The sequence below is a fragment of the Pseudomonas plecoglossicida NBRC 103162 = DSM 15088 genome (genome assembly GCF_000730665.1).
In the GTDB taxonomy this organism is placed as follows: Bacteria; Pseudomonadota; Gammaproteobacteria; order Pseudomonadales; family Pseudomonadaceae; genus Aquipseudomonas; species Aquipseudomonas plecoglossicida.
Map to the genome: position 1 here is coordinate 169,848 of NZ_BBIV01000004.1, position 55,287 is coordinate 225,134.

Sequence of the window (55,287 nt, forward strand, 5' to 3'; positions counted from 1 at the left end):
GCAGCGGCAGCACCACGTAGATCAGGCGATACAGCAGCAAGGCAGCAGCCAGTGGCGCGGCGCCCAGCTGGTCGGCGAAGGCCGCCAGCAGGATCGCCTCGAACACCCCGACGCCGCCGGGTACATGGCTGAGCACGCCGGCTGCCAGGGCCAGCAGGTAAACCAGCACGAACGCGCCGAAAGGCGGCGCCTGCGGCAGCAACAGGTAAAGCACGGTGGCTGCGGCCGCGACGTCCAGGGCGGTAATCAGCAACTGCAGGGCCGCCAGGCGGGCGCCGGGCAGGCGCAAGGTGCGTCGGCCAAGTTGCACCAGCAGGTTGTCTGGCAAGGGTTGCTCGGCTTGGCGGCGGCGGTACAGACCCATTGCCAGTACTGCCGTCAGCACCAGTACCGCGCTGGCGATACCTGCCAGGAGGCCCGAGGGCAGGCGCAAGGCCGCAGCGGCGGCCGGCAGGTCGCTCAATGTCGCCAGCGCGGCAAGCGGTGGCAGCGCACAACCCAAGGACAGGCTGGCAAACACCGTCATGCGCGCGACTTCGGTGGCCCCCAGACCTTGGCGTGCATACAGGCGATAGCGCACCGATCCGCCCGAGAGCATGGAAAGTCCGATGGCATTGCCGATGGCGAACGCGCTGAAGCCACCGAGCACCAATGTTCGCCCTGGCAGTTTCACACCGGCATAGCGGCTTGCCGACCATTCATATCCGAGCAGGATCACGAAGCCGATGACTGTCGCCAGCAACGCGCCGAACAGTGACTGGATCGGTACGCTGAGCATCGCGTCGTGCAGTGCATAGATGTCCAGTTCGCTCAGCAGGTGGCGACAGGCGATCAGTGCCATGGCGAACAGCAACAGGGTCACGGCCAGGCCGATAGGCTGGCGATAGCGGCTGAAGCGTTCGAGCCAGGTGAGGTGTTGCGCGGCTGTGGGCAACGCGGCAGCCAGGGGAACCTGGGGGTCGGGATTGTGGGAGGTCATGAGTTACCCCGGGCATGCAGCGCGAGGCAAGGAAAAGGTGCGGCCAAGTGGAAGTCCCTTTGGAAAACGTATCCAGATATTACTCCGGGCAACGCGACTTTCAGTCGTCCGGCACGGTTAAAGATAGTTCATCCTCGGGACGATCTCTCAAACCTGCGGGTTGGCGGACGGCAAAGGGGGGAGCGCGAATGTTTTCAGGCAACCAGATGCAACAAACCCCGCTCTGCTGTTAAGCAGGCGGGGTCTGTTCTGACAAATATGGTTGCGGGAGCCGGATTTGAACCGACGACCTTCGGGTTATGAGCCCGACGAGCTACCAGGCTGCTCCATCCCGCGTCAGAGGGGCGCATTCTACAGCTTCACGGCTGAGCGTCAAGCATTTATCGCTAATTGTTTGGCATTGCCGCGGTATGCCTTTTTCGAGGCAAAAGAAAAGGCCGCTGGGTTAACAGTGGCCTATCTTTAATATGGTTGCGGGAGCCGGATTTGAACCGACGACCTTCGGGTTATGAGCCCGACGAGCTACCAGACTGCTCCATCCCGCGTCTGTGGGGCGCATTCTACAGGCCTACGGCTGACCGTCAAGCCTTAGTTATTGATTTGCCTGGATTTAATTCACTGCATTGATTTTCAGGCAAAAGAAAAAGGCCACTGTGTGAACAGTGGCCTTTTCTCGAATCTGGTTGCGGGAGCCGGATTTGAACCGACGACCTTCGGGTTATGAGCCCGACGAGCTACCAGGCTGCTCCATCCCGCGCCTGTGAGATCGAATTCTACGGATTTACTTCCCTGTGTCAAGCATTTACTTCAAAAAAACTGTTTTCCTTCAAACCCTTAGCGCTTGTACAAGGCCTGCAGCGCAGGCGCGACGGGGCTTTCAGCCCGATTGTCGAGCCAGGCTGTGAGCAATGGGGGTGCATGCGCTACTATCTGTATGAATTTACAGTGCTGACGGTCGTCCATGTCCTTGCGCAAGATCATTCATATCGACTGCGATTGTTTCTACGCCGCCATCGAGATGCGTGACGACCCACGTCTGGCGGGGCGGCCCATGGCTGTCGGCGGTTCGCCCGACCACCGCGGGGTGATTGCCACGTGCAACTATGAAGCGCGCGCCTACGGCGTGCGCTCGGCCATGTCTTCGCGCCATGCGCTCAAGCTTTGCCCTGACCTGCTGATCGTCAAGCCTCGCTTCGAGGCCTATCGCGAAGCCTCGCGCGAGATCCATGCCATTTTCCGTGACTACACCGACCTGATCGAACCGCTGTCGCTGGACGAGGCGTACCTGGATGTCAGTGACAGCCAGTGGTTCGCCGGCAGCGCTACGCGCATCGCTGAAGATATCCGCAGGCGGGTTGCCCGCACGTTGCACATCACGGTGTCGGCCGGCGTGGCACCCAACAAGTTCCTGGCCAAGATCGCCAGTGACTGGCGCAAGCCCAACGGGCTTTTCGTGATAACACCGGACCAGGTCGAGGCGTTTGTAGCCGCCTTGCCCGTGGCCAGGTTGCACGGCGTGGGCAAGGTGACGGCAGACAAGCTCACCCGCCTGGGGATCGATACCTGCCTGGACCTGCGGGCCTGGTCCAGGCTGGCGCTGGTGCGTGAGTTCGGCAGTTTTGGCGAGCGGCTATGGGGGCTGGCGAGGGGGGTCGACGAGCGGGCGGTGCACAATGACAGCCGGCGCCAGTCGGTCAGCGTGGAAAATACCTACGACACGGATCTGCCGGACCTTGCCAGTTGCCTGGAACGGTTGCCTGAGCTGCTCGATAGCCTGAACCAGCGGATCACGCGCATGGACGACAGCTACCGGCCGGACAAACCCTTCGTCAAGGTCAAGTTCCATGATTTCAGCCAGACCACGCTGGAGCAGGCCGGGGCAGGGCGGGACCTGGAAAGTTACCGGCAGTTGTTGCGCCAGGCGTTTGCCCGAGGTGGCAAGCCAGTGCGTTTATTGGGGGTAGGGGTGAGATTGCGCGACTTGCGCGGTGCGCATGAACAGCTGGAGTTGTTCACGGAAAAATGAAAAGGGCTGCTTGAAGCAGCCCTTGTTCGGTCATTGCACGCCTGGGTCGGCCACCAGCCGCCCCGTGGACTTGGTCAGTGCCTGCAGAAACTCCTGCTGCAGCTCCGGGTCATTGCGGGTCAGCTCGATCAGGCTCTGCTCCATCTCGCTGGCCTCCTCTTCCAGGCCCAGCTCAGACAGGCGCTTGACCCGGTGCACCCACTGGCCGACGTCGTCGTCCTCCAGGTCGTCGAAGATCAGTTCGTGGGCTTCTTGCAGCTTGTTGCGCAGAGTGGCGCTGACCAGCAGGCTGGCATCGCCGCGTACCGCGTTTTCCTCATCGGTCACCTGCAAGTGCAAGGTGCCAACGTGGTCGAGGTGCTGCTCCGAGAACGGGCTGTCCAGCAGGTTCAGGCGCAGTACGCCGGTCCTGTCGGTGGTCAGTTCATGGGACAGTTTGCCAGCCTTCACTTCGACCAGCCGCTCGCTCCACGGCAGGCTGGTGAATTCTTCGCGTTTGTCCTTCTGCACTTCGCTGATCCCTGCAAGGTTCTGCTGGGCGCGACCATTGGACTGCACGTTCATGAACGGGTTGAGCCCGGCCACCCCGTAGCTGAGCCAGTCGTGGGTCACGCTGTCGGGCAGGTTGCCCAGGGCGAAGACGTTGACCACGTTGGCGCCGACGCCGGCCACCACCGCAACCGCGCCCAGCGGGATCTCGTAGATCTCCCGCCAGGGTTGGTAGGGCGTGTAGCGGTCATAGCGCCGGGTGACTTCGAATTCGGTGACCTCGAAGCGCTTCTGTTCATTGATGCGCACACGTCGTTGCGGAAGCTCCATCACCTTCGGCTCGCCGACATCGATCTGCAGGGTGTGCTCGAGCAGTTTGCGCTCGACGCGCTCTTCATGCTCACTGCGCTGGGACATCTGGTTGGCGCAGCCGCTGACGAGCAGGGTGCCGCACAGTGCGGCACCCCCCAGGGTAAAGGTACTTCGCTTGGACATGATCACTCGTGCATTGATTATCAGCGGCGAACGCGGGCCTGCAGGAAGCTCAGCACTTCATTGAGTGGCAGCGGCTGGGCGTCCTGTTCGGTGCGATGCTTGTATTCCAGGTTGCCGTCGGCCAGGCCGCGGTCACTGACCACGATGCGGTGCGGAATGCCGATCAGCTCCATGTCGGCAAACTTGATGCCTGGGCTGGTTTTCTTGTCGCGGTCGTCCAGCAGGACTTCGAAGCCGGCGGCCGTCAGTTCGGCATACAGCTTGTCGGTGGCTTCGCGCACCACTTCGGTTTCGTAGCGCAGCGGTACCAGGGCGATCTGGAACGGTGCCAGGGCGTCGTTCCAGATGATGCCCTTGTCGTCGTAGCTCTGCTCGATGGCGGCTGCGACCACGCGGGACACGCCGATGCCGTAGCAACCCATGGAGAGGGTCACCGGCTTGCCGTTCTCGCCCAGTACCTGGCACTTGAGTGCCTCGCTGTACTTGGTGCCGAGCTGGAAGATGTGGCCGACCTCGATGCCGCGCTTGATCACCAGGGTGCCCTGGCCATCCGGGCTTGGGTCGCCTTCGACGACGTTACGCAGGTCGGCAACCTCAGGTACTGGCAGGTCGCGTTCCCAGTTGACGCCGAAGTAGTGCTTGTCGTCGATGTTGGCGCCGATGCCGAAGTCGCTCATCAGGGCAACCGAACGGTCGATCACGCATTCCAGCGGCAGGTTCAGCGGGCCGAGCGAGCCTGCGCCGGCGCCGATGGCCTCACGCAGTTCGGCGTCGGTAGCCATGACCACCGGGTCGGCGACCTGCTCCAGCTTGGCAGCCTTGATTTCGTTGAGCTCGTGGTCGCCACGGACCACCAGGGCTACCAGCTTGCCTTCCTCGGCGCCGTGAACGATCAGGGTCTTGACGGTCTTTTCGATCGGCAGGCCGAAGTTCTCGACCAGCTGGGCGATGGTCTTGGCATCCGGGATGTCGACCAGGCGCAGCTCCTCGGTAGGGGCAGGGCGCACGGTTTCGCGCGGGATGGCTTCGGCCTTCTCGATGTTGGCGGCGTAATCGGAGCTGTCGCTGAAGATCACATCGTCTTCGCCGGACGACGCCAGCACGTGGAATTCATGCGAGTAGCTGCCACCGATGGAGCCGGTGTCGGCCTGCACTGGGCGGAAGTCCAGGCCCAGGCGGGTGAACACGTTGCTGTATGCCTGGTGCATGCGGTCGTAGGTTTCCTGCAGGGAAGCCTGGTCGGCATGGAAGGAATAGGCATCCTTCATGATGAACTCGCGTCCGCGCATCAGGCCGAAGCGCGGGCGGATCTCGTCACGGAACTTGGTCTGGATCTGGTACATGTTGAGCGGCAGTTGCTTGTAGCTGGACAGCTCGTTACGGGCCAGGTCGGTAATGACTTCTTCATGGGTCGGGCCAACGCAGAAGTCGCGCTGGTGACGGTCCTTCAGGCGCAGCAGCTCGGGGCCGTACTGTTCCCAGCGGCCGGATTCCTGCCACAGTTCAGCAGGCTGGATGCTTGGCATCAGCACTTCCAGGGCGCCGGCGGCGTTCATTTCTTCGCGCACCACGGCTTCGACCTTGCGCATTACCCGCAAGCCCATCGGCAGCCAGGTGTACAGGCCGGAGGCCAGTTTGCGGATCATGCCGGCACGCAGCATGAGCTGATGGCTGATGACCACTGCGTCGGCAGGGGTTTCTTTCTGGGTGGCGAGCAGATATTGACTGGTGCGCATGGTTAGCCGTGTCGATTGCCTAAGACATTGAAATGACCCCGCATTGTACGGGGGCGAAACGAAGGCGTACAGAATGCCCCAGGCCGGGGCGCTTGTCAGCCAAGAAAAAGCCCGGCGGTTCGGCCGGGCTTTTTCAGGTGCGGGGCAACTATAAGCCAGGCTTACAGGATGCTCAGCGGGTACTCGACGATCAGGCGCAGTTCGTCGATCGAGGCGGAACCGTAGTAGACGCCATCGGAAGAGCGGTAGGTGGCCTGGCGCACGCGGAAGCTCAGGTCCTTGGCAGGGCCTTCTTGCAGCACGTACTTGATGTCGACGTCGCGTTCCCATTCCTTGCCGTTGCTGGTGCCGGCGACGTTGGCATCGGTACCACGCACGTAACGGGTCATGAAGGTCAGGCCTGGTACGCCGAACTCGGCGAAGTTCAGGTCGTAGCGCGCCTGCCAGGATTTCTCGTCTTCGGCGTTGAAGTCGGAACGGGCGACCGAGTTGCCGAGGAAGATGGTGCCGCCACCGTCTACACCGTAGCCATAGTCGCCATCACCGGAGACTTGCTGGCGCACGATGGTGAAGGTGTGGGCGCCGATGTTCCAGGCACCCGACAGGCTCCAGGCGGTGTTGTCCAGTTTCTGGCCGTCGAACGACTTGTACAGCGCGGCGCCGTCGGACTTGGTGTCATAGATGTTGAAGTCGAACACCAGGCCTTGCTTGTCGGAGATCGGCAGCGCCCAGTTGATGTTGCCGTAGTACTTGCGCCAGTAGTCTTCGACCTTGGAGTAGTACAGGCTGGTGCTGAGGTTGTCGGTGAGGGCGTAGGTGCCGCCGAGAACATCCGCCTGGGTCAGGTGCAGGCTGTCGTGGTCGGTTTCAGACTGGGCGTTCAGGGCGGTGAAGTGACCAGCGTGCAGGGTCAGGCCCTTGATTTCGTTGCTGGTGATCAGAGCGCCTTCGACGGTTTCCGGCAGCAGTCGGCTGTCGTCGGTGGCAAGCACTGGCAGAGCGGTGAACTGGGTACCATACTTCAGTACGGTATCGGAGAAGCGCAGTTTCACGGCGCCGCCGCCTTCCGAGAACTCATCCTGGGCACTGCCGTCGCTGTCTGTCGGGAACTGGCCGGTGGAGTGGCGGCCTTTGCCGCTGTCCAGCTTGATGCCGAGCATGCCGATGGCATCTACACCGACGCCGACGACGCCTTGGGTGAAGCCCGACTCGTAGGTGCCCAGGAAGCCCAGGCCGGTTTCCTCGACGCGGCTCTGGGTGCCGGACGGGTTGTTACGGAAGTCGCGGCTGAAGTACAGCATGCGAGTTTTTACATTCAGCTGGCTGTCTTCGAGGAAACCCTTGGACTCGTCCTGGGAAGAGGCCAGGGCCAATTGCGAGGTCCCTGCCGAAACGGCCAGGGCGATCAAGCTCCACTTCATCACGCGCATCGTGACTTGCTCCTTTGGTTTTTAGGAAGAGTACTGCTGCGCCCAAGTCTTTTAGTTATATGGGGCAGCTCTTTCTTGTTATGTCGGCGGAAATGTATAGCACGCTGACTGTTGTTGGCGATATGGCTATATAGATCCTTTCGGGAACTTTTTGGCCATGTCGCTCTCGAGTATCTCCATGTCGCAAATCACGCACCGGTTTCACGGGCGTACAACCCCAGCGCTGTTCCTGTCACCGTCGTGCAATCGCAAGTAGCGACTGCGGTTGGGGAAACTCCCTGGTGTATCCAATGCCGCTGTTGTCATTTGTCGCGTACACCGCTTCATGCAGGTGTCGTGCCGACTTGGCGTGAAAGGAATGCAACAAGCGTGCTCAAAATTCGCAACGCTTCATGAAATTTTCACAAATGTCATGGCCGGTACGAGGAAAAGGCCGAAAACACGGGCTGACTCTTGTCTGACGGTATGCCAAAGCAAATAGGGCAGGAAATCATTAAAGCTGTCATGAAAGTCAATGTGTTACCGGTAACTGTTGATGCTTTATCGTCGGAGTGAGTAGAAGCGTAGTGCTGTGTTCCGCGCAGGCCTCATTTTGGTGCGAAAAGTAGCGCTGTGTTACCGCGAGCGTGCAACGGTCAGTCCTGGATGAACTCGACGCGCCCGGCAATGTATCCTTGCGCCCAAGATCCCGCAGTCGCGGGCTGTTTCGCTTGATGGAGGTTTGCCGTGTTCTTGATGGATTCGCGTCTGCAGCAGGATACCTGCGTGCTCGGGGATTTCCCGCTGTGCCGCTTGCTGCTCAGCAAAGATGCCAACTACCCATGGTTCATTCTGGTGCCCAGGCGTGAAGCGGTGAGCGAGCTTTTCGACTTGAGCCAGGAAGATCAGGCGCAGTTCTGGAAAGAAACCACTTACCTTGCCGAAGTGCTCAAGCGCGAGTTCTCGGCAGACAAGATGAATGTCGCCACGCTGGGGAATGTGGTCAGCCAGATGCACATGCACGTGATCGTGCGCCACCAGCAAGACGCTGCATGGCCTGCGCCAGTCTGGGGCAAGCTGCCTGCCATCGAGTATGCGCCGGGGCAGGTCGACGCTATTCGGCAGCGCCTGCGTGGATTGCTCGAACACGATTATGAGGAGGCCTGACATGCCGCTGGAAACACGCATCATCGAGCTGGAAACCCGCCAGGCATTTCAGGATGACACCATTCAGGCGCTGAATGACGTGGTGGCCGAGCAAGGGCAGGTGATCGAGCGCCTGCAGCTGCAGATGGCCGAATTGATCAAACGTTACGAGGAGATGGTCGGCCAGTACGGCAGCGAGGGCGAAGAGGCGCCTCCGCCGCACTACTGAGAGAAGCCAGCCCTGGGGCTCCCAGGGCTGGTAATGGTCAGCGGCGATTGACCGCCACTACATCTTCGGCCTGCAGGCCTTTGTCACGGTGCATGACCGAAAACTCCACGCGCTGGCCTTCGACCAGGATGCGATGGCCTTCGCCGCGAATGGCGCGAAAGTGGACGAAGATATCGTCGCCCGAATCGCGCGAAATGAAGCCGAAGCCCTTGGAGGTGTTGAACCACTTCACCGTGCCGGTATCGCGCTTGCCGGCGTCCTGTGGGGTGGTTTGCCCTGTGCGTGCCTTGCGGCCGCTGCGGGCGAAGCCGACGCCCAGGTGCAGGGCCACGGCCAGGGTTGCGCAGACCAGCGCAGCCAGGTTGCCCATTTCCGGGCGCGCGAGCAGGGTCAAGGTCTGCAGGACCACGGCCACTACCAGCAGGGCGCAGGCCAGGTGTTGCAATTGCTGGCGTGCGCCGCGGTAGTACAGGGGCACGACCGGTGCCAGCAGCAGGTTGAGCAGGCCGAGCAGGCCCAGGTAGACCGCATCGGGTTGCTGCAGGAAGGGTGTTGCATCGGTTTTCAGGCTGGGTATGAGCGAGAGCAGCAAAGCTGCAACGCCCGTCACCAGGTGGACGATCTTGAACATGGGTTGGCTCACAGTTGATAAGGCCTATCACAGGAAGAGCTGGCGGTACGGTGCGCATGAGGTGTAGAGCGCGAACACGCAGCACGCCAGCCTATGCACCCGGCAATGACAATCCGCACGGGTGGCACGGTGCCTATTTAACAGCAAAGGCGCAGCCTTCTCAAACCGCAGGTGGCTGAAGGCGATGGTTTGCCCTGGGTCATGGGCGAGGTGGTCAAAGTGTTGTTACAGTGTGTCGGGCCCGCTTGGTCATCAATCCATATGGAAAGGGGAACTTCATGGCAATCGATATCGGTATCAGTGAAGAAGATCGCAAGTCCATCGTCGAAGGGCTTTCCCGCCTGTTGTCGGATACCTACGTGCTGTATCTGAAAACCCACAACTTCCACTGGAACGTCACAGGTCCGTCGTTCCGCACCCTGCACCTGATGTTCGAAGAGCAGTACAACGAGCTGGCGCTCGCGGTCGACTCGATCGCCGAGCGGATTCGCGCGCTGGGCTTCCCGGCGCCAGGGTCCTATGCCTTTTATGCCCGTCATTCCTCGATCAAGGAGGAGGAGGGGGTGCCGGTCGCGGACGAGATGATCCGCCAACTGGTGCAGGGGCAGGAGGCCGTCGTGCGCACCGCCCGCAGCATTTTCCCGGTGGTGGACAAGGTCAGTGACGAGCCTACTGCCGACCTGCTGACCCAGCGCATGCAGGTCCATGAGAAGACAGCCTGGATGCTGCGAGTGCTGCTCGACGGTAAATAGTCGAATAGTCTTGTAGGCAGTGCCCCAAAGCCCGGTCGATTGCTCCTCGATCGGGCTTTTTCGTTTGTGCAGGAAGGCTTTACCGCTGCTTTGCGTGCGTTCGTGCGCGCTTTATCTAGCCCCAGGGCCTGCGGTGGTGGTGCAGGGATTTTGGTGGTGGCCAGTGGGTGAGGCATGATGCAAGCGAACAATCGACGGGAAGGCCAAGGACGCTGGCCTGGCAAGCAGTGCATCGATCCGTTCAAGGCGGATTTCGACATGTTGCAGGTTCAACCGGTTTCACGCTCGGTCCGGCTCAACGGTTTTTCCACGTGCCTGCGCCTGGAAACGATCTATTGGAAGATTCTTCAACACATTGCCGAGGCCAATGATTGCTCGGTCAGCGCTGTGTTGTCCTATGTGGACCGCGAGGTGCACCTGCGCCAGGGCGGGGTGCGAAACTTCAGCGGGCTGGTCCGGGTGATCTGCGTTGCCTGGTTGCTCGACCCGCCGAGTGCACGCTGATCGCCGGGCGGGCTGCGCAGTGCTTGTTTACCATATATAATCCCGCTTTTTGCTGCCCTGGCAGCCAGCGTTGTGGTTGACGAGAGACGTCCATGCCCCTTTATGACTATCAATGTGCTTCCTGCGATCACCGGATGGAGGTGCTGCAGAAGATCAGCGCCGCGCCGCTGACCGATTGTCCGGCCTGCGAAGCGCCAGCGTTGAAGAAGCTGCTGTCGGTCCCAGGCTTTCGCCTGAGCGGCAACGGCTGGTACGAAACCGACTTCAAGACCGGGGCAAAAAAGAATCTGGCAGGCGGCGACAAGGCCGACTGAGTTGAATGCAGTAGCTGGGTCTTGCAGTATTAACCCACTGGGCAAGGCCTCCACCGAATACACGAATCACGAGAAGCGAAACCACCATCATGATGCGCAGCCATTATTGCGGCCAACTGAACGAGAGCCTGGACGGCCAGGAAGTCACCCTTTGCGGCTGGGTCCATCGTCGCCGCGACCACGGCGGGGTGATCTTCCTCGACATCCGTGACCGCGAAGGCATGGCCCAGGTCGTGTTCGACCCGGACCGCGCCGAAACCTTCGCCGCCGCCGATCGCGTGCGCAGCGAGTACGTCGTGCAGATCACCGGCAAGGTACGCAAGCGCCCTGAAGGTGCGGTGAATGCCAGCATGGCCTCCGGTGCCATCGAGATCCTCGGCTACCAGCTGAACGTGCTCAACGAAGCCGAGACCCCGCCGTTCCCGCTGAACGAGTATTCCGACGTCGGCGAGGAAACCCGCCTGCGCTATCGCTTCATCGACCTGCGTCGCCCGGAAATGGCCGACAAGCTGCGTCTGCGTTCGCGCATCACCAGCAGCATTCGTCGCTTCCTGGACGAGAACGGCTTCCTGGACGTCGAAACGCCGATCCTGACCCGTGCCACCCCGGAAGGCGCTCGCGACTACCTGGTGCCGAGCCGTACCCACGCCGGCAGCTTCTTCGCCCTGCCGCAGTCGCCCCAGCTGTTCAAGCAACTGCTGATGGTCGCTGGCTTCGACCGCTACTACCAGATCGCCAAGTGCTTCCGTGACGAAGACCTGCGTGCCGACCGTCAGCCGGAATTCACCCAGATCGACATCGAGACCAGCTTCCTCGATGAGTCCGAGATCATGGGCCTGACCGAAAGCATGATCCGCAAGCTGTTCAAGGAAGTGCTGGACCTGGAGTTCGGTGAATTCCCGCACATGACCTTCGAAGAAGCCATGCGCCGCTACGGTTCGGACAAGCCGGACCTGCGTATTCCGCTGGAGCTGGTGGACGTTGCCGACCAGCTGAAGGATGTCGATTTCAAGGTCTTCGCCGGCCCCGCCAACGATCCGAAGTGCCGCGTCACCGCCCTGCGCCTGCCAGGCGGCGCCAGCATGCCGCGCAGCAAGATCGACGAGTACACCAAGTTCGTCGGCATCTACGGTGCCAAGGGCCTGGCCTACATCAAGGTCAACGAGCGCGCCAAAGGCGTTGAAGGCCTGCAGTCGCCGATCGTCAAGAACATCCCTGAGGCCAACCTCAACAACATCCTCGATCGCGTTGGCGCGGTCGACGGCGACATCGTGTTCTTCGGTGCCGACAAGTTCAAGGTCGTCAGCGAAGCCCTGGGTGCGCTGCGTATCCGTCTGGGCCACGACTTCGAGCTGCTGACCTGCGAGTGGGCGCCGATGTGGGTCGTCGACTTCCCGATGTTCGAAGAGAACGAAGACGGCAGCTTCACCGCGCTGCACCACCCGTTCACCGCGCCGAAGTGCAGCCCGGAAGAGCTCGAGGCCAACCCGGCCACCGCGCTGTCCCGTGCCTACGACATGGTGCTGAACGGCACCGAACTGGGTGGCGGTTCGATCCGTATCCACCGCAAGGAAATGCAACAGGCCGTGTTCCGCCTGCTGGGTATCGAGGCGCAAGAACAGGAAGAGAAGTTCGGCTTCCTGCTCGACGCGCTGAAGTTCGGTGCTCCACCCCACGGTGGCCTGGCCTTCGGCCTGGACCGCCTGGTCATGCTGATGACCGGCGCCCAGTCGATCCGTGAAGTGATCGCCTTCCCGAAAACCCAGAGCGCCGCATGCGTCATGACCCAGGCCCCAGGCATGGTCGACGCCAAGGCCCTGCGCGAGCTGCACATCCGTCTGCGCGAACAGACCAAGGTCGAGTAAGCGGACCCCGGGCGCATCCACATGGATGCGCCTTTGCGTTACGGCGCAGGCATTTTGTCGTTGCGCCCCGTCGGGGGCGCAATTGTTTGTGTTTCAAGGATCTGGAGTTGTTATGGCTGGTCATTCCAAGTGGGCGAACATCAAGCACCGCAAAGAGCGCCAGGATGCCAAGAGAGGCAAGATCTTCACCAAGTGGATCCGTGAGCTGACCGTCGCTGCCAAGCAGGGGGGTGCCGATCCGGCGTCCAACCCACGCCTGCGCCTGGCGCTGGACAAGGCCCTGGGCGCCAACATGAGCCGCGACATCATCGATCGCGCCGTGGCCCGTGGTGCCGGCACCAACGAAAGCGACAACGTCGAAGAGCTCAGCTACGAGGGTTATGGCCCGGGCGGCGTGGCGATCATGGTCGAGGCCATGACCGACAACCGCAACCGTACCGCGGCCGCCGTGCGCCATGCTTTCACCAAGTGTGGCGGCAACCTCGGCACCGATGGCTCGGTGGCCTACCTGTTCGAGCGCAAGGGGCAGATCAGCTTTGCGCCGGGCGTGGATGAAGATGCATTGATGGAAGCTGCTATGGAGGCCGATGCCGACGACGTCGTGGCCAATGAGGACGGTTCGTTCGAGGTGTTCACCTCATTCAACAGCTTCTATGCCGTGCGCAATGCCTTGGAAGAGGCAGGCTTCAAGGCCGCTGATGCGGAAATCGTCATGCAGCCGACCACCAGCGCGGAGCTGGATCAGGAGGGCGCCGAGAAGGTGCTCAAGCTGATCGACATGCTCGAGGATCTGGATGACGTGCAGAACGTGTATTCCAATGCGCAGATTTCCGACGAGATCATGGAAAAACTCGGCTAAGGTGTCGCCAGCAAAATCGTGATTGGGGCCGCTGCGCAGCCCATCGCCGGCAAGCCGGCTCCTACAAGTACCGTGGGAGCCGGCTTGCCGGCGATGGGCTGCGCAGCGGCCCCAATGGTCTTCAAGCATGAGCTTCAAACGACAGGCGCTATGACTCTGATTCTTGGTATCGACCCCGGCTCGCGCATCACCGGCTATGGTGTAGTGCGCCAGACCGCTCGCGGTTGCGAGTATGTGGCGTCGGGTTGTATCCGCACCGGCAGCGGCGAGTTGCACGAGCGTCTGCAGATCGTTTTTCGCGGTGTCAGCGAAATCATTCGTACCCACGAGCCGGTGACCATGGGTATCGAGCGCGTGTTCATGGCGCGCAACGCCGATTCGGCGCTCAAGCTCGGCCAGGCGCGTGGCGCGGCGATCGTCGCTGCCGCTGAAGCCGGCCTGGAAATCGCCGAATACAGCGCCAGCCAGGTCAAGCAGGCCGTCGCCGGCAGCGGTGGCGCCAACAAGGAGCAAGTGATGCTGATGGTCATGCACCTGCTCAAGCTCACCCAGAAACCGCAGATCGACGCCTCCGACGCCCTGGCCATCGCCCTGTGCCATGCCCATACCCGCTCCAGCCTGGTGCCGCACGGGCTGGCCACGGCGCGCCGGCGCGGCGGGCGCTTGCGTCTGTAGGCGCTTCATGCGCTGATACATTTTTTGTCCGGGTGGCGCGTTCACCCGTTGCATTTGCTGATAGGGTTGACCGGTCTTTGACCGGCCCCGAGAGGAAGGATCGGAACGTGATTGGACGTTTGCGCGGCACCCTGGCGGAAAAACAGCCGCCGCACCTTGTAATCGATGTCAACGGTGTGGGCTATGAGCTGGAAGTGCCGATGACCACCCTGTATCGCCTGCCCAAGGTGGGCGAGGCCGTGACCGTGCATACCCATCTGGTGGTGCGTGAAGATGCCCACCTGCTGTACGGCTTCCATGAAAAGCGCGAGCGTGAGCTGTTCCGTGAGCTCATTCGGCTCAACGGCGTGGGGCCGAAGCTGGCCCTGGCGTTGATGTCCGGCCTTGAGGCGGACGAGCTGGTGCGCTGCGTGCAGGCCCAGGACACCTCGGCGCTGGTGCGCGTGCCGGGCGTGGGCAAGAAGACTGCCGAACGCCTGCTGGTCGAGCTCAAGGACCGCTTCAAGGCCTGGGAGACCTCCCCGGCCATGTTCACCCTGGTGTCTGACGGCCCGGTGCCGGTCAGCAGCACTTCCACGGCCGAGGCCGATGCGGTCAGCGCCCTGGTTTCCTTGGGGTACAAGCCTCAGGAGGCGAGCAAGGCCGTGTCCGCGATCAAGGACAAGGCAGGCCTGAGCAGCGAAGACCTGATCCGCCGCAGCCTTAAAGGGATGATTACCAAGTGATCGAAGCCGACCGCCTGATCGCCGCCAGTGGCCGCGACCGTGAAGAAGTCCAGGACCGTGCGATCCGCCCGCTGCGTCTGGACGAGTACATCGGCCAGCCGGTGGTGCGCGAGCAGATGGCGCTGTTCATCCAGGCCGCGCGCGGTCGCAACGAATCGCTCGACCATACCCTGATCTTCGGCCCGCCCGGGTTGGGCAAGACCACCCTGGCCAACATCATTGCCCAGGAAATGGGCGTGTCGGTCAAGAGTACCTCCGGCCCGATCCTGGAGCGTCCGGGCGACCTGGCGGCGATGCTGACCAACCTCGAACCCCATGATGTGCTGTTCATCGACGAGATCCACCGGCTCTCGCCCGTGGTCGAAGAGGTGCTGTACCCGGCCATGGAGGACTTCCAGCTCGACATCATGATCGGCGAGGGCCCTGCGGCGCGGTCGATCAAGCTGGACCTGCCGCCTTTCACCCTGGTGGGTGCCACCACCCGTGCCGGCATGCTCACCAACCCGTTGCGCGACCGCTTCGGTATCGTCCAGCGCCTGGAGTTCTACAGCGACAAGGACCTGGCGACCATCGTCAGCCGTTCCGCCGGCATCCTCGGCCTTGTCATCGAAGACCAGGGCGCCTACGAGATCGCCCGGCGCGCCCGCGGTACGCCGCGGATCGCCAACCGCCTGCTGCGTCGCGTGCGCGACTATGCCGAAGTGCGTGGCAAGGGCCAGATCACCAAGGCCGTGGCCGACATGGCGCTGAACCTGCTGGATGTCGACGAGCGCGGTTTCGACCATTCCGACCGGCGCCTGCTGCTGACCATGATCGAGAAGTTCGACGGTGGCCCGGTAGGCGTCGACAACCTGGCGGCGGCGATCAGCGAGGAGCGTCATACCATCGAGGATGTGCTCGAACCGTACCTGATCCAGCAAGGCTACATCATGCGCACGCCACGTGGCCGTGTGGTCACCCGGCATGCCTACCTGCACTTTGGCCTGAATGTTCCCGGGCGCCTGGGCGAGGGGGGCGTTTTTTCCGAACCAGGCGATGAATGACAGATCGAAACCTGCTTTTCGTGGTCCTACCGCTGGCATGCCGTGGCTGCGCTGGCAATTCGACATTAACTGAGCAAAAACAGTTGCCGCAGCGGATTGGCAAGCTGAGGAGTAAGCACTAGAGTATGCGCGCGCAAAATGGCCTGGAACCTTTCACACACCGTTGTCGCGTCTATTACGAGGATACCGATGCCGGTGGCGTGGTGTATTACGTCAACTACCTGAAATTCATGGAGCGCGCGCGTACCGAGCGGTTGCGGCACCTGGGTTTTTCCCAGCAGCAACTGGCCGGGGACAACCTGTTGTTCGTGGTCCACTCCAGCGAAGCGCGCTATCACGCGCCGGCGCGCCTGGATGATGAACTCCGGGTGACCGCGCAAGTGCTTGAACTCAATCGCGCCAGCCTGCGTTTCGTGCAGCAGGTCTGGCGGGAAAAGGATGAAACGCTGCTCTGTGAAGGGCAGTTCCTGGTGGCCGCCGTGCGCGCCGACACTTTCAAACCCCGAGCCCTACCCCCGGAGCTGCGCGACGCCTTTGCGGCGGACGGCTCGGGTAATCAATCGAACGCAGGAGAATAAGCGTGGAAGCTAACGTCGTCGACCATACCTCCATGTGGAGTCTGGTCAGCAATGCCAGCGTGGTGGTACAGCTGGTAATGCTGACCCTGGTGGCCGCCTCGGTCACCTCATGGATCATGATCTTCCAGCGCAGCACCATGCTGCGCGCCGGTCGTCGTGCGCTGGATGCCTTCGAGGAGCGCTTCTGGTCGGGTATCGACCTGTCCAAGCTGTACCGTCAGGCAGGCAGCAACCCGGACCCTGATTCGGGTGTGGAGCAGGTGTTCCGTGCCGGCTTCAAGGAATTCTCGCGTCTGCGCCAGCAGCCGGGCGTCGACCCGGATGCGGTCATGGAAGGCGTGGGTCGTGCCATGCGTGTGGCCATCTCGCGTGAAGAAGAAAAGCTCGAGCAGAGCCTGCCGTTCCTTGCCACGGTCGGTTCCACCAGCCCGTACATCGGCCTGTTCGGTACCGTCTGGGGCATCATGAACTCCTTCCGTGGCCTGGCCAGCGCCCAGCAGGCGACCCTGGCCACCGTTGCGCCAGGTATCGCCGAAGCGCTGATCGCCACCGCCATCGGCCTGTTCGCGGCTATTCCTGCGGTAATCGCCTACAACCGTTTCGCTGCCCGCAGCGAAGTGTTGATCGGTCGTTACTACACCTTTGCCGACGAGTTCCAGGCGATCCTGCACCGCAAAGTGCACACCAGCGAAGAGTAATCAGGTAGAAGCCCATGGCCCGAGTTCGCCACAAACGCAAGCCGGTCGCCGAGATGAACGTGGTGCCCTACATCGACGTGATGCTGGTGCTGCTGGTCATCTTCATGGTGACGGCCCCCATGCTCAACCAGGGCGTGAAGGTCGACCTGCCCAAGGTTTCCAGCGAAGCCTTGCCGCAGGACAACAACGTCCAGATCCTCACCATCTCGATCAAGGCCGACAAGACCTACTACTGGAACCTCGGCAGCGAAGTTGACACCGACAAACAGATGGACAAGGCCATGACCTTGCCCGACATGACCAGCGCGGTGACCAAGATCATCGCCGCCGGTCGCGACCAGGGCAAGCAGACCCAGGTCTTCATTCGTGGCGACAAGGCTGTCGACTACGGCGCGGTCATGGGTGCCATGGGCGGGTTGCAGAAGGCCGGTGTCGGTAACGTTGGCCTGATTACCGAGGCGCCCTGATGCAACAGCGAGAGCCATCCGCCTCGGAAAGCTACTTCTGGCCCAGTGTCTGGGCCATCGGCCTGCATGTGCTGGTGTTCGCGCTGCTGTTCGTCAGCTTTGCCATGACGCCAGAGCTGCCGCCTTCCAAGCCGATCGTTCAGGCTACCCTGTACCAGCTCAAGTCCAAGAGCCAGGCGACTACCCAGACCAATCAGAAGATTGCCGGGGAAGCAAAGAAAACCGCCTCGCGCCAGACCGAAGTCGAGCAGCTGGAGCAGAAGAAGGTCGAGCAAGAGGCCATCAAGGCTGCGGAACAAAAGAAAGCCGACGCCGCTCAAAAGGCCGAGGAAGCCCGCGAAGCTGCCGAGGCGAAGAAGGCCGAGGACGCCGCCAAGGCAACCGAAGCCAAGAAAGCCGCCGAAGCCAAGAAGGCCGAGGAAGCGAAGAAAGCCGCCGAGAAGCAGCAGGCCGACATCGCCAAGAAGAAGGCTGAAGAAGAGGCCAAGAAGCAGGCCGAGGAAGAAGCCAAGAAACAAGCTGCCGAGGAGGCCAAGAAGAAGGCTGCCGAGGAAGCGAAGAAAAAAGCAGCCGAAGACGCCAAGAAGAAACTGGCGGCTGAGGACGCGAAGAAGAAGGCAGCTGAAGAGGCCAAGAAAAAGGCCGCTGCAGACGCCCAGAAGAAAAAGGCACAGGAAGCGGCCCGCAAGGCGGCGGAAGACAAGAAAGCCCAGGCCCTGGCCGAGCTGTTGTCCGACACCACCGAACGGCAGCAGGCGCTGGCCGACGAGCAGGGTGACCAGGTGGCCGGCGACTTCGACGACCTGATCCGTCTGCGCGCGGCAGAGGGCTGGGCACGACCGCCTTCCGCGCGTAAGGGCATGACGGTGACCCTGCAGGTCAGCATGTTGCCGGACGGCACCATTACCGGTGTCAACGTGATCCGTTCCAGTGGTGACGGTCCGTTTGACAGTTCGGCGGTGGCTGCGGTCAAGAACATTGGTCGTCTGACCGAGATGCAGGGTATGAAACCGAGCGATTTCAATCGTTATCGTTCGTTCAAGATGACATTTACACCTGAGGATCTAGCGTTGTGATTAAACTCCTTCGAGGAATGCTGGTCATGCTCTGCTGCGTGGCCGGCATGGCCATGGCAGAGGAAAAGAACATCCTGGTCACCAGCGGCAGCGACCGGGCAACGCCCATCGCGGTAGTGCCGTTCGGCCTGCAGGGTGGCAGCGTGCTGCCGGAAGACATGGCCGACATCATCGGCAACGACCTGCGCAACTCCGGCTACTACTCGCCGATCCCGCGGCAGAACATGATCAGCCAGCCGACTCAGGCCAGCGAAGTCATCTTCCGCGACTGGAAAGCCCTGGGCGCCCAGTACGTGATGGTCGGCAGCATCGTGCCGTCGGGCGGTCGCCTGCAGGTGCAGTACGCGCTGTTCAACGTCGCCACCGAGCAGCAAGTGCTGACCGGTAGCGTCGCTGGCACCACCGACCAGCTGCGCGACATGTCGCACTACATTGCCGACCAGTCGTTCGAGAAGCTCACCGGCATCAAGGGTGCGTTCTCCACCCGCATGCTGTACGTGACCGCCGAGCGCTTCTCGACCAACAACACCCGCTACACCCTGCAGCGTTCGGACTACGACGGTGCCCGTGCAGTGACCCTGCTGCAGTCGCGCGAGCCGATCCTGTCGCCGCGCTTCGCCCCGGACGGCAAGCGTATCGCCTACGTCTCGTTCGAGCAGAAGCGCCCGCGCATCTTCGTCCAGCACATCGATACCGGTCGCCGCGAACAGGTCACCAACTTCGAGGGCCTGAACGGTGCGCCGGCCTGGTCGCCTGACGGTTCGCGCCTGGCGTTCGTGCTGTCGAAGGACGGCAACCCGGACATCTACGTGATGAATGTGGCGTCCCGCCAGATCAGCCGTGTCACCGCAGGCCCGGGCATCAACACCGAGCCGTTCTGGGGCAAGGATGGCAACACCCTGTACTTCACCTCCGACCGTGGCGGCAAGCCGCAGATCTACAAACAGTCGGTCAGCGGTGGCGGTGCGGAGCGCGTGACATTCGTGGGCAACTACAACGCCAACCCGAAACTGTCGGCGGACGAAAAGACCCTGGTCATGATCCATCGCCAGCAGGGCTTCACCAACTTCAAGGTGGCGGCACAAGACTTGCAGCGCGGAAGTGTAAAGATTCTCTCCGAGACCAGTCTTGACGAGTCTCCCACTGTCGCGCCTAACGGCACCATGCTAATCTACGCCACCCGCCAGCAGGGCCGGGGAGTCTTGATGCTCGTGTCGCTTAACGGCCGCGTGAGGCTCCCACTTCCTACCGCTCAAGGCGAAGTCAGAGAACCGTCCTGGTCCCCTTACCTGAACTGATTGCGGCGTAATACTTTTGCTTAACACACTGGGGTTTCATTAGGAGTTTCACGATGGAAATGCTGAAGTTTGGTAAATTTGCTGCGCTGGCTCTGGCCATGGCCGTAGCTGTAGGTTGCTCCTCGAAGGGCGGTGACAACGCTGGTGAAGGCGCTGTCGATCCGAACGCTGGTTACGGCGCCAACACCGGTGCTGTCGACGGCTCCCTGAGCGAAGAAGCTGCCCTGCGCGCAATCACCACCTTCTACTTCGAATACGACAGCTCGGACCTGAAGCCAGAAGCCATGCGCGCTCTGGACGTTCACGCCAAGGACCTGAAGTCCAACGGCAACCGCGTTGTTCTGGAAGGCAACACCGACGAGCGCGGCACCCGCGAGTACAACATGGCTCTGGGTGAGCGTCGTGCGAAAGCCGTTCAGCGCTACCTGGTTCTGCAGGGTGTTTCCCCTGCTCAGCTGGAACTGGTTTCCTACGGCGAAGAGCGTCCAGTTGCCACCGGCAACGACGAGCAGTCCTGGGCTCAGAACCGTCGCGTAGAACTGCGTAAGTAAGTTCCTATGCGTATGTGCCGCCGTGCTGTAACCGTACTCGCACTCAGCCTTCCGCTTTCGGCGTGGGCTGCTGTTCCTGTAGTAGATGACAACGCAGGTGCTTACCCACCTTCGGGTTATGGCACGAGCGGCGCCTATGCCGGGGCTGGGGCTTCGACCCCAGCTTCGGCACAGGGCCAGCTGTTCATGCAGCTGCAACAGATGCAGGATCAGATCTCCCGCCAGCAAGGCATCATCGAAGAGCTGCAGAACGATGTCGCCCGCATGAAGCAGGAAAACCTGGAGCGTTACCAGGATCTGGACCGTCGCATCAACAGTGGTGGCGCGCCAGCCGCGACCCCCGACAATTCCTCCACCGGTGCGGCCCCAGATGCCGCCGCCGGTGCAGCAGCCGGCGCCGCAGGCGCTGCTGCACAACAACCGGCCGCCAGCAGCGAGCCGGGTGATCCGGCGAAAGAAAAGCTCTACTACGATGCTGCTTTCGACCTGATCAAGCAGAAGGACTTCGACAAGGCCAGTCAGGCCTTCACAGCCTTCCTGCGCAAGTACCCCAACAGCCAGTACGCCGGCAATGCCCAGTACTGGCTGGGCGAGGTGAACCTGGCCAAGGGCGACCTGCCTGCAGCCAGCCAGGCCTTCGCCCAGGTCAGCCAGAAGTACCCCAAGCACAGCAAGGTGCCTGACTCCCTGTACAAGCTCGCTGACGTCGAGCGCCGCATGGGGCACACCGACAAGGTCAAGGGTATCCTGCAGCAGGTCATCACCCAGTACCCCGGCACTTCTGCCGCTCAGCTGGCGCAACGCGACCTGCAAAAGCTCTGAGCTTTGCCGTTTGAAAGAAACCCGCGCTTGCCGCGGGTTTTTTCGTTAGAATCACTGCCCTTTTTACTAAACACGCTGCCGCGGATAACGCCATGTCGAGTCCGCTGCAGTGCCTGACGGAGGCGGACAGCCTGTTCAGCTGTCACGCCCGTGGCGATCATGCAAGACACATTACGCATCACCGAAGTCTTTTACTCGTTGCAGGGTGAAACACGAACGGCTGGGCTGCCCACGGTTTTCGTGCGCCTGACCGGTTGCCCCCTGCGCTGTCAGTACTGCGACAGTGCCTACGCCTTCAGTGGCGGCACCGTACGCACCCTCGACTCGATCATGGAGCAGGTGGCTGGCTTCAAGCCGCGCTATGTCTGCGTCACCGGCGGCGAGCCCTTGGCCCAGCCGAACGCTTTGCCGCTGCTGCAGCGCCTGTGCGATGCCGGCTACGAAGTTTCCCTGGAAACCAGTGGCGCGCTGGATATCTCGGCGACCGACGTGCGCGTCAGTCGCGTGGTCGATCTCAAGACCCCGGGCTCCGAGGAATCCCACCGCAATCTCTACGCGAACATCGAGCACCTGACCCGTAACGACCAGGTCAAGTTCGTCATCTGTTCGCGTGAGGACTATGACTGGGCAGTGTCCAAGCTGATCCAGTACAACCTCGCCGAGCGTGCCGGCGAGGTGCTGTTCTCGCCGAGCCACCATCAGGTGAAAGCCAGCGACCTGGCCGACTGGATCATTGCCGACAACCTGCCTGTGCGTTTCCAGCTGCAACTGCACAAGTTGCTGTGGAACGACGAACCCGGACGTTGATTGAGAGTAAGAGCACATGACTGAGAAACGCGCGGTAATCCTGCTGTCTGGCGGCCTCGATTCGGCCACTGTGGTAGCCATGGCCAAGGCCGAAGGCTACACCTGCTACACCATGAGCTTCGACTATGGCCAGCGCCACCGCGCCGAGCTGAACGCAGCCCAGCGCGTTGCCCGCGACCTGGGTGTGGTCGAGCACAAGGTGATTGGCCTGAACCTCGATGGCATCGGCGGCTCGGCGCTGACCGACAGCAGCATCGACGTGCCGGAAGCACCGGGCGAGGGCATTCCAGTGACCTACGTGCCGGCCCGCAACACCGTGTTCCTGTCCTTGGCACTGGGCTGGGCAGAGGTGCTGCAAGCGCGTGACATCTTCATCGGCGTCAATGCCGTGGACTACTCCGGTTACCCGGATTGCCGCCCCGAGTTCGTCGAGGCCTTCGAGCGCATGGCCAACCTCGCCACCAAGGCCGGTGTCGAAGGGCAGGGCTTCCGCATCCAGGCACCGCTGCAGAACCTGAGCAAGGCGCAGATCGTGCAGGCCGGTATCGCCCAGGGTGTCGACTACAGCCTGACCGTTTCCTGCTACCAGGCCGATGATGAAGGCCGTGCGTGTGGCAAGTGCGACAGCTGCCGCCTGCGAGCTGACGGCTTCAAGGCTGCCGGGGTAGACGACCCGACGCGTTATTTTTGAAAAAAGTTTTCATGGCGTGTTGATTTCTCGTTAGAAATCAGTATTATACGCGCCATCCAACGGGTCGTTAGCTCAGTTGGTAGAGCAGTTGGCTTTTAACCAATTGGTCGTAGGTTCGAATCCTACACGACCCACCATATGCAGTAAGACAAAGCCCGCGACCGGAAATGGTTGCGGGCTTTTTTGTTCTGCGCATTTTTCAAGTGGTTCGCGTGGGTTGCCCTGTACAATGCCGATCTGATCAACTCTTCATTTTGGTCCGAGCGGCCGCCAAGGAGAACAGGGCATGAAAGTCTCTCAGTTGCGACTTACCAATTTCAGAGGCATAGGCGAACTGTCTGTTGACTTTACCGAGCGTACTACCGCCTTCGTCGGGGTGAATGGGGTTGGTAAGTCTACTGTGCTGGATGCTCTTGCTATTGGTCTGTCGCAATTGGCATGGAGAATCATAGGTAGCCCTCAGAAGGCGCGCCCAATTGCCATTGATGATATTCGCGTTGGGGCCGACTTCGCGCGTATTGAAGTGACTGCCATTTTGGATGATCGGCCCGTGACGTGGGCGATCGTTACAAATAGAAAGAAAGGCTCCTACAATGACCCGTTGCGAAAAAGTGATTTGGATGCTCTGAATGAGCATGTCCGCAGGATGCAGGGGCTCTGGAGCCAACAAGCGATTGACGATCGGCCGCTGTCGGTATTTTACGATGTGCACCGGGCAGTGCTTGACGTACCGATGCGTGTGCGCGAGAAGCTTGCACATGATGTTGGTGAAATCTACCAGGATGCATTGGACCATGGTGGTGCAGACTTCAAGCGATTCTTTATTTGGTTCAGAAATTTCGAAGACGCCGAAAACGAAGTCCGAACTGACGATCCAGGCTTCCGCTACCATGGCCTGGAGGCGGCTCGAAAAGCAATCCTGACGTTCACTGGTTTCGAGGGTGTGCGTGTGCGCCGCAAGCCCAATATGCGAATGACAGTAAAGAAAAATGGCACTGAGTTTAGTGTGCTTCAGCTTTCCGATGGTGAGCGCAACATGCTGGCCTTGGTGGGCGACATGGCGAGGCGGCTCAGTGTTCTTAACCCATCCCTGGAGAATCCAAATGAAGGCCATGGCATCGTTATCATCGATGAGATTGATCTTCATCTTCATCCTGGATGGCAGCGAGAAGTAATCAGGAAGCTTGAGCTCACATTCCCTAACTGCCAGTTCTTCATTTCTACACACTCACCGCAGGTTCTTGGCGAGCTACAGCCAGAGTCAGTCATGCTGCTCAAAGGAGGCGAGTTCGTCGGGCATGCCCGACGTGCTATTGGCTTGAGTAGCGGTGAGGTGCTCGAGGAATTGATGGGGGACACGGCTCGCAATCGTCAATTCCAGTCCGATATCAATCAGATTGAACGCGATATCGAGGATGAACGATTTAAAGAGGCGCGAGCGAAACTTAAGGATGTTTCGCTTCGTTTTGGAGCCCTGCCAGAGGTGCTTCGCTTGGAGGAGTCGCTGGAGTGGTTCGATCCGTCCGAGAAAGTTGAAGTCGTCAATCCAGGGAATGGAGACTGGGCATGAGGGCTATAGTTAAAGGAAAAGAGTGTGGCGAACTCAGGGCATGGAAGAACAAGAATCGTACCTCTCCCCAAAACCTTCATTACGACTATCTCGACAGCGCTACGCGTGCAGCCATGCTCATGCGATTAATCAAGGAATCTGGGGGGCTGTGTGCTTACACCATGAAGCCGATTCTCATGAAAGAGGGCAAGGCTCAGGCGCACATAGAGCACCTCTTGCCTAGAAAGGTCCATAAAGACAAATCAATCACTTGGGCAAATTTGGTAGCGTGCATTCCTCAGCCAGGTGCGGCGTGTGAGTTTGGTGCTGTACGCAAGGGAGCGTACGATCCTAATGAAGAGCCCTTTCTCCTTCCTACGAATCGTGGGGTTGCTACGCGATTTCGATTCCGAGAAAGCGGCGAGGTTGAGGGTTTGAGTCCAGAGGCGATTGAAATGATCAAGCCTGCAGTGTTGAACTTGAATCATGCTGAGCTCGTTAACGATCGAGAAGCGAAGATCAGAGCTGCACTACGGCATGTTCAGACCGCCAAAGACGCTCGTGATCGTGCTCGTGCCCTACGTATGCCTGACCGGCACGGCTCTATGGAGGCTTACTGCGAAGCAGTAGCCCAAGTGCTCGATCATTACGCGGGCAGGCTGGAAAGACGATCAAATCGCTTGGCTGGCGCCAAGCGCAATTGATTTCAAGAGGAGGCTAACGCCCCCTTACTCAGCCCACTCCGGATCCCCAGTAAATACCACGGTGATCCAACGATCCGGGCCTTCGCCACCGACTGCATCGCCAATCTCGTTACGCAGCACGTCCCACTCGTCGATGGTCTTGGCGCCCATATGCTTGGGTACGATGAAATACAGCTCGATCTCCCGCGAACGCCCAACCTTGGCCACATAGGCGCGATACGACTGCAGGCCATGCTTGCTGACGAACGCCTTGGCCACCTCGTCCACGTGTTCCTTCAGGTCGCTCGGGGTCACCAGGAAAATCTCCGACAGCGCCTGGCGCACCACCGACAGCGGCAGCGGAATGATCACCAGACACACCAGTGCCAGCACCGCCGGGTCGATGTACGGCGATACCCACTCCCACGCCGTGCCTTGCACTGCGTAGCCAAAGCAGAAGGCGATCAGCAGGGCTGCAGTGATGCTGGCCGACATGATCCAGCCCTTGACGTCCATGCGCACGAAATCGGATTTCAGCTTGCGGTTGGCGCGGGCCTCGACGTAGGCAATGCAGGCGCAGGCGATCACGGTCAGTACCGCGTAGATCATCGCGATGCCGAACTCAAGGTGTCGGCCGCCCTGGAGCACGCTGCTGACGGCGTTGATCAGCGCGTAGATGGCCACGCCGCTGAGCAGGATGCCGTTGAGTGCCAGGACCATCGGCTCCAGGTGCCAGAAGCCCATGGTGAAGCGTTCGCGCAGCTTGCGCGACAGCTGCAGGCTGGTGGCGTGCGAGGTGATCAGCTTGACCACCACCAAAGACAGGCCGCTCATGCTGGCGTCGACCAGCGAGTAGACGCCGTCGAAGACGATCGAGAACGAGCCGGACGCCAGGCCGAAGGCGATGCCGATGGTGGCGATGAACAAGGTGACAGCGATCGAGGTGCGTAGCAGGCCCTGTTCGCTGGTGATGTCGAAGAAGGGTGGTTTGTTGGGGGAATGCATGGGTAGAACTCATTCAAAAGGTTGTGGCCCTATCGCTGGCAAGCCAGCTCCTACAGGTAGAGCACTAATGTCGAACATTGTGCTTTACCTGTGGGAGCTGGCTTGCCAGCGATAGGGCCTGTACAGATTAGACGCGGAACTGCTCCATCAACGCCTGTTGCTCATTGGCCAGTCGGTTCAGCGCCAGGCTGATCCGCGCGGATTCATCAGCCTGGCCCGCCAGCGACTCTGTCACATCCCGGATACCGGCCACGTTGCGGTTCACTTCCTCGGCCACCGCGCTCTGCTCTTCAGCTGCCGAGGCAATTTGCAGGTTCATGTCACTGATCACCGTTACTGCTTCGCCAATCCGTTGCAACGCCGGCAGCGCCTGCTCCATGCGCGTGGCACTGGCCTGCGCCTGGCGCTGACCCTCATGCATGGCGCCGACCACATCCTGCGTGCCTTGCTGCAAGCCTTCGATCACCTGGCGAATCTCTTCGACCGACACCTGGGTGCGCTGGGCCAGGCTGCGTACCTCGTCGGCGACCACGGCAAAGCCACGCCCGGCTTCCCCCGCGCGCGCCGCTTCGATGGCGGCGTTGAGCGCCAGCAGGTTGGTCTGTTCGGCAATCGCGCGGATGACTTCCAGTACCGAGCCAATCTGCTCGCTGCGGTTCTCCAGGGCGCGCGCTTCGTCCATGGCGGTATTCATCCCGGCCGTCAGCTGGTCGATGGCCTCGCGGGTGCTGGCGATCAGCTGCAAGCCCTCGCGGCTGGCCTGGTCGGCGCCGCGCGCTGCCTGGGCCGCTTGCGCGGCATTGTGGGCGACATCCTGGGCAGTGGCGCTCATCTCGTTGGCGGCGGTGGCCACCTGTTCGATCTCGCGTTGCTGCTGCTGCATGCCGCTGCTGGTCTGGCTGGCGATGGCTGCGGACTGGTCAGCCGTGCCGCGTGCTTCGAGCAGGGAGCCTTTGACCTGGGCAATCACCGGTTGCAGCTTGTCGAGGAAGCGGTTGAACCAGCCGCTGAGCTGGCCCAGTTCATCCTGGCGTGCATAATCCAGGCGTCGTGTGAGGTCGCCTTCGCCGCTGGCGATGTCTTCGAGTCGCGCAGCCACGGCCAGGATCGGCCGGGTCACGCCTCGTGCGGTCAGCCAGACCAGCAGCAGGCCAAGCACGGCTGCTCCGAGGCCTATCAGCAGGCCGGTCAGGTTGGCACTCTGGTTGTGTGCGTCCAGGCGCTGGTTCAGGGCCACGGCGGGCGCCTGCAGCACAGTCTCAGGCAACTCCAGAAGCACCTGCCAGGGCGCTGCGCCGGGGATGGGTGAAAACGGCCGGGCGACACGCAGCAGGCCGCTGGCTACGCTCTGCTCCAGGGGGGTGCCCAGTTTCGTGCTGTCGCGGCTGTTGCCCGCCAGCAGGCCGTTCGCGCTGACGATGCTCACTTGGCCCTGGCCATCGAAGAGGTCCTGGCGACCCTCCAGGCTCAGTTGCTGGAGATTGTCCAGGCCGATGTCCAGGCCCATCACGCCGACCACCTTGCCGTCTTCGAGCAAGGGCAGGGCGATGCTGGTCATCAGGACTTTGCGGCCATTGACCTCATCGAGGTAAGGCTCGATCACGCAGGCGCTCGCGGTCTCTTGAGGGCAAGTCAGCCAGCGATTGCCAGGAACCCCGTTGCTGCCCAGGGTGCTATCGGCCAGCATCGATTCGGGCATGGCCTCCCGTTCCAGCGTTCCCTTGCCGGCTTGTGACCAGTAGAGCGAGAAGCGCCCGTTTTCATTGCTGCCGAGCGCGTCTTGACCGATGAACTGGCTGTCCTGATGGTCCAGGGCGTTGGGTTGGTACACCAGGTACAGGCCGATCACGTCCGGGTTGCCTGCAAGGCTGTCATGCGCCTGGCGGGTCAGTTCTGCGCGCAGGTCGCTGCCACCGCGGGCCTTCAGCACTTGTGCCAGGCGGGCAAAGCCGTTGGCGTACTGGTAGGCATCCATGAAGTAGCGCTGGATGCGCAGGGCCTGGGTTTCGGCGTGGGCCTGCAGGCGCAGGCGCGCGCTGTGATCGAGCATTTCGCTGTTGGCCTGGCTGACCAGGGCGGCACTGCTGCGGGCCTGGGTCAGCGAAGTGGCAACCAGCAAGGCAACGATGGCCAGCAGGCAGAGGCCGGCGAGCAGGGTGATCTTCCATTGAATGGACAGGCGGCGCAGCGGCATCTGGGCTTTCCTTTTCGAAGATGAACAACGCCCGCGTTCAGGCGCGGGCGTTGTCGGTGGCGAGTGTCATTCGGCGATGTAGTTCGGCGGTGCGACTCGGAAGGCCTTGGTCAGCCAGGCCAGGTGCACCAGACCCAGCAACGCCCAGAGGCCGCCAAACACCAGCGAGTGCTCGTTGAGGTCAAGCCAGAGCTTGGCAATGATGCAGAAGCCGATGGTCGGCAGCACCAGGTACTTCAGCTTGTTGGCCAGCCCCTGACGGTTGCCTTCGCGCAGGTAGCAGTGGCAGATCACCGACAGGTTGACGAAGCTGAAGGCCACCAGCGCGCCGAAGTTGATGATCGAAGTGGCGGTCACCAGGTCGAAGTAGATGGCCGACAGGGCAATCACGCCGACCACGGCAATGTTCACCACCGGGGTCTTGTAACGCGAATGCAGGCGAGCGAACACGCTGCTGGGGATCACGTTGTCACGGCCCATCACGTACAGCAGGCGCGACACGCTGGTTTGCGAGGCCAGGCCCGAGGCGATGGTGTTGATCACGGTGCAGGCGATGAAGATCGACTGGAACAGCTTGCCACCGACGTACAGGGCGATTTCCGGCAAGGCCGCTTCCGGGTCGTGGAAGCGGGCGTTGTTGGGGAAGTACGCCTGCATGAAGTACGACACCGCGATGAACACCACGCCGCCGATCAGGGCGGTGAGGAAGATTGCCCGCGGGATGATCTTGCCCGGGTCCTTGGTTTCTTCCGACAGGCAGGTGACCGCGTCGAAGCCCAGGAACGAGAAGCACAGGATGGTCGCACCGGCAGCCAGGGCGCTGAACTGCGTCTGCGAGTCGGTAAAGGGTGTCAGGCTCCAGGTGGTACCCAGCCCTTCGCCTTGGCCCAGGCCGCGTACGCAGAGGTAGATGAACACCGACATGATCGCCAGTTGCACAACCACGAACAGCAGGTTGAAGTGCGCCACCAGGTTGATGCTGCGCATGTTGATCAGGCTGATCAGGGTGACGAAGCCAGCCACCCACATCCACTCCGGCACCTCAGGGAACATGGCCGAGAGGTAGAGCTTGGCCAGCAGCGCGTTGACCATGGGCAGCAACAGGTAGTCGAGCAGCGACGACCAGCCGACCAGGAAGCCCACGTGTGGGTTGATGGCGCGTTGGGTGTAGGTGTAGGCCGAACCCGACTGTGGGAAGCGACGCACCAGGGTGCCGTAACTCACGGCGGTGAACAGGACGCCGGCCAAGGCCAGCAGGTAGGCGCTGGGAACGTGACCGGAAGTGATGCCGGAAACGATGCCGAAAGTGTCGAACACGGTCATTGGCGTGAGGTACGCCAAGCCGATGATGACCACGTGCCAGAGGCGCAGGGATTTACGGAATTGGCCGTTGCCGGTGGCGTTGTGGTCAGTCTGCATGCTGGTGTGGCTCCATGTTGTTCACCTTTTTTGTTTGGAGCAGAGGTAGGCGCGGGCTAGGCGCCGATGTCAGGCTGGCAGTGCCTTGACGAGGAGAGTGAAGCGTGCGGGCAGGGGCATCCGAGCATCATGACGGCGCGACTTTTTCTTCTTCGTGGTTCGGGCGCTGGGCGAGGTGGTGAAAATAAAAAACGATGGGTCGATGGGTGTCAAGTTAAACATGACAAGATGTTACGAAATTGAAATTTTTATCGATTAAAAGCCTGAAATGTTCGCTTTGTGCGCGGTTTTTTGCGGTTTTGAATCGACTTTGATGTTCGTAAAAACGAACGATCAGGAGTTTTCCCTCCTAGCGTAGGACATTTCCCCAAAGCGCGAATTTGCTTCAGCTGCAAGCACCGGATCGAAGATGCAGTGATATTCTTTTGCCCTCTGCACGACCATCGGGTCGCGTGCAAACCATATGGACATCGAACGGTTCTATTCATGAAGAAATCAGTAGGCATCCTTTCCGGCCTGGCTATCGCCATTGCCGTCGCAATCACCGCCGGGGCCTGGTACACCGGCACGCGGCTGCCCGCGGAGCTGGACCATTCTGTCAGCGTTGGCAATGCCGAGCTGAAGAAAGCCCTCCTCGGCACGGGCGGCAGCATGACCATCGAGTTGGCCGGGGTTGAGCAGCACTTCTTCACCAGCACGGCGCAGTACCGGCTCAAGGCCAAGGACATCAACCTCGGCCAGGGTGAGGCGCTCAACTTCGAAGTCGGTTTCACCGACCGTATCGAACATGGTCCGTTCCCCTGGTCGCGAGTCAAGGCACTGAAATTGATGCCGGTGATGGCCACCAGCAACAGTACGCTGCAGAAAGACGATTTCACGGCCCCCTGGTTCGCCGCCACTGGCGAACAGCCGCCGGTCACCGCGCAAGTCAGCCTGGGCTATGGCGGCGATGTCGACAGCAAGATCCAGCTCGCGCCGTTCAAGTTCAGCGAAGACAACGGCAGCAGCATCGACTTCTCGGGCCTGCAGCTCGAGGCCGCAGGTGACCAGGATGGCAAGGCATCGAAATTCCATGGGGCCGCCGAACGCCTGGACATCAAGGTGGTAGGCGATGACCATCCGCCAGCGACCCTCGCGCTGCAGGGATTGAAGATTGGCGGCAACCTGACGGCTACCGAGCACGACATGATCTATGTCGGCAATGTCGACCTGCTGCTGGCCGAGGCCAAGGCGACGCTGGGGCCCAAGCAGCAGGTGCTGTTGCTCAAGGGTCTCGAGCAGAATGCCTTGCAGACCCTCGATGGCCCGAACACCGTGGGTGGGCGTGTGGATTACAAGGTCTCGGACATCACCTGGGATAATCGCGCGGTCGGGAGTGGCCAGTTGGCGGTGAGCATCAAGTCCATCAATGCCCCGGCCTTGCAGGCGCTGTCGCAGTGGTACCAGGCACACTTGCCGGAGTTCGAGCAGGCGGCCGCGGCTGGCCAGCCTGTGCCGCAAATCCAGATGGACGAGGCGGAAAAAGCCAAGTTCCAGGGCGACCTGAAGCAGTTGCTCGAGTCCAAGCCGCAGCTGGCGGTGGAGAACCTCTCGTTCAAGACTGCCAATGGCGAAAGCCGTTTCAACCTGTCGATGGATTTCGCCAGCCCGACCTCCTTCGACCTGCCCGCTGACCAGATGAGCAAGCAGCTGATCACCCAGGTCAACAGCAAGCTCTCGCTGTCCAAGCCGATGATGGGCGACCTGGCCACCTTGCAAGCGCTGCTGGAAGGCCAGATCGACGCCCAGGCGATTGCCATGCAATCCAGCCAGGCGGGCGAGATGGTCGGCATGATGGCGCTGCAGAGCGGCATGGCCACGGTACAGGGCGATGACGTGGTGTCGAGCCTGCACTATGCCGATGGCATGGTCGACTTCAATGGCAAGAAGATGACTGTCGAGGAATTTGCCATGATCCTGGCAGGGCACTTTGCGGCGATGCAGCCGCAAGAGGGCTGAGCCTCCATTGGCCCCATCGCCGGCTTGCCGGCGATAGGGCCCTGGCGGCCAACACAAAAACCACTTTAGAAATCCCTTGATTGTCTGTAGCCTTCGGCGTCCGATAATAATCCGCGCCCGCAGAGGGCCGTGGCGGCGTGCAAGCCGTCCGGCACCCTTAGCCGATCTGCCAGGGCCGGGTGATACACTCGATTTGACGCGCACGCGCGCCTGCAGGTCCAGCGATCATGACCCAGATTTCCGAACGCCTGTTGGTTCAGGCCCACCTTGATGCCAAACAGCCCAACCCGCTGACTGCCGAGCAGGAGGCCGAATACCGTGCGGCCATCGCTGCCGAGCTGAAGGCGCAGAATGCCGTGCTGGTCGCCCACTACTACTGCGATCCGGTCATCCAGGCGCTGGCCGAAGAAACCGGTGGTTGCGTATCCGACTCGTTGGAAATGGCCCGTTTCGGCAAGAACCACCCTGCTGAAACCGTGATCGTCGCCGGTGTGCGCTTCATGGGCGAAACGGCCAAGATCCTCACCCCGGAAAAGCGCGTGCTGATGCCGACCCAGGAGGCCACCTGCTCGCTCGATCTGGGTTGCCCGGTCGAAGAGTTCTCGGCGTTCTGCGACCAGCACCCGGAACGTACCGTGGTGGTCTACGCCAATACCTCGGCGGCGGTGAAAGCGCGGGCCGACTGGGTGGTGACTTCAAGCTGTGCGCTCGAGATCGTCGAAAGCCTGATGGACAACGGCGAGACCATCATCTGGGGGCCGGACCAGCACCTGGGTCGCTACATCCAGAAGCAGACCGGTGCCGACATGCTTCTGTGGGACGGTGCCTGCATCGTCCATGAAGAGTTCAAGTCACGCCAACTGGCCGACATGAAGGCGCTGTACCCGGATGCCGCGATCCTGGTGCACCCCGAGTCGCCGGAGGCGGTGATCGAACTGGCCGACGCGGTGGGTTCCACCAGTCAGTTGATCAAGGCTGCGCAGACGCTGCCGAACAAGACCTTCATCGTCGCCACCGACCGCGGCATCTTCTACAAGATGCAGCAGCTGTGCCCGGACAAGGAGTTCGTCGAGGCGCCGACTGCCGGCAACGGTGCGGCCTGCCGCAGCTGTGCGCACTGCCCGTGGATGGCGATGAATACCCTGGAGCGGGTGCTCGATTGTCTGCGTAAGGGTAGCAACGAGATCTTCGTCGATCCGGCGCTGGTGCCCAAGGCGATCAAGCCTTTGAACCGGATGCTGGATTTCACCCAGGCGGCGCGACTGAAGCTTTCGGGTAACGCTTGAGGCCCGATCGCCGGCAAGCCGGCTCCCACAGGGTACTGCATCGCCTTTGAGAGCCACGCAGATTCTGTAGGAGCTGGCTTGCCAGCGATTGGGCTGCAAAGCAGCCCCTCTTAGCGCCCCATCATTTCCTGAACCATGCGCCGCTGCTCCATGATCTCCCGCTGACGCTGGTCGATCTGCGAGGCCAGCGGGAAGTTGCTGCCCGCACGGCGCTTGGCGTAATCGAGCTGCTGGATCGCCTGGTCGAAATCCCCCACCAAGGTGAAGTACTCGGCCCGCGCCCGGTGCAGGCCGATGGTGTTGCCCGACAAGCCGCGTACCTCGGCCATGTCGTACCACACGTCCGGATCGTCCGGGCGGCTCTTGATCAGTTCGTCCAGTACCTTCTCCGCCTCGGCCGGCTTGTTCTGCTTGACCAGCAGGTCGGCGCGCACCTGCTTGAGCGGATAGTTGCCCGGATACAGGCCTTGCAACCGCGTGGCCCGCTGCTGCGCATCGGCCAGGCGATTGTTGGTGATATCCAGGTCGATCTGCGCCAGGTTGTAGGTGATGTTGTTAGGCGCCTTGGCCAGCAGCGGCTTGAGGTTCTCGCGTGCTTCATTGAGCTGGCCGCCCTTGATCTGCGCCAGGGCCAGGCCGTAACGGGCTGCATCGAGCTTCGGGTCTTCGTCGAGCTGGGCGCGGAAGCGCTTGGCGGCAAGGCCAGGCGTGCCTTCGTAGGTCAGTGCAACGCGCGCACGGATCAACTGGTAGCGCAGGCTGTCTTCGACGCCGCCCTTGGGCGCCTGGTCGGCGCGGTTGCGGGTGTCGGCAATACGCGATTCGGTCACCGGGTGAGTCAGCAGGAATTCAGGTGGCTTGGCGTCATAGCGGTACTGGCGCGCCAGGCGTTCGAACATGGTCGGCATGTTGCGCGGGTCGTAACCGGCCTTTTCCAGGTTCTGGATACCGATGCGGTCGGCTTCCTGTTCGTTCTGCCGCGAGAAGCGTCGCTGTTCCTGGATCGCCGCCGCCTGGGTGCCGGCGATCATGCCGATGCCCGCATCGCCAGCGCCCCCGGCCGCCAGCACGATGCCGGCCAGCAGCGCGGCCATCATCGGCAGCTGCATGCGTTGCTGGGCCTCGACACCACGGGCGAAGTGGCGTTGCGACAAGTGCGCCAGTTCGTGCGCCAGTACCGAGGCATATTCGCCTTCGGTCTGGGCATTGAGGAACAGGCCGCCGTTGACCCCGACGATGCCGCCCGGGGCGGCGAAGGCGTTGAGCTCGCGGCTGTCGATGAGGATGAACTCCAGACGCCGGTCCTGCAGCTGGCTGGTTTCGGCCAGGCGGTACACGGTGGTCTCGACGTAGTCCTTGAGCTGCGGGTCGTTCAGCTGGTTGACGTTGCCGCGCAACAGGCTCAGCCAGGCTCGGCCGAGCTGGTGTTCCTGTTGTGGCGAGACGATTGCGGAACTGGCGTCGCCCAGCGATGGCAGGTCGTCAGCATGGCCGGGGAGGGCCATCAGGCAGGCCAGCGTCAGCAGGGTAGGGCGCAGTAGTTTCATGCACGAAGCTCACGTCGGAGAAAGCCCCTACTGTAGCCGGCTCACACGTTGGCGACCAGTGGCGGTATCCTAGCCAGTCTGTCTGCCCCGCTTGTGGAGAATGCCCCGATGAGTGACACCCTGACCTGCGACGCCGAACTCGACGCCAGCGGGCTGAACTGCCCGCTGCCGCTGCTCAAGGCGAAGATGGAACTCAATCGCCTGGCCAGCGGTGCGGTGCTCAAGGTGATCGCCACCGATGCCGGCTCCCAGCGCGACTTCCGCACTTTTGCAACGCTCGCCGGTCATACGCTGCTGCATGAAACGGCCGAGGCCGGTACTTATACCTACTGGCTGCGCAAGGCCTGAGTCTCAATCAAGGATCGTCAATGTTCAAAGTGCTTCGCGACTGGCTGCATCGCTACTTCTCGGACGAGGAGGCGGTGGTGCTGGCGGTGCTGCTGTTCCTGGCCTTTACCGCGGTCCTGACCCTGGGCGGCATGCTCGCGCCGGTACTGGCAGGGATGGTGCTGGCGTTCCTGATGCAGGGCCTGGTCAATGCCCTGGAGCGCATCCGGGTGCCGACACGCTTGGCGGTAATCCTGGTGTTCGCCCTGTTCATGGGGGCGCTGGCGGTGTTCCTGCTGGTGCTGGTGCCGCTGCTGTGGCATCAGCTGATCACCCTGTTCAACGAGTTGCCGGGCATGCTTGGCAAGTGGCAGTCGCTGCTGTTGCTGTTACCGGAACGCTACCCGCACCTGGTGTCGGACGAGCAGGTGCTGCGTGCCATCGAGTCGGTGCGTGGCGAGATCGGCAAGTTCGGCCAGTGGGCGCTGACCTTCTCGTTGTCGAGCCTGCCGCTGCTGGTCAACGCGATGATCTACCTGGTGCTGGTGCCGATCCTGGTGTTCTTCTTCCTCAAGGACCGTGTGCTGATCGGCCGCTGGGTCAGCGGCTACCTGCCACGCCAGCGCAGCTTGCTCAACCGGGTCGGCAACGAGATGAACCGGCAGATCGCCAACTACATCCGCGGCAAGGGTATCGAGATCCTGATCTGCGGGATCGCCACCTACATTGCCTTCATCAGCCTGGGGCTCAACTACGCGGCCCTGTTGGCGCTGCTGGTGGGGTTGTCGGTGGTGGTGCCCTATGTCGGGGCGGTGGTGGTGACCGTGCCGGTGACGCTGATTGCGTTGTTCCAGTGGGGCTGGGGCGACCAGTTCATCTACCTGATGACGGTCTACGCGATCATCCAGGCGCTCGACGGCAACGTGCTGGTGCCGCTGCTGTTCTCCGAGGCGGTGAGCCTGCACCCGGTGGCGATCATTTGTGCGGTGCTGCTGTTTGGCGGGTTGTGGGGGTTCTGGGGGATTTTCTTCGCCATCCCGCTGGCGACGCTGATCAAGGCTGTACTGGATGCCTGGCCGCGGCAGGAGGTCAGCGTTTCACCGCTGCTCTGAATGCAGTCGGGGCCGCATCGCGGCCCCGCGCTATCTCAAGCCTTGTCCAGCGCCTGGGCCGCCGCCAACACGGCATCCACATGCCCGGGCACCTTCACCCCACGCCACTCCTGGCGCAGCACACCGTTCTTGTCGATCAGGAAGGTGCTGCGGTCCACGCCCATGTATTCCTTGCCATACAGCTTCTTCAGCTTGATCACGTCGAACAGCTGGCACAGGGCCTCGTCCTTGTCGCTGATCAGCTCGAACGGAAAGCCCTGCTTGGCCTTGAAGTTCTCGTGCGACTTGATGCCATCGCGCGATACGCCGAACACCACGGTGTTGGCTGCTTCGAAGGCCGCATGCTGGTCACGGAAGCCCTGCCCCTCGGTGGTGCAGCCCGGGGTGCTGTCCTTCGGATAGAAGTACAGCACCACTTGCCGGCCCTTGAGCTCGGCGAGGCTGACGGCCTGGCCGCTGGTGGCCTGGGCCTGGAAGTCGGCGACGGATTGGTCGAGTGCTACAGCCATGGCTGGTTTCCTTACATGGGGTTCTGTGGGCGCCACGGCTCGATCAGCGCATCCAGGTTCAGGGCATCGGCAAAGTCGAGGAACTGGTCGCGCAGCCAGCTGATCTGGGTGCCGGCCGGCAGGATCACGGTGAACTGGGCATTGAGCATGCTGCTGCCGGTTTGCGGCGCCAGGTAGGTGTCGCAGGTCATGGCCTCGAGCTCGACCCGGTGATCGAGGAAGAACTGGCACAGCTCGTTGATGATGTCCGGGCGGTAGGCCGCGCTGACGTAGGCCACGTAAGGCAGCGCCTGCGGGCGTACCTCCTGGTCGGCACTGCGCACCACGTCCAGGGTCAGGCCGTGCTTCTTGCCCAGGCCCGGCAGGGTGGATTCGAGGCGCGCCAGGGCGTCCCAGCTGCCGCCCACCTGCAAGACCAGGGCGCTGGTCTCGCCATGCCGGCTCAGGCGCGAGGTGACCACCGCGCAGCGGTTTTCGAAGGCAGCGCGGCTGAGGACGTTGGCCAGCTCCATGGGGTTGGGGCCCAAGGCACTGATGACGAGGAATTGTTCGCGGACGGTGGGGGTGGACATGCAGCATTCCTAAAGCGATGAGCGGTCGGCACAGGACGGGCAAAAGCCTCCTGTCGGCAGGGCCCGGGGCTCGCAAGCGAGGACGTGGACGCAGGCCGGGGAGCAGGGTCGACGGCCCGGCGGGCCGCGCTGCACCGATCAAAGGGTCAAGGGTAGCGAAATAAGGCGCCGAGGGGAATGCTCCGCCCGCCTGCTTCGCTTGTGCAAGGCCGATGCCCCCAGTACCATTACCGCTCTCTTTTTCCGGCAGGAGCAGTTACATGATTGCGGGCAGTATGGTGGCATTGGTCACACCCATGGATGCACAAGGGCGTCTTGATTGGGGCAGCCTCGACAAACTTGTAGACTTCCACCTGGAAAACGGCACCCACGCGATCGTCGCTGTCGGCACCACCGGTGAGTCCGCCACGCTGGATGTGGAAGAACACATCCTGGTCATCAAGCATGTGGTCGAGCGCGTCAAGCACAGCAAGAAGCCGATCCCGGTGATCGCCGGTACCGGTGCCAACTCCACCGCCGAAGCCGTGCACCTGACCCAGAACGCCAAGAACGCTGGCGCCGACGCCTGCCTGCTGGTCGTGCCGTACTACAACAAGCCGACCCAGGAAGGCCTGTACCAGCACTTCAAGCACATCGCCGAAGCCGTCGACATCCCGCAGATCCTCTACAACGTACCCGGCCGCACTTCCTGCGACATGCAGGCCGAGACGGTGATCCGCCTGTCGAAGGTCGACAACATCATCGGCATCAAGGAAGCCACCGGCGACCTGGTGCGCGCCAAGGCCATCCTCGAAGGTGTCGACAAGGACTTCATCGTCCTGTCCGGCGACGATCCGACCGCCGTCGAGCTGATCCTGATGGGCGGCAAGGGCAATATCTCCGTCACCGCCAACGTCGCCCCGCGCGAAATGGCCGATCTGTGCGAGGCCGCCCTTGAGGGCAATGCCGAGAAGGCCCGCGCGATCAATGAAAAACTCATGCCGCTGCACAAAGACCTGTTCTGCGAAGCCAACCCGATTCCGGTGAAGTGGGCGCTCGTGGAAATGGGCCTGATGCACAAGGGCATTCGCCTGCCGCTGACCTGGCTGAGCGAAGGCTGCCACGAAAAAGTCCGTACTGCCTTGCGCCAGTCCGGCGTACTGGTTTAAGAGGAAGTACCCCGCATGAAGCGACTGGCTGGACTTTCCACGCTCGCCCTGATCATCTCCAGCACCAGTGGGTGTGGCTGGCTGTGGGGCGAGGATGGCTACTTCCGCGACCGCGGCAGCGATTACCTGCAGGCTCACCCGACCGCGCCGATGCAGTTGCCGCCGGATGCCAGCAGCGTCAAGCGCCTTGACCCGCTGCTGCCGATCCCGCGCAACGTCGCTGACGACCGCGCCACTGGCGAGTTCGAAGTACCGCGCCCGCAACCGTTGGTAGGTGCTGCCGAAGCCAGCGATTTCACCCTGCAGCGCAGCGGCAACAGCCGTTGGGTGCTGGCCCAGCGTTCGCCTGCCGAAGTCTGGCCGGTGGCCCGCCAGTTCTTCGAGGACAACGGGTTCCGTATCGCTGAAGAGCGCCCGCAAACCGGCGAATTCAACACCACCTGGCAGCGTTTCGACGAACTGTCGGTATCGCTCGGCCAGCGCCTGGCCAGTGCCGCCAGCAGCGGTGACAGCGAAGTGCGTGCGCGAGTACGCATTGAACCTGGCGTACAGCGCAACACCTCCGAGGTGTACATCGTGAGCGTCGAGCGCCCGGCGGGCAGCACCGCCGACACGGCGTTCCCGGCCACCTCCAGCAACACCGGCGCCGATGCGCTGCTGGTCGATGAAATGCTCGCCAGCATGAACCGTAGTGCCGAGAAGGGCGGTTCGGTGTCGCTGCTGGCCGCGCGCGACTTCGACGCGCCGAGCCGCGTCAGCCTGAGCGAAGACGGCAGCGGCAACCCGGTGCTGTACCTGGGCGCCGACCTGGACCGTGCCTGGTCCAGCGTAGGCCGTGCCCTGGAGCAGGGTGGCGAATGGCGCGTCGAGGACATCAACCGCAGCCTGGGCCTGTACTACATCAACCTGTCGGAAAAACCGGACGACAAGCAGAACGAGCGGGGCATCTTCAGCCGGATGTTCGGCAGCGAACCGTCCAAGGAAGAGCGTGAAGCCCGTGCCGAACGCTACCAGGTTCGTCTGAGCAAGGTTGGCGAGAGCGTGCAGGTCACCGTCGAGAAGAACATCAACACCGTGGCCCCGGCCGATGTCGCCCGCCGTGTGCTGAGCGCCATTCAGGACCACCTGGGCTAAGTGCGCTTCGCGGTACTCGGAAGCGGCAGCCAGGGAAATGGCACGCTGATCGCCAGTGGTGACACGTTCATCCTGGTCGATTGCGGCTTTTCCCTGCGCGAAACCGAGCGGCGCCTGGCGCTGCTCGGGGTGTCGGCGGCGCAGTTGAGCGCGGTGCTGGTGACCCACGAACATGCCGACCATGTGCATGGGGTGGGGTTGCTGTCACGGCGCTACAATGTACCGGTCTACCTCAGCCAAGGGACCTTGCGCGGCTTGCGCAAGCCGGTGGAGGTGGCCGGTTTTCTCGCCTGTGGCGACACACTGCGCATCGGTTGCCTGGACGTGAGTGCGGCACGTGTCGAGCACGACGCCTTTGAACCGCTGCAGTATGTGCTCAGCGACGGTCGCCGGCGCTTTGGCATGCTCACCGACCTGGGCTCCTACGATGCCCGGTTGCTGGAGCGCTACCAAGGCCTGGACGCTTTGCTGATCGAAGCCAACCACTGCCGCGACCTGCTGGCGCGCGGGCACTACCCGTACTTCCTCAAGCAGCGCGTGGGCGGCATGCAAGGCCATTTGAACAATCACCAGGCCGCGAGCCTGGTGCACGAGTTGGGCTGGCGCAACCTGCAACACCTGGTGCTGGCCCACCTCAGCAGCAAGAACAACCTGCCACACTTGGCCCGCCAGTGCTTCGTCGACACCCTTGGGTGCGACCCGGACTGGCTCCAGGTGGCGAATCAGGAACACGGGCTCGACTGGCGCGAAATCGCCTAGCCCAACACTCAAGCAAGCGGAGCCCTCCATCATGGAAAAACGCGACGAACTCTACCGCGGCAAAGCCAAATCGGTTTACCAGACCGACGACGCCGACCGCTTGATCCTGCTGTTCCGTAACGACACCTCGGCGTTCGACGGCAAGCGCATCGAACAACTCGACCGCAAAGGCATGGTGAACAACAAGTTCAACGCCTTCATCATGCAGAAGCTCGAAGAAGCCGGCGTGCCGACCCAGTTCGACAAGCTGCTGGGCGACAACGAGTGCCTGGTGAAGAAGCTGGACATGATCCCGGTCGAGTGCGTGGTGCGCAACTACGCCGCCGGCAGCCTGGTCAAGCGCCTGGGCGTGGAGGAGGGCATCAAGCTGGAGCCTTCCACCTTCGAGCTGTTCCTGAAGAACGACGAGAAGGGCGACCCCTTCATCAACGAATCCCACGTTGTCGCGTTCGGCTGGGGCACCGCCGAGCAGTTGGTCGAGATGAAGAAGCTGTCGCTGAAGGTCAACGAAGTGCTGAGCAAGCTGTTCGACGACGCCGGCCTGCTGCTGGTCGATTTCAAGCTGGAGTTCGGTGTGTTCCACGGCCAGATCGTCCTCGGTGACGAGTTCAGCCCGGACGGCTGCCGCCTGTGGGACAAGGAAACCCGCAAGAAGATGGACAAGGACCGCTTCCGTCAGGGTCTGGGCGACGTGATCGAAGCCTACGAAGAAGTTGCCAAGCGCCTGGGCGTGCCGCTGTAAGCGGTGCGTTCACGCAAGCGCCTGATACCACGCGATTTTTTTGAAAATAAAGGTTTGCGTTTTCAGAATTCGCTGGTATGATGCGCGGCATTGGAGAGATGCCGGAGTGGTCGAACGGGACGGATTCGAAATCCGTTGTACTGGCAACAGTACCTAGGGTTCAAATCCCTATCTCTCCGCCATATGTGAAAAAGCCTCGTAAATCGTTGATTTACGGGGTTTTTTTTCGTCTCAACTTTTTTGCTTTTGACCACTGGGTTTGCCCACTCTGATTTGTACTCGCTCCCTAGAGATGCTGAACCCTTCCCTGATCTTGTCATCAAGATCAGTCAATCACATGGGTGATGAAGCTGCGGCTCGGACCCTTGTGTCATGCTAGCGATTGAAGCGTAAGCGGCTTTCGTTCAAAATTCAGCGTAATGCAGCCGTGCACCTTTATCTGCGTGAGTAATATGACAGACCAGAAATCACCTGCGGACGTTGTAGTGCCTCTGGAGCCGCCAGTAAGGGAGGCGAATCCAGTTACCCTTGCTCCAGCTGAGGAGTACCATGACGCACTCAAGAAAGGTAATCGGTCAGTCATTACTGACTACTACGTCGAAACAGACGTCTCGAATGAGCGTAAAGCTTATGCTTTCAAGGTGTACGCACGGCTAAATGCCAAGAAAATCAAATTCACTAATGTTTCGTTCCAGCATAGTGTCTTCGATGGTTGCTACTTCAACAATTGCACCTTTGATTCGTGCGATTTCACTGGCTGTCGCTTCATTGGTTGTAACTTGCATCAATCGTCTTTTGTTGGTTGTAAGTTTGAGTATGCGGTGTTCGAGCGCTGCCAGATTGATGATGATATTTTGGAGCGTGAAGCCCCGCATGAAGAAAATCTAAAAATGCGTTTTGCTCGATCACTTCGTATGAATTTCCAGCAGATAGGGGATGCAAAAGCAGTTAATCGTGCAATTTCCCTAGAGCTTGAAGCCACCTCCAGTTACCTGAAGAAGTCATGGTCTTCTACTGAGTCTTACTATCGGACCAAGTACAAGGGGTGGAAGAAGGTTCCGCAGTTTTTCAAATGGCTTGAGTTCAAGGTGTTAGATGCCATTTGGGGTAATGGTGAAAACACCCTCAAGCTACTGCGTGCGATAATTGCCGTTCATGTCGCTATTGCGGCTTATGACACTATTTCCTTCGGTAACCCTTGGGATATCAGGGATTACTTGACGAGCTTTACTGCCTCTCCCGGAGTGTTCTTTGGCATTGTGACCCCCCATGACTACCCAGTCTGGTTCTCTTCCGGCGTTGCTGCTACACGCCTGTTAGGGTTTGCCTTCCTTACGGCAATCCTTGTGAAACGGTTTGGGCGGAGGTGATGATGCATATCTATGCATTTGGCTCGGTGTGCAGAGGCGAGATAGACAAAGGTTCTGATGTCGATTTGCTAGCATGTGTTGATGGTCCTGCACCGCATATAGATACTGAGAAATATTCGGTATACCAGTACGAGCGGCTTGAGTCTTTATGGGAAGAGGGTAACCCCTTTGCGTGGCATTTGCACTTAGAGTCGAAGCTTCTATTTGCTTCAGATGGTACTGATTATCTAGGGGGCTTGGGGTCTCCAGCCGCTTACACTCAAGGTGATGAGGATTGTGAGAAGTTTCGAGTGCTTTTTGAGCGGTCCCTCGAAGCGGTCAGTCAATCTAGCAATAGCGCGACGTTTCATCTGTCATGCATTTTTTTGGCAGTAAGAAACTTTGCAACTTGCCACTCGCTTTCGCTGGGTAAGCCGATTTTTTCAAGGCGCTCCCCCTTGCTTATCAGCCCAAGCTTGGATGTAGGTTCAGAGGTGTTCTCAATCTTGACTCGTGCACGCCTGTTGTCGACACGAGGATATGGTGAGCCTATTATGCCTAACGAGGTTGAGGCAGCGATAAAAGCAGTTAGTATTGTGCCGCGATGGATGCAGGCCCTTCGGAGCCAAAAAATATCATGAGAGAGTTTAATAATCGGATCGACGCACAGCGGGAGATTTTGAATCTCGTCAACAAGAGAGGCTGGAGCGAAGAGTTGTTCGGCCTGTCTAGCGGTGCCATTGATCGTTGGGTGCGTGTTAATGGTATTGACCGCTCCTCTGATTTGAGTCGCTTAGTATATGAGTCGGCGTCTAAACTTTTCTTTTTGGCTAATAAAAGCCAAGAGCAGGTTACTGACGAGTATCGACTTTTGTCTGGTGAGGTGTACGACTTGACGCAAGATATCGCTAAAGTTCTGCATAGGTAGCAGTTGCTTCCAGCGTCCTCAGTGCTGACAGGTATGATAAGGCCGCCCAAGGGCGGCTATGAGCGTAAGTTCTGAATTGCTGACTCTATCGCGTCAGCATTTGTGTCGAGTGTCGTTAGGGTAACCATCACGTTGTCATGTACGTTGGTGGAGCCGCGTTGACGTACCCAAGTACTCACCTCCTCAATCGCCGCCCGCATGGCGATCTGGTTGAGATGGAGTAGTTCAAGTGCATCGGCGGTGGTGGTGGCTTTGTCCATGGTCAGGCCCTGTTAGGTGCAGTCCGTAAGAGTAAACCGTTTTGCCACAAAACCACCCCACCCTGTCAGACGAATCTGAATTCATCAGCGTTTAGGAATGGACCGTCAGTGAAATCCCCGCGTGGTAGCTGAATTGCTTAACGGTTACCCGTAAAAAGCGACCGGGGCATACCAATCTTCTGCCAAATCCCTGAGCACATACGACAACGCCCAGCAAAGCTCCATTTAGGCCCAATACGAGGCGTTTGGTCAGCGTGACTTACATTGTATGTACTGGTGTCGAGCGTTCTCAGATCGAAGCTGAGGGCCTTTTGCCTTATGCTGCTTTCATTGCCCGCTGTACCGTGCTCAGGCTTACCCCAAGGTGGGCAGCTACTTTACGGAATGATGCACCATCCTGACTCATGGCTTCGCGTATCGCTTGGTCATCAACCTTTTTCACACGACCTTTGTAGACACCCTTGGCTTTCGCTTTCGCAATGCCCTCTCGCTGACGTTCTTTAATCATGCTGCGTTCAAACTGGGCTACGGCACCCATCATGGAAAGCATGAGTTCCTGTGTGTGGTTCTCCTCACTAGTGAACAACAGGTTTTCCTTGTGGAACTGGACACAAACGCCTGCTTCGCGTAGGTCAGTTACCAGTGCCAGCAGGTCAACCAGGGAGCGAGCTAGTCGGTCAATCGAGTGAACATGGATAGTGTCACCGTCCCGTACATAGCTCAGCATCTCTTTCAACGCTGGACGCTCAGTGGTCGCCCCTGACACCTTATCGGTGAAGGTTCGGTCAGCAACTATTCCATCAAGCTGACGGTCGGTGTTCTGGTCTTCACTGCTGACCCGTATGTACGCAACGTGTGCCATTTCTGCCTGCCTGTATTCAATAGACTCTAGATGCAAGCAGTATGGTTGTATTCAATGTATAAATCAACCCTAATGAATACGGTAGTGGTAGCGTTTGTGTATTCAGCGGAATGTATTCTCAAGGGTACACCCCAATGGTACAAGTGGGCTCTGTGTGATTCTTGGGCTTGGCGGGAGCACATCGCACTGATAGCTTTCTGCCTTCACTCAATCAAGGGAAAGGATTCATGCGAGCTCTGATGGCGGCGACGACGATGGCAATGCTAAGCGGCTGTGCTGCACCGCTGACAGTTGGGGAAGCTGTGCCAACACCCAGCGCCCGCTTGCTTGGCTATCAAACAGAAGATAAAGGCAAAGACGCTACGGTGACCGTTGTCAGACAGGGTGATGTGAATGGTGCGGGGTGCTTGTTCGGAATCTTCGTAGATGGGGAACTGGTTGCTCGATTGGCGGGTGATGAAAAAGCACGGTTCTACCTCCAGCCAGGAAGAAAGCTCATTGGTGTTGGTGTGGACCCTCAAGCCGTTGGTCGGTGCGGAGGTAGCAGTCGAATCATAAAGGAGGTTGCGACATGGATCACCGTTGGCGAAAACCAAACCTTTCGAATTAGTGTCCTCCCAGCGCTAGACATTCGACCTTCTTCCTACTGACTTGGTAATACTTCATTGCACTCGCCTTGTTGCTAGGAGCTTCATAGCTCTGATTTGAAGTGTTTTGCTTATAGGTTATGGGGTTTGCCTCAGGGTGAGCTGAAAACGTCTCAGAATGCTTCGTAGGGCCTTCTGGGCAGCGATATGAATAACTTTATTGAGGGTCTGCTCAGGATTAACTGAGGTATGCGTTTCGATTTAAAGATATTGTCGAGATTTCGACAGGTACGTTTAGGCCGGATCAAATGGAGCGCAGGCAGAATCATGGCGGTAGCGATTTTGTCTGTATGGGTATCAGGTGGGTGATGTAATGAGCGCCATGTTTATTTCCTGATGTTTTCCTGATGCTATTGAAGGCTGAACCTTCGAATCGCCAGCACTGATTGGCATTTAGAAACTGAGTCTATAACGACGTGCTAGCAGAGTGAGCGAGCGGAGTGAGTGAATGCTTTTCAATAGATGGTCTCATCTGACCATCAGCTTTTGATCTGTCTCTCAGCTTTGCTGACTAATCTACCTCGCTCGCAGTGCGAGTAATGTTCATTGGCTATGGTCTCTGACCACTCTTACAGGTTATGTACTGAAAACAAAAAAGCCTCACTGACCAGTGAGAATTTCTCAAAGATCAGTGAGGCTTTCAGGATGTCATTGCTTCACCAGTAGATTACCTGCTGAGCAGGTGAGAGAGTAGTCTGGTGAAAGACAAGCAAAGAGCAGATGACCTTATGTGGTCATCATTGCTGGTCATCGTGTGCATGGCACACAAGGGGGGTATATGTTCTACATAGAACAAAGAGTATATTCATATCAGCATGACTGATAGATATAACTATCTTTCTATAAAGTAGTATATATATGCTCTTTCGAAATTCGGATACAACTATCCCATAGCTTCGCAACAAATTGCGAGCCATGGATGGTATGCCGAATATCAATCGCAGGATGCTCCCCCGATGATCCGCTGACGTGTTGTCAGAACGTACAGATTAAGCTGTACGCGATACAAGATGAAGACTCATCTCAAGGGTTCATTTCCTCAAATCAGAGGGGTACCCGGCTAACCCTACGTTGTCACCAACGCCTATCCAGCCGTTTTATTTGCACCAGTTACGATGCTGCACGCTGATACCAAGTCAAATTCTATTGTGCTTTAAGTCAGGCAGAATTCGTGAATTCGACGCTTAAGAAACCTGACCGAGAACACGCCACCGTATCAGGCGGTATAGCGTGTTTACCCATGCACCCAGTTACCGCAAGCTTAGGCCCCTTTTGAGTAGCCCGAGCGGTCATTACTGAGATCATGGTCAGAGCAAACCGGAATGGTTTCCTCCACTGATAGAACAAATTCTACCAGACTACCTCTTGATTTGTCAAGGTGGTGGTGGTAGGGGTAGGGTATCGATAACCCTTGCTGACTAGCTTCCCCTCCACACCACGCATAGGTCATCAGGAACATTTCAAATAGGCTTGTACAGCAACGATCTGAACTCTTTGCACTTGCCCCGTGGGGCCGCACCGAAAACCGCTGTAATCACACCCAGGGGAGCTTAGAGCGCCTTCTGGCTTGAATGTCTTTCATTGCTTTGTGAAAAGCAGGACTAGTCTTCATCAACTCTTTGGTATTCACGAGTGTCTCCGACTTGTGTCGAGCACGCAACTTACGGTGCATACCGTAGATCACATCACACACGCCTATGACATGGTAAGCGACTGAGTTGAACTTACGTTTTATCGACTCACCGCTGGTGTGTTGAAAGGCACCAATGATCAGGTCAGATCGTTTGTGAATGACTAGCCAATTAGGCGGCATCGGGAATACCATCAGGGATTACAAGATCACCAAAGCAGTCATTAGCCTCTTTCTCGGCATCGGCCAGACGCTTAGCGGCAGCTGCTTCTCGCCGTTGTCGTTCTTTTGCTTCAGCAGCTTCCATCAGCTGCTGCGCAAGTGCAGCCTTGTAGCGATTCAGTTCCGATTGCAGATGTTCAATGTACTCCTTCTTCACACGTTCTTTGATCAATCCGATATCGGCAGCCTGCACTGATTCAGGCTTGATCATGTAAACGGTATGACTGAGTTGCTCATGTACCACAGGGTAACGATCGCACACGACGTAACCGGCTTGTGCTTTTGCAATAACATCATTCAACCATGGCTGTTCTAGGGCTGCTGTAACCCGTTCTCGGCTGGCTGCCGTGTGCTTGTAGGCGTGCAACTCAATGCCCAATCGACGTTGGTACTCAGCATCGCTCCAAGCTGGTGGCGTGCCCTTAATGCTGGTGCTGCTAAGTTTCTTACTCATTATTGGTTCCTTTTTCTCAAATTGATACAAGCCTTGGCCTTGGTAAGCAGGTTGGCCGTATAAGTCTTTAGGTTAGTGTTTGATTCAATACTGTGATGTTGTGATTGCTCATCAGTCTGTTCAACAGGTTGGTTGTTAGCATGGTTTGGTGCTTGCTGTAGAGTTTTGATCAAAGACTTGATACTCATGCCAGCACCTTTCTGCTGTCGCGGTGGTTGTTATTGATCATGCGGTTCAGGTAGGCATCAACACCAACGCCAGCAGTGAGGGCGCTAGCTACAATGTTCGTGTATGTGTCCAACGTCGTACGGAAGCGTACGAATACACCTTGAGATTGATTGCGTCGGTACAGAGCACTGCGGCAATTGGTATTGCATGTCCTAGCGTCTGCTCGACGATGATTGATTGGTGAATCGCAGACGATACAGGACCGTCCCTTTGTTGTTTGCACGGGGAACCTCTTTCATGTGTGTGATATGGATGCATCGAATGTTTGCGTAAGCAAAACGAACCCATAGCGTCAACCAGTGAGCAGAGCACCGGGACGCTACGGGCTAGAAAACGTGTAGGACTTGGGGAATGATTCCAGCCACTAGATGGAACTGGACTAAAGGCACATCAGCAAGGAGTGGGGCTGAGAGCAAGAGGTAGAGTTAATATTTGCACTACCTAATTCATATATTTTACTATTTAAAATTGACTTTTGTCAATAGTTGTGACAGGTAACTCACAATTGTTTGAAGCTGTATGAGAGTTTATTCAGAGCGTTAAGCTTTTGTTCGGGGCTAGCGCCCTCATCGTACACATCGAATGTCACTAATCCAGTTTCGTGGCCGACAATGTTTGCGACCGTGGGGCCTACTACGCCAGCACGCAGCAATAGAGTAACAACCATTGCCCGCACACTATGGAATACGTGGTGCTTACCAAAGCCCTCGGCTGTTTTAAGCCTGCCAAATGCTTTACTGAGTGAGTCTGAGCGTATCCCGTACTTGTTACCGCTGGACGCTGGGAGTAGGAATCCATCTGCACTATCTTTGATCAGTCGCTCAACCGTAGTTTGGATAGCTGGGTGTACCGGAATCTCTCGTATGCCAGCTGCAGTTTTACTGTCTTCGATCTTGAAGCTGAGAACACCCTCAACCTTCATCACCGACTCTTGTCGTAATTGAGCGAGCTCTTCAATTCGGCAACCGGTGTGAGCTCCCAGCTCGATTAAGTCGCAGAGCGTCTGATTACCTAGCCCAAGAGCGACTTTGTACAAGCTCTCGATCTGTTCTGTAGTAAAAGCTTTACGTGCAGCTTCGACCTTAGCCCTACCACGTACTTTCGGAAGTGCTTGCTCCTTGAACGGGTTTTCCAAGCCTTCTTGTAAATTTTTCCATTGGGCGTCATTTTTCATGGCCCACTGCCAAAAAGTGGATCCTGCAAGTAAATATTGAGCTTTGGTCTTACTTGTCACGCTGAGCGTTTCCAACCATGCGGCAACCGTTTCGTTGGTCAAGGGTTTACCTTGATCGCGTAAGTAATCCGATAGCTTCTTGAGCTTGCTTTCCTGTTGGTCAATGGTCTTTTGTGCAATACCTTCTTTGACGCGTTGAGTACGGAAGGTCTCTAATCGTCGATCCGTAATCGGTGAAACCGGTTTGTAGGTGGCCGGAGACTTGACGATCTCACGAGCCTCAGCCGCCTCAAGTGGGGAAAGGCGATGTTTGCGCTCGGCGAGTTGAACAATCACCTCTTGGACGAGTGCCCCGGAGCGCAGCACCGAATCAACCATTGTTGTTTCTTCTGCTTCCGCAAAATGGAAATCGGCTTTGATCCGGTCTACCAATCCACTGGCGCCTAGCTCTTCTAGCCGCTGAGCTTGATGCAAGAACTCTTGGATTTCCTGATCCAGCCTATCTGAGCGGGCGTAAACCTCAGCGGCTGTCCCGCCCAAACCTTTAGGTGGGTTCTTGGCAGCGTCCAGCAGATGAGCATCTATCTGGTGACCTAGCTTCACGGCCCCGTCTGCCAATTCGGGGCGCCACTGTTCGCGTGCAGCGAGCTTTTGCTCCCTAGCTGCTGCAATGTCAGATTTCCACTGTGCCAGGATTGGTAGACGCCGATTCATGGCTTCGGCCTTGTTACTGGTGCCGGTTGTCTTGATCAGCTTGGTGCGACCACCGAAGGCTTTACGCACATCAGCAGGCACTGCCATACGTACATACCATGTCGATTCGCCGGGTTTCTGTATAAGGTAAGTGGCCATGCTGCTCAGTCTCCATTTTGACCACTCAATTTGACCACTCTTGACGCTGAAAGCCAATAGATACGGTGTTTTAAGGGCTGTAGAACTCTAATCTTAGAGTCCCTATCTCTCCGCCATACGCAAAGTAGTCGAAGCCCCCGAAAACCTTGAGTTTTCGGGGGCTTCGTCGTTTCGGGATTCGGCATCCAGGCAAGCCTTGCATCCCTCGCCGTTGTGCTTTAAAACCCTCCTCATACCGTGATGGCTAAATGCCTGTTCGTCTTTGCCGACGATTTTGCCCTTTAGCAGCTAAGCTCCTCGCGTTAGGTGTAAAACCGGCATGGCGACATGGCCGACAACTCTCTTGAAGTCGCTGCACATGGAGCACCTGGGATGGGCTATGTGTTGTTGGGTCACGATGCCGGGCTGGCAGATTTCCGGGTGATGTACTCCGCGCTTCTTGCAGCTCACGCTGCCAGATGCTCGCACTAGCAGACCCGACAGCCATGAACGACCAAGGACGTAGCATCTCGCTACAACTGCTGGTGACCCTGGCCATCTTGCTGGGCATGCTGCTGCTCGGTATGGGCCTGGCCTGGCAGGGTTATCGCGGTACCCAGCAGGCACTGGTGGCCGCCGCCGGCGATGCCGCCCAGCAACTCGGCAAGACCATCGACGAGCGCGCCCGGCGCCTGCTCGACCCGGCGCAAAGCAGTATCCGGCTGCTGGCCTTCAACCCGGCCGCCAGCAGCTTGGCCGAGCGCCTGGAGCGCTTGCCGCAGCTGGTCGAGAGCCTGAACGCCAACAAGATGCTCAGCGCCGCATTTGTCGGTTATCCCAATGGCGAATTCCTGCTGGTCCGGCGGTTGCGCGACCCTCAATTGTTGCAACGATACGCTGCGCCAGCGGGCACCCGCTTTCTGGTGCAGAGCATCAGCAAGGCGGGGGACGGTAGCGTTGTGGGCGAGTGGCGCTTCTACGATCAGCAACTGAACGTGCTGCAAACCCAGGCCAAGCCGGACTATCACTACGATCCGCGCCCGCGTCCCTGGTTCGTCGAGGCCTCTGGGCGCTCGACCACTGTGCTCACCAACCCTTACGTGTTCTTCACCACCCGTGAAGTCGGCATGACCATGGCCCAGCGCAGCGTCGACGGCGCGGCGGTGATCGGCATGGATGTTTCGGTCAATGATCTGGTCAGCGAGAGCCAGGACCTGCGCATGACCCCCGGCACCGAGACCGCGGTCATCGATGAGCGGGGCAATGTGGTGGCGTACCCGGATCTGCAGCGCGTCATTCTGCAGGAGGGGGAGGCGGTGCGCCTGTCGCGTATCGATGAGCTGGGCATTCCCAGCCTCGAGCGCATCCACGCCAATCCGGCCCAGGACGGCCGGCCACAACCTTATGAGGTGCAGGGCAAGATCTGGTACGGCATGCGCCTGCCGCTCACCACGCTGGTCGGCGAAAACTTTCAGGTGCTGATTGCCGTGCCGGGCGATGAGTTGCTGGCCGATGCGCGCAAGGTGCTGTTCGACCAGATGCTCTGGGCGGCAGCGCTGATGGCCGTGCTATTGCTGCTGGGCGTCGTGCTTGGCCAGCGTATCGGCCGCCCGCTGCGCCTGCTGGCCGAGCAGGTGCGCGGCCTTGCCGGCTTCGACTTCAGCCGCGAGGTGGGGGTGACGTCACGGGTGTCCGAGGTGCGCGAACTGAGCCAGGTGCTGAGCCGCATGTCCGGCACCATCCGCAACTTCCAGGCGATCACGCTCACGCTCAGCCGGGAAAGCCAGCTGGAGCGCATGCTGGAGGGGGTGCTCAGGTATCTGGTTGACGCCGCTGGGGTAAAAGCGGGCGCGGTCTACCTGTTCGATGACGACCAGTCCCTGCTGCGTCTGGCCGCTTCATGCCGGGGCGAGGACTACCCGGACGAAATGACGGTGGCCGAACATGAGCATGAAAAGCTGACGGAGGTCGTGAAGCATGCGCTGGAGCTGCGCGGGCGCAGCCTCGCGGTGGTGCTTCGGGACCGTGGCCAGGTGCTGCTTGGCATCCTGGTGTTGCAACTGGATGAGGGGCAGGCGGGTGATGAAGTGGGCCAGCCGTTCCGGCAGTTCGTCGAGGAGCTGTCCGGTACTGCCGCAGTGGCCATCGAGACGCGGCAACTGGCCGAAGCCCAGCAACGGTTGCTGGACGCCATGATCAAGCTGCTGGCCGATGCCATCGATGCCAAGAGCCCCTATACCGGCGGCCACTGCGAACGAGTACCGCAACTGGCGCAGATGCTGCTGGACCAGGCGGTGCAGGCCGACAGCGGCCCTTACGCCGACTTCGGCATGACCGAGGTCGAGCGCTACGAGTTTCGGGTGGCCGCCTGGCTGCACGATTGCGGCAAGATCACTAGCCCCGAGTATGTGGTGGACAAGGCGACCAAGCTGGAGTCCCTGTACAACCGCATCCACGAAATCCGCATGCGTTTCGAGGTGCTCTGGCGAGATGCCGAGCTGGCCTATTGGCAAGGGCTGGCGAGCGGGGCAGAGCAGCAGGCGCTGCAAGCGTCGCTGGAACGTTGCCAGGCCGAGTTGCAGGAGGAATTCGCGTTCGTCGCCAGGGCCAACCTGGGTGGCGAGTTCATGGAGGCGGGCGATATCGAGCGTTTGCAGCAGATCGGCCAGCGCCGCTGGCAGCGGCATTTCGACAACCGCCTGGGTATTTCCCGTGACGAGGAAGAGCGTTTCAAAGGTGTGCCGGTACTGCCGTTGCCGGTGGATGAGCCGCTGCTGGCCAACCGGCCGGAGCAGCGACAGCCCTGGGGCGCGCGCAAGCCGCCGGTGGTCAAGGGTGACCCGCGCAATGTCTGGGGTTTCGACATGACCCTGCCGGCCAATGCCAGTGATCAGGGCGAGTTGTACAACTTGTCGATACGCCGCGGCACGTTGAACGACGAAGAGCGCTTCAAGATCAACGAACACATCGTGCAGACCATCATCATGCTGACCAGCCTGCCGTTCCCGCGTCAGCTGCGGCGCGTGCCGACCATCGCCGGCAACCACCACGAAAAGCTGGATGGCAGCGGGTATCCGAGGCGGTTGGGCAAGGATGACCTGAGCATTGCCGAGCGGGTGATGGCGATCGCCGATATCTTCGAGGCGCTGACCGCTGCCGACCGGCCGTACAAGGCGCCGAAGACCTTGTCCGAGTCAGTGAAGATCATGGTGTCGATGGCGCACGACAATCACATCGACGGGCAGCTGATGCGGCTGTTTCTGAGCAGCGGTGTGTATCGGCAGTATGCCGAGCGGTTTCTACGCGAGGAGCAGATCGATGAGGTGGATGTGGAGTACTGGGTAGCGCAGATATAGGCTGCCGGAGTTCACACTTTCAAAGCGGTCCGATGGCGAGTTGGCCGTGCGGAAGCGCAATCTGATGGCCCGCTCCAACTATCGGACCGACATCGACGAGGAACCCTTGATCCTGGGTTACAAGGTCAAGTTGTTCAGAGGAGGACTGGATGACTCGTAGGTGCGCGCTATTTGTTTGTAGGTGAGAGAGCCGGGTCAGCGAGTGGTTTTACGGTCAACTCTACACCCAAGGCCAGCATAAGCTTCTGGATGGTATCAAAGCGCGTCTTGCTTCCACCCTTGAATGTCTTGTAGAGAGATTCGCGATTGACACCTGCGTCCTGAGCGAGCTTGTTCACTCCTCTGGCCTTTGCGACTTCCCCCATGGCATGCATCAGGGCATATGAATCGTTGGTTTTCATAGCCTCTGCCAAGAACGCTGCAATGGTTTCAGGGCTATCGAGAAAGCGGGAGGCCTCAAAGCGCTGTGTGTTGCTCAGGTGCAGGTCGAGGATCGGCATTTTTTCGTGGCTGTATGTATCGCTCATCTTTTCCCGCCTCGCAGGTTGTCCAGGATTACCTTAGCTCGCTTGACTCCTCTGCCTTGGTCAGTCTTGTCACTGCCATAGAGCATCAGATAGCGGTTTTGACCTGTTCGCACGTAGTACATGCGGTAACCGGGCCCAACGAACACGCGCATTTCACTGACACCATCACCCACTGGCTCCGTGTCGCCGAAGTTCCCACATTCAGCCCGGATGATACGGCCAAGGATTGCAGCTCTGCCGATGGAGTCTTTGACCCCATGGAGCCACTCATCGAAATAGAGCGTGGTGTCAATCTCGTTCGTCATTGTCGATTGTAGCCTACTAGCTACTTCCTGTCAGGCTGGGGCTACCGAGGCTAGGGAGGCGAGTAGGCTCAAGCAATCACTTGATGGGGTAATGGACAATTTTGCGAATGGACCTACAGCGTTTCGGTCAACTTTGACCTGAAAGCTGTGCATGCGGCCGCCCCATCGAGCGGTGGCAAGGTCACTGGAAAATTCAGCGCATCGCCGCCAACTTGATGCCGAACCCTACCAGGCAAGCCCCTGCCAAGCGCTCGAACAGGTTGGCAATGCGCGGATTGGCACGCATGCGCTCGGCCAGTTGATGGGTCAGCACCACCGCAATCAATCCATACAGGAACGTCACCACCGCCACGGTCGCGGCCAGGAAGCCGAAGGTCACCAGCCCCTGGTGCTTCACCGGGTCGACGAACAGCGGGAAGAACGCCATGTAGAACATGATCGCCTTGGGGTTGAGCAGGGTGATCAGCATGGTCTGGCGCAGGTAATGGCCGTTGTCCATGCGGCTGACGCGCTGGGCGCCGCCGGGTTTGCTCAGCAGCATGCGCAGGCCCAGGTAGGCCAGGTATGCAGCACCTGCCCACTGCACCACGTGAAAGGCGGCGGGGTAGGCTGCCAGCAAGGTTGCAACGCCCGCCACCGCCAGCCATAGCAACACCTGGTCACCGAGAATCACCCCGCAGGTCGCCGCCAGACCGGCCTTGATGCCGCCTTTGCCGGTGGCGGTGATCAGGGCGAAGTTGCCGGGGCCGGGGATGGCCAGGACAATGATGAAGGCGATGACGAACGCGCCGTAGTCGGTGACGCCGAGCATGGGGAACTCCTGTAGGGCAGGGCAGAGGTCGAAACCTCGACTATCGTCTGCCCCGACCCGCTTTTCAACTGCGCAATCAGCTACAGGGCGCAGTGCACCGTGACAACCTGCCGCTGAGGCAACCTGTCGTCTTGACGCCCGGCCCCTCGGTTTGTTTGTGCTGGCAATTCAGAATACAATCAGCGAAACGATTCAGCCCTGTCGGTCAATTCGACAATAGCCTTGGGTCGTTTTCTGGTTCTCTGGCCGCTGAACAATGACCATAACAAGCCTGCGCGAAAGAACATGAAACACCTGGGCCAGCCACAGGCCCGTCCTCCGTTCTACAGACTGGAATTGATCAATGTTCAAAAAAGCTGGCAAGACCTTGCTGGGCCTGGCTGTTGCCGCGAGCTTCATGCAAGCGCACGCCGCAGAAACCAAGAAAGTCGACGTGCTGCTGGTCGGCGGCGGCATCATGAGCTCGACCTTGGCCGTGTGGCTGCACGAGCTGGAGCCAAGCTGGTCGATGGAAATGGTCGAGCGCCTGGACGGCGTCGCCGAAGAAAGCTCCAACGGCTGGAACAATGCCGGCACCGGCCACTCCGCGCTGGCCGAGCTGAACTACACCCCGGAAGACAAAGACGGCAACGTCAACATCTCCAAAGCCATCGAAATCAACGAATCCTTCCAGATCTCCCGCCAGTTCTGGGCCTGGCAAGTGCGCCAGGGCGTGCTGAAGAACCCGCACTCGTTCATCAACACCACCCCGCACATGAGCTTCGTCTGGGGCGATGACAACATCAAGTTCCTCAAGAAGCGTTACGATGCGCTGCAGGCCAGCCCGCTGTTCCGCTCGATGCAGTACTCCGAGG

Annotated in this window: 54 protein-coding genes, 5 tRNA genes and 1 pseudogene (2 of these 60 running past the window's edge); 38 read left to right on the plus strand and 22 right to left on the minus strand. The window is 59.7% G+C overall.

Annotation, left to right across the window (positions count from 1 at the left end; genetic code table 11):
• The 4 genes from mprF to PPL01S_RS02625 all read right to left on the minus strand — a co-directional run.
• Positions 1-979 carry the 5' portion of a bifunctional lysylphosphatidylglycerol flippase/synthetase MprF gene (mprF, locus tag PPL01S_RS02610; protein WP_016392263.1) on the minus strand. Its footprint begins 1,664 nt before the window's first position, so 979 of the gene's 2,643 nt are visible here — the first part of the coding sequence; its start codon is at positions 977-979; the stop codon falls past the left edge of the window.
• Positions 980-1,238: 259 nt separating this feature from the next.
• Positions 1,239-1,315 (minus strand) — tRNA-Met (locus PPL01S_RS02615).
• 132 nt (positions 1,316-1,447) lie between these two features.
• Positions 1,448-1,524 (minus strand) — tRNA-Met (locus tag PPL01S_RS02620).
• A gap of 135 nt (positions 1,525-1,659) precedes the next feature.
• Positions 1,660-1,736, minus strand: a tRNA-Met gene (locus PPL01S_RS02625).
• A gap of 210 nt (positions 1,737-1,946) precedes the next feature.
• Between PPL01S_RS02625 and dinB the strand changes: the two genes are divergently transcribed.
• Positions 1,947-3,005, plus strand: a complete 1,059-nt coding sequence (dinB, locus tag PPL01S_RS02630) for a DNA polymerase IV (RefSeq protein WP_162176848.1) — start codon at positions 1,947-1,949, stop codon at positions 3,003-3,005.
• Positions 3,006-3,035: 30 nt separating this feature from the next.
• Here the strand turns inward: dinB and PPL01S_RS02635 are convergent, their stop codons facing one another.
• The 3 genes from PPL01S_RS02635 to PPL01S_RS02645 all read right to left on the minus strand — a co-directional run bounded on the left by PPL01S_RS02635 (position 3,036) and on the right by PPL01S_RS02645 (position 7,155).
• Positions 3,036-3,989 (minus strand): lipoprotein, encoded by a 954-nt coding sequence (locus tag PPL01S_RS02635; RefSeq protein WP_016392261.1) that lies wholly within the window; start codon positions 3,987-3,989, stop codon positions 3,036-3,038.
• Positions 3,990-4,009: 20 nt separating this feature from the next.
• A complete protein-coding gene (locus PPL01S_RS02640; RefSeq protein ID WP_028625246.1) occupies positions 4,010-5,725 on the minus strand; it encodes a proline--tRNA ligase in 1,716 nt (571 codons plus the stop codon).
• Between the two features lie 161 nt (positions 5,726-5,886).
• The gene (locus tag PPL01S_RS02645; RefSeq protein ID WP_016392259.1) at positions 5,887-7,155 is read right to left on the minus strand and encodes an OprD family porin; all 1,269 of its coding nucleotides are present in this window, start codon (positions 7,153-7,155) and stop codon (positions 5,887-5,889) included.
• A gap of 726 nt (positions 7,156-7,881) precedes the next feature.
• On the opposite strand from PPL01S_RS02645, the gene PPL01S_RS02650 reads away from it, so the two are divergent.
• Both PPL01S_RS02650 and PPL01S_RS02655 read left to right on the plus strand, forming a co-directional pair.
• A complete protein-coding gene (locus PPL01S_RS02650; RefSeq protein WP_016392258.1) occupies positions 7,882-8,301 on the plus strand; it encodes an HIT family protein in 420 nt (139 codons plus the stop codon).
• Position 8,302: 1 nt separating this feature from the next.
• Positions 8,303-8,509, plus strand: a complete 207-nt coding sequence (locus PPL01S_RS02655) for a SlyX family protein (RefSeq protein WP_016392257.1) — start codon at positions 8,303-8,305, stop codon at positions 8,507-8,509.
• Positions 8,510-8,546: 37 nt separating this feature from the next.
• Here PPL01S_RS02655 and PPL01S_RS25855 read toward each other — a convergent pair whose 3' ends face one another.
• Complete coding sequence (locus PPL01S_RS25855; protein ID WP_016392256.1) at positions 8,547-9,140, minus strand: cold-shock protein; 594 nt, start codon at positions 9,138-9,140, stop codon at positions 8,547-8,549.
• Positions 9,141-9,418: 278 nt separating this feature from the next.
• On the opposite strand from PPL01S_RS25855, the gene PPL01S_RS02665 reads away from it, so the two are divergent.
• The 20 genes from PPL01S_RS02665 (at position 9,419) to PPL01S_RS02760 (ending at position 25,118) form a co-directional block, all read left to right on the plus strand.
• Positions 9,419-9,892, plus strand: a complete 474-nt coding sequence (locus PPL01S_RS02665; RefSeq protein WP_016392255.1) for a Dps family protein — start codon at positions 9,419-9,421, stop codon at positions 9,890-9,892.
• A gap of 174 nt (positions 9,893-10,066) precedes the next feature.
• A complete protein-coding gene (locus tag PPL01S_RS02670) occupies positions 10,067-10,396 on the plus strand; it encodes a ribbon-helix-helix domain-containing protein (RefSeq protein ID WP_016392254.1) in 330 nt (109 codons plus the stop codon).
• Between the two features lie 92 nt (positions 10,397-10,488).
• Positions 10,489-10,710, plus strand: a complete 222-nt coding sequence (locus tag PPL01S_RS02675; RefSeq protein WP_016392253.1) for an FmdB family zinc ribbon protein — start codon at positions 10,489-10,491, stop codon at positions 10,708-10,710.
• A gap of 89 nt (positions 10,711-10,799) precedes the next feature.
• A complete protein-coding gene (gene aspS, locus PPL01S_RS02680) occupies positions 10,800-12,575 on the plus strand; it encodes an aspartate--tRNA ligase (protein WP_016392252.1) in 1,776 nt (591 codons plus the stop codon).
• A gap of 112 nt (positions 12,576-12,687) precedes the next feature.
• On the plus strand, positions 12,688-13,434 hold the full coding sequence (locus PPL01S_RS02685) for a YebC/PmpR family DNA-binding transcriptional regulator (protein ID WP_016392251.1): 747 nt from the start codon (positions 12,688-12,690) through the stop codon (positions 13,432-13,434).
• 150 nt (positions 13,435-13,584) lie between these two features.
• Complete coding sequence (gene ruvC, locus PPL01S_RS02690) at positions 13,585-14,109, plus strand: crossover junction endodeoxyribonuclease RuvC (protein ID WP_016392481.1); 525 nt, start codon at positions 13,585-13,587, stop codon at positions 14,107-14,109.
• A gap of 107 nt (positions 14,110-14,216) precedes the next feature.
• Positions 14,217-14,834, plus strand: coding sequence for a Holliday junction branch migration protein RuvA (gene ruvA / locus PPL01S_RS02695; protein WP_016392482.1), 618 nt, complete (start codon positions 14,217-14,219; stop codon positions 14,832-14,834).
• A complete protein-coding gene (gene ruvB / locus PPL01S_RS02700; protein WP_016392483.1) occupies positions 14,831-15,877 on the plus strand; it encodes a Holliday junction branch migration DNA helicase RuvB in 1,047 nt (348 codons plus the stop codon). The genes ruvA and ruvB overlap by 4 nt, the downstream gene beginning before the upstream one ends.
• A gap of 125 nt (positions 15,878-16,002) precedes the next feature.
• Complete coding sequence (gene ybgC, locus PPL01S_RS02705) at positions 16,003-16,455, plus strand: tol-pal system-associated acyl-CoA thioesterase (protein ID WP_016392484.1); 453 nt, start codon at positions 16,003-16,005, stop codon at positions 16,453-16,455.
• Between the two features lie 2 nt (positions 16,456-16,457).
• Positions 16,458-17,153: a protein TolQ gene (gene tolQ, locus PPL01S_RS02710; RefSeq protein ID WP_010952367.1), complete on the plus strand. Its 696-nt coding sequence runs from the start codon at positions 16,458-16,460 to the stop codon at positions 17,151-17,153.
• Between the two features lie 14 nt (positions 17,154-17,167).
• A complete protein-coding gene (tolR, locus tag PPL01S_RS02715; RefSeq protein WP_008090221.1) occupies positions 17,168-17,620 on the plus strand; it encodes a protein TolR in 453 nt (150 codons plus the stop codon).
• A complete protein-coding gene (tolA, locus tag PPL01S_RS02720) occupies positions 17,620-18,696 on the plus strand; it encodes a cell envelope integrity protein TolA (RefSeq protein WP_016392485.1) in 1,077 nt (358 codons plus the stop codon). The genes tolR and tolA overlap by 1 nt, the downstream gene beginning before the upstream one ends.
• Before the next feature lie 26 nt (positions 18,697-18,722).
• The gene (tolB, locus tag PPL01S_RS02725; protein ID WP_008090225.1) at positions 18,723-19,994 is read left to right on the plus strand and encodes a Tol-Pal system beta propeller repeat protein TolB; all 1,272 of its coding nucleotides are present in this window, start codon (positions 18,723-18,725) and stop codon (positions 19,992-19,994) included.
• A gap of 53 nt (positions 19,995-20,047) precedes the next feature.
• Positions 20,048-20,545, plus strand: a complete 498-nt coding sequence (gene pal / locus PPL01S_RS02730; RefSeq protein WP_008090230.1) for a peptidoglycan-associated lipoprotein Pal — start codon at positions 20,048-20,050, stop codon at positions 20,543-20,545.
• A 6-nt stretch (positions 20,546-20,551) separates the two neighbouring features.
• Positions 20,552-21,367, plus strand: coding sequence for a tol-pal system protein YbgF (gene ybgF, locus PPL01S_RS02735; RefSeq protein ID WP_028625249.1), 816 nt, complete (start codon positions 20,552-20,554; stop codon positions 21,365-21,367).
• Positions 21,368-21,526: 159 nt separating this feature from the next.
• Positions 21,527-22,174 (plus strand): 7-carboxy-7-deazaguanine synthase QueE, encoded by a 648-nt coding sequence (gene queE, locus PPL01S_RS02740; protein ID WP_028625250.1) that lies wholly within the window; start codon positions 21,527-21,529, stop codon positions 22,172-22,174.
• 16 nt (positions 22,175-22,190) lie between these two features.
• On the plus strand, positions 22,191-22,865 hold the full coding sequence (gene queC / locus PPL01S_RS02745; RefSeq protein ID WP_016392489.1) for a 7-cyano-7-deazaguanine synthase QueC: 675 nt from the start codon (positions 22,191-22,193) through the stop codon (positions 22,863-22,865).
• Positions 22,866-22,926: 61 nt separating this feature from the next.
• A tRNA-Lys gene (locus PPL01S_RS02750) sits at positions 22,927-23,002 on the plus strand.
• 149 nt (positions 23,003-23,151) lie between these two features.
• Entirely contained in the window at positions 23,152-24,435 is a 1,284-nt protein-coding gene (locus tag PPL01S_RS02755) for an AAA family ATPase (protein ID WP_028625251.1), read from the plus strand.
• Positions 24,432-25,118, plus strand: coding sequence for an HNH endonuclease family protein (locus tag PPL01S_RS02760; protein WP_028625252.1), 687 nt, complete (start codon positions 24,432-24,434; stop codon positions 25,116-25,118). Before PPL01S_RS02755 ends, PPL01S_RS02760 begins: the two co-directional genes overlap by 4 nt.
• A 24-nt stretch (positions 25,119-25,142) precedes the next feature.
• Here the strand turns inward: PPL01S_RS02760 and PPL01S_RS02765 are convergent, their stop codons facing one another.
• From PPL01S_RS02765 to PPL01S_RS02775, 4 genes and pseudogenes are all read right to left on the minus strand, one after another.
• Positions 25,143-26,102: a cation diffusion facilitator family transporter gene (locus tag PPL01S_RS02765; RefSeq protein WP_016392491.1), complete on the minus strand. Its 960-nt coding sequence runs from the start codon at positions 26,100-26,102 to the stop codon at positions 25,143-25,145.
• Positions 26,103-26,229: 127 nt separating this feature from the next.
• Positions 26,230-26,985: a methyl-accepting chemotaxis protein gene (locus tag PPL01S_RS25940; RefSeq protein ID WP_373271157.1), complete on the minus strand. Its 756-nt coding sequence runs from the start codon at positions 26,983-26,985 to the stop codon at positions 26,230-26,232.
• 102 nt (positions 26,986-27,087) lie between these two features.
• Positions 27,088-28,296 (minus strand): annotated as a pseudogene (locus PPL01S_RS25945) (cache domain-containing protein); the annotation flags it as partial.
• A gap of 66 nt (positions 28,297-28,362) precedes the next feature.
• The gene (locus PPL01S_RS02775) at positions 28,363-29,715 is read right to left on the minus strand and encodes an APC family permease (protein WP_016392493.1); all 1,353 of its coding nucleotides are present in this window, start codon (positions 29,713-29,715) and stop codon (positions 28,363-28,365) included.
• Positions 29,716-30,201: 486 nt separating this feature from the next.
• Between PPL01S_RS02775 and PPL01S_RS02780 the strand changes: the two genes are divergently transcribed.
• Together PPL01S_RS02780 and nadA are read left to right on the plus strand one after the other, a co-directional pair.
• Positions 30,202-31,713: a YdgA family protein gene (locus PPL01S_RS02780; protein WP_028625253.1), complete on the plus strand. Its 1,512-nt coding sequence runs from the start codon at positions 30,202-30,204 to the stop codon at positions 31,711-31,713.
• Between the two features lie 227 nt (positions 31,714-31,940).
• Entirely contained in the window at positions 31,941-32,999 is a 1,059-nt protein-coding gene (gene nadA, locus PPL01S_RS02785) for a quinolinate synthase NadA (protein WP_016392495.1), read from the plus strand.
• A 110-nt stretch (positions 33,000-33,109) separates the two neighbouring features.
• On the opposite strand, the gene PPL01S_RS02790 is transcribed toward nadA, so the two are convergent.
• Positions 33,110-34,546 carry a M48 family metalloprotease gene (locus tag PPL01S_RS02790; RefSeq protein WP_028625254.1) on the minus strand — a complete coding sequence of 479 codons (1,437 nt, stop codon included), beginning with the start codon at positions 34,544-34,546 and terminating at the stop codon, positions 33,110-33,112.
• A gap of 108 nt (positions 34,547-34,654) precedes the next feature.
• Between PPL01S_RS02790 and PPL01S_RS02795 the strand changes: the two genes are divergently transcribed.
• Both PPL01S_RS02795 and PPL01S_RS02800 read left to right on the plus strand, forming a co-directional pair.
• Complete coding sequence (locus PPL01S_RS02795) at positions 34,655-34,894, plus strand: sulfurtransferase TusA family protein (protein ID WP_016392497.1); 240 nt, start codon at positions 34,655-34,657, stop codon at positions 34,892-34,894.
• A gap of 20 nt (positions 34,895-34,914) precedes the next feature.
• Positions 34,915-35,985, plus strand: coding sequence for an AI-2E family transporter (locus PPL01S_RS02800; RefSeq protein WP_016392498.1), 1,071 nt, complete (start codon positions 34,915-34,917; stop codon positions 35,983-35,985).
• A 35-nt stretch (positions 35,986-36,020) separates the two neighbouring features.
• Here the strand turns inward: PPL01S_RS02800 and PPL01S_RS02805 are convergent, their stop codons facing one another.
• Together PPL01S_RS02805 and PPL01S_RS02810 are read right to left on the minus strand one after the other, a co-directional pair.
• The gene (locus tag PPL01S_RS02805; RefSeq protein ID WP_016392499.1) at positions 36,021-36,494 is read right to left on the minus strand and encodes a peroxiredoxin; all 474 of its coding nucleotides are present in this window, start codon (positions 36,492-36,494) and stop codon (positions 36,021-36,023) included.
• Positions 36,495-36,505: 11 nt separating this feature from the next.
• Positions 36,506-37,066, minus strand: coding sequence for a glycine cleavage system transcriptional repressor (locus PPL01S_RS02810; RefSeq protein ID WP_003254741.1), 561 nt, complete (start codon positions 37,064-37,066; stop codon positions 36,506-36,508).
• Between the two features lie 260 nt (positions 37,067-37,326).
• Between PPL01S_RS02810 and dapA the strand changes: the two genes are divergently transcribed.
• The 8 genes from dapA to PPL01S_RS02845 all read left to right on the plus strand — a co-directional run bounded on the left by dapA (position 37,327) and on the right by PPL01S_RS02845 (position 43,126).
• A complete protein-coding gene (gene dapA, locus PPL01S_RS02815) occupies positions 37,327-38,214 on the plus strand; it encodes a 4-hydroxy-tetrahydrodipicolinate synthase (protein ID WP_016392500.1) in 888 nt (295 codons plus the stop codon).
• Positions 38,215-38,229: 15 nt separating this feature from the next.
• Positions 38,230-39,348 carry an NlpB/DapX family lipoprotein gene (bamC, locus tag PPL01S_RS02820; protein ID WP_028625255.1) on the plus strand — a complete coding sequence of 373 codons (1,119 nt, stop codon included), beginning with the start codon at positions 38,230-38,232 and terminating at the stop codon, positions 39,346-39,348.
• Positions 39,349-40,107 carry an MBL fold metallo-hydrolase gene (locus tag PPL01S_RS02825; RefSeq protein ID WP_016392502.1) on the plus strand — a complete coding sequence of 253 codons (759 nt, stop codon included), beginning with the start codon at positions 39,349-39,351 and terminating at the stop codon, positions 40,105-40,107.
• A gap of 31 nt (positions 40,108-40,138) precedes the next feature.
• Positions 40,139-40,849, plus strand: coding sequence for a phosphoribosylaminoimidazolesuccinocarboxamide synthase (purC, locus tag PPL01S_RS02830; protein WP_016392503.1), 711 nt, complete (start codon positions 40,139-40,141; stop codon positions 40,847-40,849).
• A 92-nt stretch (positions 40,850-40,941) separates the two neighbouring features.
• Positions 40,942-41,031, plus strand: a tRNA-Ser gene (locus PPL01S_RS02835).
• A gap of 270 nt (positions 41,032-41,301) precedes the next feature.
• Positions 41,302-42,219 (plus strand): pentapeptide repeat-containing protein, encoded by a 918-nt coding sequence (locus PPL01S_RS02840; RefSeq protein ID WP_081833294.1) that lies wholly within the window; start codon positions 41,302-41,304, stop codon positions 42,217-42,219.
• A gap of 2 nt (positions 42,220-42,221) precedes the next feature.
• On the plus strand, positions 42,222-42,839 hold the full coding sequence (locus tag PPL01S_RS24435) for a nucleotidyltransferase domain-containing protein (RefSeq protein WP_081833293.1): 618 nt from the start codon (positions 42,222-42,224) through the stop codon (positions 42,837-42,839).
• Complete coding sequence (locus PPL01S_RS02845) at positions 42,836-43,126, plus strand: hypothetical protein (protein ID WP_033743163.1); 291 nt, start codon at positions 42,836-42,838, stop codon at positions 43,124-43,126. Before PPL01S_RS24435 ends, PPL01S_RS02845 begins: the two co-directional genes overlap by 4 nt.
• Positions 43,127-43,182: 56 nt before the next feature.
• Here PPL01S_RS02845 and PPL01S_RS02850 read toward each other — a convergent pair whose 3' ends face one another.
• Both PPL01S_RS02850 and PPL01S_RS02855 read right to left on the minus strand, forming a co-directional pair.
• Positions 43,183-43,386, minus strand: coding sequence for a hypothetical protein (locus tag PPL01S_RS02850; RefSeq protein ID WP_028625258.1), 204 nt, complete (start codon positions 43,384-43,386; stop codon positions 43,183-43,185).
• A 316-nt stretch (positions 43,387-43,702) separates the two neighbouring features.
• On the minus strand, positions 43,703-44,248 hold the full coding sequence (locus tag PPL01S_RS02855) for a recombinase family protein (RefSeq protein WP_028625259.1): 546 nt from the start codon (positions 44,246-44,248) through the stop codon (positions 43,703-43,705).
• Between the two features lie 227 nt (positions 44,249-44,475).
• On the opposite strand from PPL01S_RS02855, the gene PPL01S_RS25005 reads away from it, so the two are divergent.
• On the plus strand, positions 44,476-44,898 hold the full coding sequence (locus PPL01S_RS25005) for a hypothetical protein (protein WP_156042658.1): 423 nt from the start codon (positions 44,476-44,478) through the stop codon (positions 44,896-44,898).
• Positions 44,899-46,697: 1,799 nt separating this feature from the next.
• Here PPL01S_RS25005 and PPL01S_RS25010 read toward each other — a convergent pair.
• Together PPL01S_RS25010 and PPL01S_RS02865 are read right to left on the minus strand one after the other, a co-directional pair.
• Positions 46,698-47,201, minus strand: coding sequence for a hypothetical protein (locus tag PPL01S_RS25010; protein ID WP_156042659.1), 504 nt, complete (start codon positions 47,199-47,201; stop codon positions 46,698-46,700).
• Between the two features lie 727 nt (positions 47,202-47,928).
• The gene (locus PPL01S_RS02865) at positions 47,929-49,455 is read right to left on the minus strand and encodes a DUF6538 domain-containing protein (RefSeq protein WP_028625261.1); all 1,527 of its coding nucleotides are present in this window, start codon (positions 49,453-49,455) and stop codon (positions 47,929-47,931) included.
• A 485-nt stretch (positions 49,456-49,940) separates the two neighbouring features.
• Between PPL01S_RS02865 and PPL01S_RS02870 the strand changes: the two genes are divergently transcribed.
• Positions 49,941-52,790, plus strand: coding sequence for an HD domain-containing phosphohydrolase (locus PPL01S_RS02870; RefSeq protein ID WP_016392504.1), 2,850 nt, complete (start codon positions 49,941-49,943; stop codon positions 52,788-52,790).
• 167 nt (positions 52,791-52,957) lie between these two features.
• Here PPL01S_RS02870 and PPL01S_RS02875 read toward each other — a convergent pair whose 3' ends face one another.
• The 3 genes from PPL01S_RS02875 to PPL01S_RS02885 form a co-directional block, all read right to left on the minus strand.
• On the minus strand, positions 52,958-53,317 hold the full coding sequence (locus PPL01S_RS02875; RefSeq protein ID WP_016392505.1) for an addiction module antidote protein: 360 nt from the start codon (positions 53,315-53,317) through the stop codon (positions 52,958-52,960).
• Positions 53,314-53,622, minus strand: coding sequence for a type II toxin-antitoxin system RelE/ParE family toxin (locus PPL01S_RS02880; RefSeq protein ID WP_016392506.1), 309 nt, complete (start codon positions 53,620-53,622; stop codon positions 53,314-53,316). Before PPL01S_RS02880 ends, PPL01S_RS02875 begins: the two co-directional genes overlap by 4 nt.
• A gap of 193 nt (positions 53,623-53,815) precedes the next feature.
• Entirely contained in the window at positions 53,816-54,433 is a 618-nt protein-coding gene (locus tag PPL01S_RS02885) for a LysE family transporter (RefSeq protein WP_016392507.1), read from the minus strand.
• Positions 54,434-54,776: 343 nt separating this feature from the next.
• On the opposite strand from PPL01S_RS02885, the gene mqo reads away from it, so the two are divergent.
• A protein-coding gene (mqo, locus tag PPL01S_RS02890) for a malate dehydrogenase (quinone) (protein ID WP_016392508.1) crosses the window boundary here: on the plus strand, positions 54,777-55,287 show its 5' portion. It continues 1,127 nt past the right edge of the window; only the first 511 of its 1,638 coding nucleotides appear in the window; the start codon lies at positions 54,777-54,779; the stop codon falls past the right edge of the window.

What these genes read in the sequence shown, in the direction of transcription:
- PPL01S_RS02635 (WP_016392261.1), bottom strand. Translation starts at nt 3,989, where the DNA reads ATGTCCAAGCGAAGTACCTTTACCCTGGGGGGTGCCGCACTGTGCGGC.
- PPL01S_RS02640 (WP_028625246.1), bottom strand. Translation starts at nt 5,725, where the DNA reads ATGCGCACCAGTCAATATCTGCTCGCCACCCAGAAAGAAACCCCTGCC.
- PPL01S_RS02645 (WP_016392259.1), bottom strand. Translation starts at nt 7,155, where the DNA reads ATGCGCGTGATGAAGTGGAGCTTGATCGCCCTGGCCGTTTCGGCAGGG.
- PPL01S_RS02655 (WP_016392257.1), top strand. Translation starts at nt 8,303, where the DNA reads ATGCCGCTGGAAACACGCATCATCGAGCTGGAAACCCGCCAGGCATTT.
- PPL01S_RS25855 (WP_016392256.1), bottom strand. Translation starts at nt 9,140, where the DNA reads ATGTTCAAGATCGTCCACCTGGTGACGGGCGTTGCAGCTTTGCTGCTC.
- PPL01S_RS02665 (WP_016392255.1), top strand. Translation starts at nt 9,419, where the DNA reads ATGGCAATCGATATCGGTATCAGTGAAGAAGATCGCAAGTCCATCGTC.
- PPL01S_RS02670 (WP_016392254.1), top strand. Translation starts at nt 10,067, where the DNA reads ATGATGCAAGCGAACAATCGACGGGAAGGCCAAGGACGCTGGCCTGGC.
- PPL01S_RS02675 (WP_016392253.1), top strand. Translation starts at nt 10,489, where the DNA reads ATGCCCCTTTATGACTATCAATGTGCTTCCTGCGATCACCGGATGGAG.
- aspS (WP_016392252.1), top strand. Translation starts at nt 10,800, where the DNA reads ATGATGCGCAGCCATTATTGCGGCCAACTGAACGAGAGCCTGGACGGC.
- PPL01S_RS02685 (WP_016392251.1), top strand. Translation starts at nt 12,688, where the DNA reads ATGGCTGGTCATTCCAAGTGGGCGAACATCAAGCACCGCAAAGAGCGC.
- ruvC (WP_016392481.1), top strand. Translation starts at nt 13,585, where the DNA reads ATGACTCTGATTCTTGGTATCGACCCCGGCTCGCGCATCACCGGCTAT.
- ybgC (WP_016392484.1), top strand. Translation starts at nt 16,003, where the DNA reads ATGCGCGCGCAAAATGGCCTGGAACCTTTCACACACCGTTGTCGCGTC.
- tolR (WP_008090221.1), top strand. Translation starts at nt 17,168, where the DNA reads ATGGCCCGAGTTCGCCACAAACGCAAGCCGGTCGCCGAGATGAACGTG.
- tolA (WP_016392485.1), top strand. Translation starts at nt 17,620, where the DNA reads ATGCAACAGCGAGAGCCATCCGCCTCGGAAAGCTACTTCTGGCCCAGT.
- tolB (WP_008090225.1), top strand. Translation starts at nt 18,723, where the DNA reads ATGCTCTGCTGCGTGGCCGGCATGGCCATGGCAGAGGAAAAGAACATC.
- pal (WP_008090230.1), top strand. Translation starts at nt 20,048, where the DNA reads ATGGAAATGCTGAAGTTTGGTAAATTTGCTGCGCTGGCTCTGGCCATG.
- ybgF (WP_028625249.1), top strand. Translation starts at nt 20,552, where the DNA reads ATGCGTATGTGCCGCCGTGCTGTAACCGTACTCGCACTCAGCCTTCCG.
- queE (WP_028625250.1), top strand. Translation starts at nt 21,527, where the DNA reads ATGCAAGACACATTACGCATCACCGAAGTCTTTTACTCGTTGCAGGGT.
- queC (WP_016392489.1), top strand. Translation starts at nt 22,191, where the DNA reads ATGACTGAGAAACGCGCGGTAATCCTGCTGTCTGGCGGCCTCGATTCG.
- PPL01S_RS02755 (WP_028625251.1), top strand. Translation starts at nt 23,152, where the DNA reads ATGAAAGTCTCTCAGTTGCGACTTACCAATTTCAGAGGCATAGGCGAA.
- PPL01S_RS02760 (WP_028625252.1), top strand. Translation starts at nt 24,432, where the DNA reads ATGAGGGCTATAGTTAAAGGAAAAGAGTGTGGCGAACTCAGGGCATGG.
- PPL01S_RS02765 (WP_016392491.1), bottom strand. Translation starts at nt 26,102, where the DNA reads ATGCATTCCCCCAACAAACCACCCTTCTTCGACATCACCAGCGAACAG.
- PPL01S_RS25940 (WP_373271157.1), bottom strand. Translation starts at nt 26,985, where the DNA reads ATGCAGCAGCAGCAACGCGAGATCGAACAGGTGGCCACCGCCGCCAAC.
- PPL01S_RS02775 (WP_016392493.1), bottom strand. Translation starts at nt 29,715, where the DNA reads ATGCAGACTGACCACAACGCCACCGGCAACGGCCAATTCCGTAAATCC.
- PPL01S_RS02780 (WP_028625253.1), top strand. Translation starts at nt 30,202, where the DNA reads ATGAAGAAATCAGTAGGCATCCTTTCCGGCCTGGCTATCGCCATTGCC.
- nadA (WP_016392495.1), top strand. Translation starts at nt 31,941, where the DNA reads ATGACCCAGATTTCCGAACGCCTGTTGGTTCAGGCCCACCTTGATGCC.
- PPL01S_RS02790 (WP_028625254.1), bottom strand. Translation starts at nt 34,546, where the DNA reads ATGAAACTACTGCGCCCTACCCTGCTGACGCTGGCCTGCCTGATGGCC.
- PPL01S_RS02795 (WP_016392497.1), top strand. Translation starts at nt 34,655, where the DNA reads ATGAGTGACACCCTGACCTGCGACGCCGAACTCGACGCCAGCGGGCTG.
- PPL01S_RS02800 (WP_016392498.1), top strand. Translation starts at nt 34,915, where the DNA reads ATGTTCAAAGTGCTTCGCGACTGGCTGCATCGCTACTTCTCGGACGAG.
- PPL01S_RS02805 (WP_016392499.1), bottom strand. Translation starts at nt 36,494, where the DNA reads ATGGCTGTAGCACTCGACCAATCCGTCGCCGACTTCCAGGCCCAGGCC.
- PPL01S_RS02810 (WP_003254741.1), bottom strand. Translation starts at nt 37,066, where the DNA reads ATGTCCACCCCCACCGTCCGCGAACAATTCCTCGTCATCAGTGCCTTG.
- dapA (WP_016392500.1), top strand. Translation starts at nt 37,327, where the DNA reads ATGATTGCGGGCAGTATGGTGGCATTGGTCACACCCATGGATGCACAA.
- bamC (WP_028625255.1), top strand. Translation starts at nt 38,230, where the DNA reads ATGAAGCGACTGGCTGGACTTTCCACGCTCGCCCTGATCATCTCCAGC.
- purC (WP_016392503.1), top strand. Translation starts at nt 40,139, where the DNA reads ATGGAAAAACGCGACGAACTCTACCGCGGCAAAGCCAAATCGGTTTAC.
- PPL01S_RS02840 (WP_081833294.1), top strand. Translation starts at nt 41,302, where the DNA reads ATGACAGACCAGAAATCACCTGCGGACGTTGTAGTGCCTCTGGAGCCG.
- PPL01S_RS24435 (WP_081833293.1), top strand. Translation starts at nt 42,222, where the DNA reads ATGCATATCTATGCATTTGGCTCGGTGTGCAGAGGCGAGATAGACAAA.
- PPL01S_RS02845 (WP_033743163.1), top strand. Translation starts at nt 42,836, where the DNA reads ATGAGAGAGTTTAATAATCGGATCGACGCACAGCGGGAGATTTTGAAT.
- PPL01S_RS02850 (WP_028625258.1), bottom strand. Translation starts at nt 43,386, where the DNA reads ATGGACAAAGCCACCACCACCGCCGATGCACTTGAACTACTCCATCTC.
- PPL01S_RS02855 (WP_028625259.1), bottom strand. Translation starts at nt 44,248, where the DNA reads ATGGCACACGTTGCGTACATACGGGTCAGCAGTGAAGACCAGAACACC.
- PPL01S_RS25005 (WP_156042658.1), top strand. Translation starts at nt 44,476, where the DNA reads ATGCGAGCTCTGATGGCGGCGACGACGATGGCAATGCTAAGCGGCTGT.
- PPL01S_RS25010 (WP_156042659.1), bottom strand. Translation starts at nt 47,201, where the DNA reads ATGAGTAAGAAACTTAGCAGCACCAGCATTAAGGGCACGCCACCAGCT.
- PPL01S_RS02865 (WP_028625261.1), bottom strand. Translation starts at nt 49,455, where the DNA reads ATGGCCACTTACCTTATACAGAAACCCGGCGAATCGACATGGTATGTA.
- PPL01S_RS02870 (WP_016392504.1), top strand. Translation starts at nt 49,941, where the DNA reads ATGAACGACCAAGGACGTAGCATCTCGCTACAACTGCTGGTGACCCTG.
- PPL01S_RS02875 (WP_016392505.1), bottom strand. Translation starts at nt 53,317, where the DNA reads ATGAGCGATACATACAGCCACGAAAAAATGCCGATCCTCGACCTGCAC.
- PPL01S_RS02880 (WP_016392506.1), bottom strand. Translation starts at nt 53,622, where the DNA reads ATGACGAACGAGATTGACACCACGCTCTATTTCGATGAGTGGCTCCAT.
- PPL01S_RS02885 (WP_016392507.1), bottom strand. Translation starts at nt 54,433, where the DNA reads ATGCTCGGCGTCACCGACTACGGCGCGTTCGTCATCGCCTTCATCATT.